This window comes from Corynebacterium sp. 20-84, from assembly GCF_053479455.1.
In genome coordinates, this window is record NZ_JBRBCB010000010.1 from 1 (window position 1) to 55,395 (window position 55,395).

Genomic DNA, 55,395 nt, shown 5'->3' on the forward strand with positions numbered 1-55,395 from the left:
CCGCACCCCGACGACGTCGAGCCCTCCCCCGCGACCCGCGCCCTGGAAGCGCAGCGCCAACGCGAATTCGACCGTCTCGGCCACACCATGGAACAGCTCTCGGCGCAGCTGCGTGAGATGGACGAGGACCGTGCCGTCGCATATTCGGCGCTGGCGGGGCAAGTGCAGGCGGTAACAAGGGCGTCGTCACGCTTGGGCGACCGCACTGATCAGCTCGTCGCAGCGCTGCGCTCCCCCAATACCCGCGGGCGGTGGGGTGAAATGCAACTCGAACGCGTCGTGGAGCTCGGCGGCATGACTCGGCACTGCGATTTCGATGTCCAGGCCACCGCCATGGTCGACGGGCGCATGGTCCGCCCCGACATGGTGATCCGTCTCAGCCGCGGCCGCAATATCGTCGTCGACGCGAAGGTTCCCTTCGGCGCCTACCTCGACGCCCTTGGCACGGAAGACCCCGAAGAAAAGCAGGGCTACCTGCGCCGGCACAGCCACCTGGTGCGGGGCCATGTGACCACGTTGGCGTCGAAAGGCTATCTCGAAGCGTTCTCGCCCACCCCGGAATTCGTCGTGCTGTTCATTCCCGCCGACCCCTTTCTCGACGCCGCTCTCGAGCAAGACCCGGAACTGCTTGACTTCGCCTTCTCCCGCGGTGTCGTCCTCGCAACCCCGACGACGCTATTCGCGCTGCTTCGCACCGTGAGCCTCGGCTGGCAGCACGAGACCGCCGCTGAAAAAGCTCACGAAATCCAGCGCCTCGGCTCGCAGCTGTACACGCGTCTGGGAACCATGGCGGAACACTACAACCGCCTCGGCGCCTCCCTCGACAAGGCCGTCGAAGCGTTCAACGCAACACTCGGCTCCATGGACTCGCGCGTCATGGTCACCGCGCGGCGCCTCAAAGACCTCAACGTCCCCGCGCACACATCCGCCGCGCCCGCCACCTTGAACCCGGTGTCCACCCGCACGCGCACAGCGCTACCGCGCACCGACGCTGACCCCGCCGAAGAAAAATGGGGGTAGACGGGCCGAGTGAACACGGAGCTGGCAAAGCCGGCAGGTAACATGTTTCAGCGTGTCTCACGCTTCACCCCGCTCGTCGTCCACGTCTTCATCGACGCTGTCCGGCTTCTCCACGGGTTCCGGCATCGCCATCATCGTCGCCGCGCTCGTCACCGGCGGGTTGATCGCGCTGTACAACGAAGCAGTCGGCCTGCCGTTCCTCGTGCTTTTCACGGTGGCGTCCATCGTGGTGACCACGTTCGTCAACCCCCGCGGCCTCTTCGTCACCGTCGCGTCGATCCCGCTGCTGTACACGTTCTTCCTGCTGCTCACCGGCACGTTGATCGCGCATTTCCAGCTCCCCGAAGGTCAAACCTCGCTGGGTAAGACCTCTGCGGTTCTGATCCTGTACCCGCTCACGCAGTATTTCCCAGTGCTGCTCTTCACTGTGCTCGGCTCGATCCTCATCGCGCTGCTGCGCTACCGCCTGCTAAAGAAGCAGAACGAAGAGATCCGCGCGCACGAAGAACGCCACCGCCGCAGCGTCAGCGCCACGAACCGGCGCACGAGCCACGAGGCTTCCCGTTTGCGTCAGCGCGGCTCAGACAAGAAAGTCACCGTCGAAGAGCTCCTCGCGCGCCGCGCCGAGCGCCAGAAAGCAGACGGCGAAAGCAGCCGCGGCTTGAGCCGCAAGCTTAGCGACGACCTCTACGACTCCTAGCTCTTAAGCCTTTGTCCGCGGCGCACGCAGGTCGCGGGGCAGCGCGAACGTGATGGTCTCCGTCGTCGTGGTGACCTGCTCAACGTTGTCGTAGCCGCGCTCGCCCAGGTACTCGACGACCTCACGGACCAGGATCTCCGGCACCGATGCGCCGGAGGTGACACCGACGGTCTCGACGCCTGCGAGCCACGTGTCATCGATCTGGTTGGCGTAGTCGATCAGGTAAGCGGCATCCGCGCCATTTTGCAGAGCGACTTCCACCAAGCGCTTGGAATTCGACGAGTTCTGGGAGCCGACCACGATCATCAGCTCGACGCGCTCGGCGATCGCCTTCACCGCGACCTGGCGGTTCTGGGTGGCGTAGCAGATGTCGTCGCTCGGCGGGTTCTCCAGATTCGGGTACTTCTCGCGCAAGCGGGTGACGATCTCCATGGTCTCGTCCACCGACAGCGTGGTCTGCGACAGCCACACCAGCTTCTGGTCTTCAGGGAAGTCCGGGGCGGCCTCGACGCCTTCGACGCCGTCGACGAGGTGCACGACATCCGGCGCCTCGCCCGCGGTGCCTTCGACCTCCTCGTGGCCTTCGTGACCGACGAGCAGAATGTGGTAGCCGTCGCGAGCAAAACGCTTGACCTCGTTGTGCACCTTGGTCACCAGCGGGCACGATGCGTCGAGCGCCATGAGGTTGCGCTGCTGGGCGGATTCGCGAACAGCCGGGGACACGCCGTGCGCGGAGAACACCACGTGGGCGCCTTCCGGGACCTCGTCAGTCTCTTCGACGAAGATCACGCCGCGCTGCGACAGCGTCTCCACAACATATTTGTTGTGCACGATTTCTTTGCGGACATAAATGGGGGCGCCGTATTTCTCCAGCGCTTTCTCCACGGTCTCGACTGCGCGGTCCACGCCGGCACAGTATCCGCGAGGGGCTGCAAGAAGGACGTTTTTTCCGGTTGTCGACATGGAACCAAGGGTAATGGAAAGGCAGTCTAAAAGGTAAGCTGGCTTGCTCGAGCAGCATCGAATCGCAGAAGAAAGGGGGCGCTAGCTGATGGCAGGACAACAGGCGGGAGGGTCGCCTAAGAGCACACCTGAGACTCCGTGGTCGGTGTCAAAGGTCAACCAGACCGTCAAGCAGTGGATTGAGCGGCTGGGCTGGCTGTGGATCGAAGGGCAGCTCACCCAGGTCAACATGAAGCCGACGTGGAAGCTGTCGTATCTGACATTGCGCGACACGCAGGAGCAGATGAGTCTGCAGCTCACCGCGTCGACGGAGCTGTTGCGCAGCATGCCGACGCAGCTCAAGGACGGCGACCACGTCGTCGTGCGCGGCAAGCCCGCGTTCTACGCCGGGCGTGGGTCGTTCTCGATGTGGGTCACCGAGATCCGCCACGTGGGCGAGGGCGAGCTGTTGGCCAAGATCGAACAGCTACGCAAAATGCTCGCCGCAGAGGGGCTTTTCGACGTCTCCCGCAAGCGCCCCCTCCCCTACCTGCCCAACAGGATCGGCCTGATCACCGGCCGCGGTTCCGCCGCCGAGCGCGACGTGATGTCCGTGGCCAAGGACCGGTGGCCGGCCGTGGACTTCCGCGTCATCAACACAGCAGTACAGGGAGCCAACGCCGTTCCGGAGGTCGTCGACGCGCTCAAGCTTCTCGACGCCGACCCTGCCGTCGACGTCATCATCATCGCCCGCGGCGGCGGTTCGGTAGAAGACCTGCTCCCGTTTTCCGAGGAAGTCCTCCAGCGCGCTGTCGCCGCCGCCCAGACTCCTGTCGTCTCCGCGATCGGCCACGAGCCCGATAATCCGGTGCTGGACAATGTCGCCGACCTGCGCGCCGCCACCCCGACCGATGCCGCCAAGCGCGTCGTCCCCGATGTCGCCGCTGAACTCGAGCTCATCGCCGAAGCTCGTTCCCGCATGGCCGCCGCCCTGCGCGGGTGGGTGCGCCGCGAACGCGAGGGTCTCCGCCAGATGCGCTCCCGCCCCGTCATGGCGAATCCGCTGACACCGATCACCCAGCGCCGCGACGAGCTCGACCGCGCCCGCGCATCCATCCGCCGCGACATCACGCGGCTCATTTCCACCGAATCCGCCGAGGTCCGTGCCCTGCGCGCCCAGGTCTCAGCACTCGGCCCTTCCGCGACGCTCGCGCGCGGCTACGCCGTCGTCCAGGTCCAGCCCCGCGACGGCACTGAAGCACAAGTAGTCACCAGCATCGATCAAGCACCACCGGGCTCCCAGCTCCGCATCCGCGTCGGCGACGGCTCCATTACCGCCGCCGGCATGGCCACCACACCCGCCGAATAACACAAGGAGAAAACAATGGCAGACAACACTTTCGGACAAGGCACCCCGGGCGACGAGGCATTCCCCGACCCCACCACTCTCACCTACGAACAGGCCCGCGACGAGCTCATTGAGACCGTCAAGATTCTCGAGCTCGGCCAAATGAGCCTCGACGAATCACTCAAGTATTGGGAACGCGGCGAAGCCCTCGCGAAACGCTGCGAAGTGCTTCTCGACGGCGCCCAGCGCCGCGTTGAAACCGCCCTCGGCTCCGCCGAAGACTCTCGTGAAGAAGAACCGGAAGAAAACTAAGAAGCTGCTCCGGTCTCAGTACCAGCGTCTGCGTCTGCATCTGTCTCTACAGGCAACGGCTCCGTCGCGATAGTCGCAGCGAGCAGCTCCCGGAACTCGTCGTCAACTGCTTCGCCTTTCACGAGCAGGCGCACATCGCCCAAATCCACGACCCACAGATCACGGATGTCTTCCTCGGGGGAAGAGTAGACGGTGGCGTGGTGGGAATCTTCGATAAGCTGTGTGCCTGATTCCTCGCGGGGCGCGGAATCGATGCGCTCAACCGCCATATCCACGTCCACGTCCGTCTGTGTGAGCTGCACGTACCCCTCCTGCGGAGTCACCCAGCCCACCACCGGCGCCGGCGCCTCACCGATCGTGGTGCGGCGCGCCGAGTTATTCACCCAGCCCTCCGGCATCTGCGGGAAACGCACCGGGAACTGCGCGGCACGGGCCTCCATGCCCATGAACGTCGCGCCGTCGACCTCCTTCACCGGGCCGTTTTCCGGGCGACCCGGACTGAAGCTGCACATGCCGGTGAACCCGACAGCGCCAATCATCAGCAAGACAATGACGATCACATTGATCGTCATGTCCCTTCCGTCCTGGAAAATCCGGGGTTTCTCCTTAGCCACGCCAGACAGTATGACACGGCGCGCCAACACTCCCGAAATAAGACCGTCGCCCCCAATCAGGTGAGAAACCGGGCATACCGGACGCGCAAAGGTGCCAGAATGGGCCGAAAGGTGTCATCATTTCACCGACGTATCACCCCCACTGCCCAGGAGGCACACACAATGTCCAACTCCGTTGAAGCTCCGGACCGCAACCTCGCGATGGAACTCGTTCGCGTGACAGAAGCGGCGGCGCTCGCCTCCGGCCGGTGGGTCGGCCGCGGCAAGAAGAACGAGGGCGACGGCGCCGCAGTCGATGCCATGCGCAAGATGATCAACTCCGTCACCATGGACGGCGTCATCGTCATCGGCGAAGGCGAAAAAGACGAAGCGCCGATGCTCTACAACGGCGAGAACGTCGGTAACGGCCAGGGTGCACCGCTCGACATCGCCGTCGACCCCGTGGACGGCACGCGGCTTATGGCCGAAGGCCGCCCCAACTCCATCTCCGTCATCGCAGCCGCTGAGCGCGGCACCATGTACGACCCGACCGACGCGTTCTACATGAACAAGATCGCCGTCGGCCCCGAGTGCGCCGGCAAGATCGACATCACCGCGCCCGTCGCGCACAACATCCAGGCTGTCGCCAAGGCGAAGGGCATCGACCCGCGCGATGTCACCGTCGTCGTCCTCGACCGCCCCCGCCACTCCCAGCTCGTCTCCGAGATCCGCGAAGCAGGCGCGAAAGTCCGCTTCATCATGGACGGCGACGTCGCCGGTGCCATCGCCGCGGCGCGCAACAACAACTCCATCGACATCGCGATGGGCGTCGGCGGCACGCCGGAAGGCGTCATCACCGCATGTGCACTGAAGTGCCTCGACGGTGAAATCCAGGGCATGCTCGCCCCGCAGTCCGACGAAGAGCGCGAGAAGGTCCTCGCCGCCGGCCACGACCTCGACCGCGTCTTGGGCCTCAACGACCTGGTCAGCTCCGACAACTGCTTCTTCGCCGCCACCGGCGTGACCAACGGCGACATGCTCCGCGGCGTGTCCTACCGCGCTGACGGCGCAACCACCCGTTCGCTCGCGATGCGCTCGAAATCCGGCACTGTCCGCCTCGTCGAGTCCCGGCACAAGCTGTCGAAGCTGCGCGAATACTCCGCGATCGACTACTCCGGCCCGTTCAACTAAACGCTCCCCCTCAAAGCGGGGGCACCATCCGGGCATTTGTATGCCCGAACACCTCCGGTTGGGGCATAATCACGGGTGGAAAGGCACGCGCGAAACAGCCCACATTCCAGCTCGTTTCGCGACGTGTACGCAACTCACACGAAGGAAGATAATGGCTGATCAGGAATACCGCATCGAGCACGACACCATGGGTGAAGTGAAGGTTCCCGCGCAGGCTCTGTGGCGTGCGCAGACGCAACGTGCGGTAGAGAACTTCCCCATCTCCGGCCGCGGTCTCGAGGCTCAGCAGATTCGTGCGCTCGGCCTGCTCAAGGCGGCGTGCGCGACCGTCAACAAGGCCTCCGGCGCGCTCGACGCAGCCAAGGCAGACGCCATCATCGCAGCTGCCAAGGAGATCGCCGACGGCAAGCACGACGCTGAATTCCCGATCGACGTGTTCCAGACCGGTTCGGGCACCTCGTCGAATATGAACACGAACGAGGTCATCGCGTCCATCGCCAAGAACAATGGCGTCGAGGTCCACCCGAACGACGACGTCAACATGGGCCAGTCCTCCAACGACACCTTCCCGACCGCGACCCACGTCGCCGCCACCGAGGCAGCCGTCAACGACCTCATCCCGGGCCTGAAGGTCCTGCAGGAGTCCCTGGAAAAGAAGGCCGACGAGTGGAAGTCCGTGGTCAAGTCCGGCCGCACCCACCTCATGGACGCTGTCCCGGTCACCCTCGGCCAGGAGTTCTCCGGCTACGCACGCCAGATCGAGCTGGGCATCGCCCGCGTCACCTCTACCCTGGAGCGCCTGGGCGAGCTGCCGATCGGCGGCACCGCAGTCGGCACCGGCCTGAACACCCCGGCTGACTTCGGCGCGAAGGTCACCGAAGAGCTCAAGAGCCTCACCGACATCAACGAGCTCACCGAGGCCGGCAACCACTTCGAGGCACAGGCCAACCGCGATGGCCTCGTCGAGTTCTCCGGCGCAATGCGCACCGTCGCTGTTTCCCTGTACAAGATCGCCAACGACATCCGCCTCATGGGTTCCGGCCCGCTGACCGGCTTCGCCGAGATCCACCTCCCGGACCTCCAGCCGGGCTCCTCCATCATGCCGGGCAAGGTCAACCCGGTCCTGTGCGAGACCGCAACGCAGGTCTCCGCCCAGGTCATCGGCAATGACGCAGCTGTCGCATTCTCCGGCACGCAGGGCCAGTTCGAGCTCAACGTGTTCATCCCGGTCATGGCGCGCAACGTCCTCGAATCCGCTCGTCTGCTCGCCAACACGGCACGCCAGTTCGCCACCAAGCTTGTCGACGGCATCGAGCCCAACGTCGAGCGCATGCAGACCCTCGCAGAGTCCTCCCCGTCCATCGTGACTCCCCTGAACTCTGCCATCGGCTACGAGAACGCCGCGAAGGTGGCTAAGACCGCCCTCAAGGAAGGCAAGACCATCCGTCAGACCGTCATCGATCTCGGTTTCATCGGCGACGACCTGACCGAGGAAGAGCTGGACCGCCGTCTCAACGTCCTCGACATGGCTAATACCGACCGCAACTAACGTCGAGCCTCTCCCTTTAAGACCCTGGCAGTGCAAGCCTGCCAGGGTCTTTTGGTGTGCACGGGGCGTCGATAAGCGCGCTCTTGCGCTTTTTTGCACTGGGTGTAGTCTTGCTGCTCGTGGATAGAGAACTTAAGCGTCGCGAAACCCGCGAACGCATCGTCGACAGCGCGACCGACCTCGTCGAAGAACACGGCTTCGACAACGTCACCGTCGAAGATATCTGCGCCAAAGCAGGCATCTCGCGACGCACCTTCTTCAACTACATGGACGGTAAGGACGAAGCCGTACTCGGACCCGCCCCGCTCACCGTCACCGACGACGCTCTACGCCGCATCGCCGAAACACAAGCTGACAACCTCGTCGACCTCATCATTTCCGCGACGAGCCGCCCGCGCAGCGACATTCCCGACCACGCCACCGTCGAACGCCGGCGCGCAATTTTCGCCGCGAACCCGACCCTGGCTGCTCTCGCACTCACGCGACGACGCACAACCTTCACCGCCATTGCCGGCGCGCTAGAAGAACACTTCGAGACATTTCCCGGCGACCAGCTCCTGCCCGACCAGCCAGTAAATGCAGAGATCCACGCGATCATCGAAATCGTCCAAAGTGCCGTCAGCATCACCGCCCACTGCGACCTCCGCGACAACGTCCGCGGCGCCGCATCCTTCATCACCGACTACGCCAGGAGGCTCGAATGGTAGACACCCAACACAAAGGCCCTAATGTCGGCCTCGTCTTCACCGCGCTGCTCATCACGATGCTGATGAGCTCGCTCGGGCAGATGATCTTCTCCTCCGCGCTGCCCACCATCGTCGGTGAACTCGGCGGTGTTGAGCACATGAGCTGGGTCATCTCCGCCTTCATGGTCACCATGACCATCGCGCTCCCGCTCTACGGCAAGCTTGGCGACGGCCTCGGCCGCAAATGGTTCTACATCTCCGGCATCGCCTTCTTCATCATCGGCTCCGCCCTTGGCGGATTCGCCAACACCATGACGCTGCTCATCATCGGCCGCGCCGTCCAAGGCTTCGGTGCCGGCGCCATGATGATCAATTCTCAGGCGATCATCGCCGAGGTCGTCCCCGCCCGCGAGCGCGGCAAATACATGGGTGTGATGGGCGCTGTATTCGGAATCTCCTCCGTCCTCGGCCCCGTCCTCGGCGGTTGGTTCACCGACGGGCCCGGCTGGCGCTGGGGCCTCTGGATGAATATCCCGCTCGGTCTTCTCGCCATGACCGTCGCCTCGATCGTCCTCGACCTGTCTAAGGGCAACCGCGACGGCTTCCGCTTCGACTGGCTCGGCGCGACATTCATGGCAGTGTCCACCTCCACGCTCATCCTCGCCACGACATGGGGCGGGCTGCAGTACCCGTGGGGCTCCCCGCGCATCGTCGGACTGCTGGTCACGTCGGCTGTCGCGGCGGCGCTCTTCGTGGTCGTCGAACTGCGTGCGACAGACCCGCTGGTGCCGATGCACCTGTTCCGCAACCGCAACATGGCGCTGACTACGGCTGCCAGCGTCGTGCTTGGTATTTCCATGACCGGCGTCATGGCGTACCTGCCGACCTACCTGCAGATGGTCCACTCCATGACTCCCACGGAGGCAGGCCTGATGATGATCCCGATGGTCGGCGGCATGATCCTCACCTCCATCGGCATCGGCGCACTGATCAGCCGCACGGGCAGCTACAAAGTCTTCCCGATCGTCGGCCTCGGCGTCGTCGCTCTCGGCTGCTACTTGCTGTCGCGCCTCACGGTCGACACCGGCCTGTGGACGCTCGGGCTGTACATCTTCATCTACGGTTTCGGCCTCGGCATGGTCATGCAGGTGCTCATCCTCATCGTCCAGAACTCCTTCCCCATCGCCGTCGTGGGCACCGCCACTGCCGCGAACAACTTCTTCCGCCAGATCGGCATGTCCGTCGGCGCGTCGGTCGTGGGCACCGTATTCATCCACAACATGCAGCAGAATATGGAAGAGCGCCTCCCGGGTGCGCTCGCCGCGCTCGGCCCGGAAGGCGCGAAATACGCTGAATCATTCAACGACGGCGCCGCTCAATCAATGACGCCAAGCGCCGTCAACCAATTGCCGCAGCCGCTTCACGACGTCATCTCGACCTCCTACAACGACGGTTTGACCCCCATTTTCCTACTGCTCATCCCTCTCGTGGTGGCAGCGGCGCTTCTCCTCGTACCAGTTCACGAGGACACGCTAAAGGAGACAATCGAGTAGCAAGGCGACGTCGATAAGCGTTGCTTTTAGTTCTCCTTGCCTGGCTTGGGCAACAGCAACTCGTAAATATCCGTGTCACGCCAGGTGCCGGCGAGCTCGCCGTACGTCATCTTCGCCATCTGGTGGTACGTGCCCACCTTGACGAAACCGCGCGAGACGTGCAGCCCCGCCGAGCCCTCGTTCTCCGGGAAAATCCACGAGTGGATCGACCACTTATTCAGCGCCTTGCACGTCTCAATGAGCTTGTCCAGCAGCGCGCCGGACACGCCGCGGCCGCGCGCATCCTCGTGAATGTAGATCGAGTCCTCGACGACGCCGTGGAACACCGAGCGTGTCGACGCCTGCGCGGCAGCGACCCAGCCAAGCACCTTATCGTCGTCATCCGGCTCGACGGCGACGAACACCGTCTCAATGATCTTGTTGGTGGCAAACTTCGCCCACGTCGGTCCTTCCGTCTCGTACGAAGCATGACCTGTACCCAGACCAGACTCGTAGATTTCGCGGACCTGTGGGTAATCCTCAGGGCGGATCGGGCGGATCGTGAAATCGCGATTCGACATGGCGACCATCGTACAACCGCCCTCCCCTACCTGTGAATCGGCAGCCTAGCGTGCATGTCAGCGCACCTAAGCATGGTCCTCGAGCAAGTCCGTGACCAGCTCCGCGATCGGCGAACGCTCCGAACGCGTCAGCGTCACGTGCGCGAAGAGATCCTGGCCCTTCAGCTTCTCGATCACCGCCTGCACACCGTCGTGGCGCCCAACCCTCAAATTGTCGCGCTGCGCGACATCGTGAGTGAGCACCACACGGGAGCCGCGACCCAGGCGCGACAGCACCGTCAACAGCACATTGCGCTCCAGCGACTGTGCCTCGTCGACAATGACGAACGCGTCGTGCAGGCTGCGCCCGCGGATGTGCGTCAGCGGCAGCACCTCGAGCAGATCACGGGAGGCGACCTCGTCGAGCACATTGTCCGATACGACGCCTTCCAACGTGTCGTACACCGCCTGCGACCACGGATTCATCTTCTCCATCTCGTCGCCCGGCAGGTAGCCCAGATTCTGGCCGCCCACCGCATACAGCGGACGGAACACGATGATTCGCTTGTGCTCCCCGCGCTCCAGCACCGACTCCAGACCAGCGCACAGAGCCAGCGCCGACTTTCCAGTGCCGGCGCGGCCGCCGATGGAGACGATGCCCACCGTATCGTCGAGAAGCAGATCGAGCGCGACCCTCTGCTCCGCGCTTCGGCCCGACAACCCGAACGCGTCCGCGTCGCCGCGCACGAGCTTGACCCCGCCGCTCGGCGCCACGCGAGCAAGCGCCGACTGCGACCCCGCGTTCAGCGTCAACCCGCAGTGAACCGGCAAGTCGCCCGTGTCGATCGCCGCGAACCCAGTGGCATACAGCTCGTCGATCTCTTCCCCGGAGACCTCCAGCTCAGCCATACCTGTGTAGCCCGTCAACACAACGTCCTGCGCACGGTACTCCTGCGCAGCCAAACCCACAGCGCCCGCCTTCACGCGCAGCGGAACATCCTTGGTCACCAGAACCGTGTCATTGCCTTCCTGCATGAAGTTGTAGGCGCAGGCGAGAATGCGGTTATCGTTCTCCGGGCCGCGCAGCGCGGCCGGCAGATTCGACTGGTCCTGGTGGTTCAGTTCCACGCGGACAGTGCCCCCGTCTATATTGACCGGCATCGGCTCATCCAGTCGGTCGTAATCGGAGCGCATGTCCTCCAAAAAGCGAAGAGCTTGGCGGGCGAACCAGCCAAGCTCTGGGTGATGACGTTTCTGCTCGAGTTCCGTGATGACCACGAGCGGAAGGACGACGCTATGTTCCGCGAACTTCCTCAACGCCCACGGATCGGACAGAAGAACCGATGTATCCAGCACATATGTTTTCAGTGCGGTGGGTGAGGTGAGTTGTTCCGGATTGTGGCCGGCGCTTTCCATTCGAGCGCCGGCAGTGTCGAGATTGCTAACAGAAGGGTCAAACATGAACTTGCTCCCCTAGTGCGGTTGGTGGTAGCCAGGACCGTTCTTCGCGGTGCCTGACACCTGCCACACTAGGGGAGCAAAGTGTAAATTACATCGATGTAAGGTTAACTTCCGTTAAACCTACGACGCGCCGATCGGCGCAGCTAGCTAGCTGATCTTAGCGCCGAACTCGCCGTTCTCCTCAAGCCACTCGATGGTGCCGTTCTGGAAGTCCTGGATCCAGCCGTTGTTGTCGTCGCGCTTGTCCTCAGCCTTGAGCGGCAGACCGATCTCGTTGTCCAGGCCGCCGTCCTTCTTCCAGGTCTCAGCGATCATGCCGACCAGCGGCACAGCGCCCGTCTCCTCGGAGTAGACGATGTTCTTGTCTGCGTCGTACTCGATCAGGGTAGCGCCGTCATCCTTGGTCTCGACGCTGATCGGGTCGCCCCAGTTGCCCAGGCCCAGCTCTTCCTGAGCGTTAGCAGCCTTGGACGGAACAACGACCTTCTCGCCGTCCTTGGTGGTCAGCTCGGTGGTGTCGCCGTCAGCAGCGCCTGCACCAGCGCCCTCGGACTCGGAAGCGTCTGCACCCTCAGACTCAGAAGCGTCTGCGCCCTCGGACTCGGAGCCGGAAGCACCAGCGTCCTCAGAAGCGGTCACGGTGTTGGTTTCAGTGGCCTCGACCTTCTCCACGTCACCTTCACCCTCAGAGCAGGCTACGAGACCGGTGGTCAGTGCCAGAGCAGCAACGGTTGCGCCAAACTTGCGGTTCATGAATAAAATTCCTCTCTAAATACAATTCCTAATCTTGGCCGTCCACCATTATGCAGATATCTGGTCACCGGGGGCGTTTACGCACCCCTTTTTTAGGGTGATTTCTTCTTAACCCCTTGCGCTGCGCACGGTTTTTGCCGTTTACTTTACGGTTTGATTTCGTTGAGCTTCGCACGCTTTTCAACGCTCCCCCGCCTCCCCTCGACGTGTTCCTCGTCCTCCCTTTCGCCACCCCGACGAAATCCTGGATCGCCTCCGAGTCTTGGTCGACTTTCCAGACCAACGCGATCGCCGATGCAGCTTCTCCACCCGCCGCTGGGCTCTCCGCTCCCCTGCCGTTTTCACGGAGTTCAAGCACGACGACCTGCTTCTTCGACAGGACTTTCAGCAGCGGCGCAGGCGCGTAGGCGATGCCGACGTTCGCCGCAACGACTTGGAGAGCGGTGCGGAGCTCGTCGATGGAAGAGCCTGCTGGCACCCCGCCAAACTCAAGCCCCTCTCCCGCACCCGGAATGAAGCGGTAGTTGACGTGCTCGTCGGCAAAGTCATCTGGGCGAACAGCTTCGCCGACCTCGGCGTACACGGAGTCTTTGGGGACGGCGACACCGGGTTTCTCGGCGTAGAGACGCACCTGGTGGAACCGCTCCCCTGGCTCGCCGACGCGGGGATCGGGAAGGCGGAGGAGGGCGAGGTGGGCGGTGTCGTCGATAAGCGATGCGAATGGGTCGTCGCTGGGGATCTCCTCGAGGCCGTGATCGGTGGTGTCGCGGTAGCGCGCGAACCATTTTCCGGGCTCGGTTCCGGTGACGAAGGCGAGACGCAGCATGCCCCGATGCTACCGTTTGGGCATGAGCGAACAGCCGTCAAGCACAGCGATGAAGCCCGCGACCGCAGCGAAGAAACTCGGCATTTATCTGCCGGCAACCCCGCAGGAATTCCAGGACGGTGGCATCACGCACGCTGAACTGCGCGAGCTGCAGGACAACCCGCCGGCGTGGCTCACGGAGCTGCGCGCAAACGGCCCACACCCCCGCCCGGAGGTTGCGCGCAAGCTGGGCATTTCGATCACGGCGCTGAAGAAGAACGGCATGGATAAGCCGCTGACCACCCAGGAGATCAAGGCGCTCCTCGGCGATCAGCCGGCGTGGCTCTCCGAGGCGCGCCGCGTGCACGCCGAAGAGCGCGAAGCTTAGAGCAGCTTCCAGTCTTCGAGCCCCGGGTAGAGGGGGTACTCGGAGGCAAGCTTATCGACGCGCCCCCTCAGCGCCTCCACATCCGCGTTCTTCCCCTGGGCGAGCGCGGTGCCGATGATGTCTGCGGTCTCGGTGAATGCTGCTTCGTCAAAACCGCGGGTCGCAAGGGCTGACGTGCCAATGCGCAGGCCGGAGGTGACCATCGGCGGACGCGGGTCGTTCGGAACGGCGTTGCGGTTGACAGTGATGCCGACGGAGTGGAGCAGGTCCTCCGCCTGCTGGCCGTCGAGTTCGGAGTTGCGCAGGTCCGCGAGGACGAGGTGCACGTCGGTGCCGCCGGTGAGCACGTCGACGCCGACTTCCTTGCAATCGGACGCAGTGAGGCGCTCAGCGAGGATGCGCGCGCCGTCGAGTGTGCGCTGCTGGCGGTCCTTGAATTCTTCCGTGCCCGCGATCTTCAGCGCAGTCGCCTTCGCCGCGACGACGTGCATGAGCGGACCGCCCTGCTGACCCGGGAAGACAGCGGAGTTGAGTGCCTTGGCGTAGTCCTGCTTCGCCAGGATCATGCCGGAGCGCGGGCCGCCGAGCGTCTTGTGGATCGTGGTGGACACGACATCCGAGTGTGGCACCGGCGACGGGTGCAGACCTGCAGCGACGAGACCCGCGAAGTGCGCCATGTCCGTCCACAGGTACGCGCCGACCTCATCGGCGATGGCGCGGAACGCAGCGAAGTCGACAGTGCGCGGGTACGCCGACCAACCAGCGATGATGACCTTCGGACGGTGCTCCAGCGCCTGCTCGCGGACCTTATCCATGTCGATGAGCATGGTCTCCGGGTCGACCTCGTAGGCCACAACGTTGTACAGACGACCGGAGAAGTTGATCTTCATGCCGTGCGTCAGGTGCCCGCCGTGAGCCAGGGACAGGCCCATGATGGTGTCGCCGGGCTTGATCAGTGCGTGGAGGACGGCGGCATTCGCCTGGGCGCCGGAGTGGGGCTGGACGTTGGCGAACTCGGCGTCGAAAAGCGCCTTTGCGCGGTCGCGGGCGATGTCCTCGATGACGTCGACATTCTCGCAGCCACCGTAGTAGCGGCGCCCCGGGTACCCCTCTGCGTACTTATTCGTCAGCACGGAGCCCTGCGCCTGCAGCACGGCGCGCGGCACGAAATTCTCCGACGCGATCATCTCGAGCGTGTTGCGCTGGCGGGACACCTCCCCAAGAATCTGCTCGTAGACGTCCGGGTCGAGCGACGCGAGGTCTTGGTAGCGGAGATCTTCAGTCATGTTCCGGGATTCCTTTCCGTACGGCAGTTCCCCGCCAGTATGCACTACCGTGCACGCGACACGCCCCATAAGCCAAAGTTTCCGTCGGTGAGTGCAACAATGGTGGCCATGCCGCGACCCGCAGACCCGAGCCCGTACCTGGATTTCCCGCGCGACGCGTGGAGTCAACTCCGCGACACGATGCCCCAGGTGATCGACGAAGATGACCTGGAGCAGCTCCTTGGCGTCGGCGAGAGCATGGGGCTTCAGGAGGTCGCCGAGATTTATTTGCCGTTGTCGCGTCTCATTCACCTGCAGATTCGTGCGCGCCAGAAGCTGACAGCCGTGACGGAGACTTTCCTCGGGGAGAACCCGGGGCATGTGCCGTTCATCATCGGTATCGCGGGCTCCGTCGCGGTGGGCAAGTCGACGACGGCGCGCGTGCTTCAGGCGCTGCTGCAAAGGTGGGATTCGCACCCGCGCGTCGACCTCGTGACCACCGACGGTTTCCTGCTTCCCGCCGCCGAGTTGCGCGAGCGTAACCTGATGACGCGGAAGGGCTTTCCGGAGTCCTACAACCGACGCGACCTGCTGCGTTTCGTCACGGAGGTCAAGGCGGGGCGCGACAATGTCAAGGCGCCGGTCTATTCCCACGACGCGTACGACATCATTCCGGGCGAGTACCAGGTGGTGGATCACCCGGACATTCTCATTCTCGAGGGGCTCAACGTCCTCCAGACGGGCCCGACGCTCATGGTGTCGGATCTGTTCGATTTCTCGGTGTACGTGGACGCGAAGACGACGGACATCGAGAAGTGGTACATCGACCGCTTCATCAAGCTGAAGAACACGGCGTTCCGCGAGCCGGGGGCGCACTTCGCGCGGTTTGCCGACCTCACGGACGAAGCAGCTGCGGCGGAGGCGCGTCGCATTTGGCAGACGATCAACCTGCCGAACCTCGTCGAGAATATTCAGCCGACGCGTGTGCGCGCCTCACTCGTCCTGTCGAAAGCAGCGGATCATTCAGTTCAGCGTGTGCGCATGCGCAAGCTTTAAAAGCACGCTTATCGACGCCCTACTTACCGAACCGGCGCGACCTCTGCGAGAAGTCGCGCAGCGCGCGCAGGAAGTCGATCTTGCGGAAAGCCGGCCAATACGTGTCGGTGAACCAGATCTCCGAATACGCCGACTGCCACAATAAGAAACCGGAAAGACGCTGTTCGCCAGAGGTGCGGATCACTAGATCGGGGTCCGGCTGGCCAGAGGTGTAGAGGTGTTCGGAAAGGGACTCGACGGAGACTTCGTCGGCAAGCTGCTCCGCGGGAACTCCCTCGGCGACTTTAGCGGTGATGAAGTTCTGCACGGCGTCGACAATTTCCTGGCGTCCGCCATAACCCACTGCGATATTGACGACGATGCCGGTCTTGTCCTCCGTCGCCGCCGCCGCGGAGCGCATCCGGTTGGCCACCTTTTCCGGCAGCAGGTTCAGGTGCCCGACGAGGCGAATGCGCGCCTCGTATTCGTCACCCGACAGCTCGTCGACGACTCCCGAAATGATGTCGTACAACAGCTGCACCTCTTCTGCTGTGCGGGAGAGATTCTCCGTGGACAGCAGATAGATCGTGACGACATCGACGCCCATCTCCGCCGACCACTGCACCAACTCCCCGATCTTCGCCGCGCCGACGCGGTGACCGTGGGAAATATCGGTGAAACCCGCCTCGCGCGCCCAACGACGGTTCCCGTCTGCCATGACGGCGATGTGTGCGGGGCGGCTAACGCTGTCGTCGAGAAGCTCGCGCTTCAGCCGCTTCTCGTAGAGCGGGTACAGGAGGCGGTCGAGCATAATCACGCGCACAAGCTTACTCTGCGAAGCCGGTTAGGCGGGTGGCGAAACTAGAAGAACGACTTCTTGCGGCGGTCCAGAAGCCCCTCAGCTTCCATCGCCTCGTCGACGGCCTTCTCGTCGAAGACGTCCAAGCCGCGCTCCTCCGCGAAGCGCTTGCGGCGGTTGAAGCGCGAGTGGCGGCGGTGAAACGCCCATCCGAGAAGCAGGATGACCACCATCATGCTCACCACGATGAGCGCACCGATCGGCTCCGCCTTGCCGAACTCCGGGCCGACCGGAGCGTCCTTATTCATCTGCTGCGCGAGCACTGTCACCGTGGCTGTCAGCGAGCCTGTCAGAGCGTCGGTCCCCATCATCATTCTCCTTCAATCCCGGCGAACAGGTCCGTTTCCGGCAGCGAGGTCTGCACGCGAGTTTGCGCGAGCTCGAACTCCTCGGTTGGCCAGACCTCTTTTTGCACGTCGACAGGGCTGGCGAGGAACGCACCAGCCGGGTCAATCTGGGTCGCATGCGCCGTGAGCGCTTCAGCGCGGTTGCTGAAATAGTCGCCGCACTCCACCTGGGTCGTCACGCGCTGCATGATGTCGGACGCGTTGGCCTCCCAGCGTTTGAGCATCGGCTCGTAGGGGCTGGGCTTGCCGTCGGCGACGAGGCGGTCGTGAAGCAGGCGCATGCGCTGGGCGACGAAGCCGTGGCTGTAGTAGAGCTTCAACGGAGTCCACGGTTCGCCGAGCTCCGGCGCGAAGTCCGGGTTGCCGACTTCCTCCCACGCGATCATGGAGATTTTGTGCACCATGATGTGGTCTGGGTGCGGATAACCACCGTTCTCGTCGTAAGTAATGATCACGTGCGGGCGGAACTCCCGGATCTTGCCCACCACGACCTTCGCTACTTCGACGGGGTCTTCGAGTGCGAAACAGCCCTCCGGCAGCGGCGGCAGCGGGTCGCCTTCCGGCAGGCCGGAGTCCTCGTAGCCGAGCCACTCGTGCTCGACGCCCAGCGCAGCAGCAGCCGTCGCCATTTCCTCGCGGCGGATCTCCGTCATCCGCTCAATGACTCCCGGCCGGTCCATCGCCGGATTGAGAATGTCGCCCCGTTGCCCGCCGGTGCAGGTCAGTACCTTGACGCGGTTGCCCTCGTGGGCGTATTTCGCCATTGTCGCCGCGCCTTTACTGGACTCGTCGTCCGGGTGCGCGTGAATGGCCAGCAAACGGTATCCCGTCACTTAGTGTTCCACCTCTACTTGGGGTTAAGGTTGATCGCGAGACAAGTTTAGTACCTCACCTCATCAGAAAGAGAACCCTCAGTGGCTGAGCCCGATTCCTCGTCCGCCACAACCCCGGACGACACCCGCGCCCGCTACGGCAGCGCCTCCGAGAAGTCCGCGCCGTCTGTCACTGCGGGACGCATCATCGCGGTCATTAGCGTGCTGTTCGTCGTGCTCATCGTGGTTTTCGCCGGCCGCTACATCATGCAGCGCCGCGCCGAACCGATCACAGCGAACCTCGTCGCGCATGAGCGTATCGACGAATCCACCTCCCGCGTCTGGTTCGACGTGTCCCGCAATGACCCTGCTGTTCCCGGCTACTGCATCATTACTTCCCTGAACTATGAGCACGCCGAGATCGGTCGCCGCGACATCGTCATCCCCGCCGGCGGAGAGAAAGAGATGCGTAAGCACGTCGACATTCCCGTCCGCGATGTCCCCGTCTCGGGAGGCGTGTACGGATGCTCCACCACGATCCCGTCATTCCTCGACGCTGATACGGAATTCGTGGAGGCGAGGTAGGAGGCGTCGATAAGCGATGCTCATGTTAATATCCGAACGAATAAGCAACCGACCGTGAGGAAACGAGGGTCCGAACTCCATGGCTGACAAGCAGCAGCAGTACATCACCCCGGAAATGAAGGCCAAGCTCGAGGCCGAGCTGCAGCAGCTCATCGACAACCGCCCGGTGATCGCCGCCGAAATCAACGAGCGCCGCGAAGAAGGCGACCTCAAGGAGAACGCCGGCTACGACGCCGCCCGCGAGCAGCAGGACCAGGAAGAAGCCCGCATCAAGCAGATCTCCGAGCTGCTGGCTAACTCCACCACCGAGCGCGCAGGTGTCGTCGACGGCATGGCTGTCGTCGGCTCCGTCGTCCACGTCTACTACAACGGCGACAAGGACGATAAGGAGACCTTCCTTATCGGCACCCGCGCCGCGTCGACCGACAACAAGGACCTCGAGACCTACTCCGAGCAGTCCCCCCTCGGCGCCGCCGTTCTCGGTGCCACCGAAGGCGAAACCCGCACCTACACCGCACCGAACGGCCGCGAGATTTCCGTCACCATCGAATCCGCGAACCCGTATGATTCGGTTAAGGCCAAGACCCCGCGCGCGAAATAAAACGCCCGCACAGAAGCATTTCATCGCGTTTCGACGCACTCGTTGAAGATAAGGACCCCGCAGTGACTTCCCGCTTTTCCCGCACAGTTGCCGCCCTCGCTCTCGCCGCCACCACCGCCTTCACCGTGACCGCGTGCACCCCGCCGCACCAGAAGGATTCGGATCAGAAGGTCGACACCGCCACCAGCCAGGACCCGGATTCCCTGCCGAGCGCTGGCCAGTCCTCCGCGACCGGCACGGCTACCACCACCGCAACCGCCACCGAGGTAGCTACCGAGACCGAGACGGAAACTGCGACCTCCTCTGTGGCAGTGGACGCCACCGACGCTGACAATGTCGTCTACAAGACCGACAGCGAGAGCCGCACCTAGCTTGCGGTGATCGAAGACATCAGCCACGAGATCAAGGGTGGTCGTCACCAAGGCATTCAGGGCTCGGTCGGTCGCGAGGCAGACCTGACCATTGATGGCAAGAAGGTGCTCGACTTCGACGGTGGCCACATCAACGCGGCGATGTCGGGTGGTATCCGTGAGGAGATTAACTACACCCCGCAGAACGTCGATGTGAACCAGTCACGCAAGGGCATGGAGAACTACTACGCCCTCGAGCAGAAGTGGAAAGAGCTGTCGCCGAACAATAAGGTCGACGTGGTCATCCGCAACATTTACGAAGAAGACGTGCAGAAGTCAACGGGCGTCAACAGCAACGTCCCTACCAAGTACATCGTCCAATACGATGTCAACGGCAAGGACCCAGTAGAGGTGGTAATGAACAATGTCGGACAATAACGAAGCCCAGGGAGGTCTGCTCGCTGAGCGTGAAGCCATGGTTGCCGTCGCCAAGGAACTCTGGGCACTGCTTCCAGATGATTGTGAGCGCATTACTTGCGAGGCCCTCATGTTTGCTGACTACTCCGAGTATCGCAAGACGGCGATCACGAAGTCGGGCGAGTCACGCAACATCGGATCGCACTATCCCCTGGTGAAAGCGATGGAGAACCTGCGCAAGGTCATGTACAAGCCAGGCAAGGGCACCTGGTACACGGCGCACTTCACCGTCATGCGTCCGGGCAAGGTCACCACCAACTACGACTACGACACTGAGCCAAACTGGTCGGTGAAGCCCGGTGATGCCACCTACGCTGCCGATCTCGAACGCTACCCACGGGAAACACAGCTCATTCCGGCTTGGATGCAGGACAAGCTCGGCGCGTAGGCCCCCAGGCCCACTTCGCGGTTGAACGCCCCAACGTTTCATCACACGCAATACACAACCTGCCTGAAAAGATGTAGGAGAGAATGTGCTCGATCTGATCAAAGATGACTTTACAAAAATTGCCGACCGTTGTGCTGAGGTGTCGAGTGAACTTGGCGGCACTAATCTCAACGGGGCCGATGGAAAAGTCGAATCGGCGATGAAAGGGTGCCGCAGTCGCACCGTCATGCAGGGCTTCGAAAGCGTATTTACTGACGTCGCTGCGACCGATGCAGCAGTCACCGACGCTGGCGAGCCGGACGTCGTCGAGCCGGGTGAGCCTACTGAGGCCGCACCCGCGCAGCTTTAATCCCACTTTGCCCACGTACTAGGGCGCGCCGAACTGGCCGTGGACATGCCTGATTCACGCGATGAGCGTGGTCAGATCTTGTCTGCGGCCTTTTCGCTATTTCCCGAACAACAGGTGCATGGCACCGTATTGGTGTGTGCTGTTCGGTACTGGTATTCCGCGCGGTGAAACCCATATCGGTGTCCCATCGCGCACCTGTATTCGACCCCTGTTGTGTCTGTCGGGGTCATCGTCGTTGGTGCGGTTGTGGTACCTGCACAACACCGACAGGTTGTTCATGTTCGTCGGCCCACCCCGGGCCCAGGGTTCGATGTGGTGGACCTCGCAGTTATCAGCGGCATGCCGACAATCCGGCACAGGACACGTCGTCAGTGTTGCCCGGGCGAGGTCGCGTTGTTTCTTATTGGCGAACCGTTTCGTGTTGTACAGGTTCACCGGACCTGCCTGCGGGTGGAAGAGTGCGACTTCCAAGTCGGACCCGTGGAACCGAGTCAGGTACTCCGCACCAGTCATCGTGGTGCCGTCCGACAACCCTAGGATGGTGTCATCGCCTTGGCCGCCGAGGATCGAGATGTAATCCGCCAGCGGGATCTGCACCAGCGGGCGTGGGACAGCATCAGCAACAGCCCCATCGTTGTGGAGTAGGTCGTGGAATGCCTCGTACATCTGAGGGCCCTCGGGACGGTTGGCGTCGAGTTTTTGGCGCAGCGCGTACTCAAGTGCTGCGATATCCCGCGCATCACCGGTGGCACTGAAGGTGCGCTTGCCTTTCCGCTCCTTGCCGAACCGCACCGCCGACTCAGGGGCAGGTGTATCTGGCTCGGGGACGATGTCTTTCGCGCGGCGCTTCAACGTCTCGTAGTTACCCCGCACCGACAACAACGCCAGGCGGATCTTCCACTTCTCTTTCTCCGTACCCAACGAGCGGACTTGCTGTTCGATGAACAGGATCTGGTCGAGTGATTTACCGGTTTCGCGGGCGATGCGTACTGCCTGGGTTTGCTTGCGGGTGGAGCGGGTGGTGCCGAAGTAGGTCTCGTGGGCTTTTTCCCACTCGATATAGGTGGTGGGTTTGACGCCGGCAGCCTGAGCAGCCTGGCGGTCGAAACCGGCCAGGATGTCCATCGGGCTGCCGAGTGTTGTTAAAAACGCGTCAAAATCGTTCACGACACAAACGTTAAACCGCGCGCAACCCGAGATCCACCAAACATTGTCTACTTCAGTAGACATCGCCTAAACGAGCAGGTCACAAGAGGTGAAAAACGGGCAAAAACAGGGCGGGAGGCGTCGATAAGCATGCAAAAAGCGGCCCACGCGTAAAGCGCGAGCCGCGGAAACCGCCTCGGGTGAGGACTAATCCCTGAAGTAGGACAGCAGGCGGAGGATCTCGGTGTAGAGCCAGACCAAGGTCACTGCCAGGCCGAGCGCCACGCCCCATGCCATCTTGGCGGGCGCACCGGAGCGAACGAGCTTGTCGGCGGTGTCGAAATCGGACAGGAAGCTCAGGGCACCGATCACAATGCAAACAATGGAGAAGCCGATCGCGATCGGGCCACCGTCACGCAGCGGGGAGATACCGGTGAAGATGAACATCAACAGGTTGCCGCAGGCCAGCACGACGACGGCGAAGATGCAGCCCGTGATGATGCGCGTGAACTTCGGGGTGACGCGGATAGCGCCAGTCTTGTAAACGAAGAGCATGCCACCGAAGATGCCGAAGGTGCCCAGGATCGCCTGGAAGATGATGTTCGCGGCTAAACCGTCGTCGGTGAAGCCGGCAATGACCATGGAGAAGCCGCCGACGAACAAGCCCTCGAACGCGGCGTAAATCAGGGTCACTGCCGCAGAGCCGTACTTCTCGCCGAATGCCAAGACAGTAATGAAAGCGCCGATCGCACCGATGAAGGTCAGGGCCATCGTGATGACCTGATCGACGAAACCCAGGCCGAAGTTGATCACTGCGAACGCGACGATCACGGCGAGGGTGATGCCGGTCTTGCTCACGATGTCGTCAACCGTGATGGGGCGCTCAGCAGGTGCGCCGTAGCCCTGCTGCTGGCCATAGCCCTGCTGCTGGCCATATCCCTGCGGCTGGCCGTAGCCGAAGTTCGGTGCCTGGCCGTACGGGGACTGCTGCGGGTAGCCAGCCTGGGGCTGGGCGTACCCAGTGTTATTTTGGGCCTGCGGGAGGCGCGTCAGGACGGGGTTGTTGGATTTCACGCTTCTCGAGTTCCTTTCATTTTTCGCCGTGTGCGCGTGGTCGGTCACGGTGTTGTTCACGATCTCCAAGCGCTGGTCGAATCGATCACCGATCATACTGTTCAACGCATCGTCTTGCTGTTTCGTTCCCGCGCGCGTCGAAATAGTATGAGGGCATGGGCATAAGGTGGGGTTTTCTCGGGCGCGCGGCGAAGCCGACGGGCGGGGATTATCTGCTCGCGCACTTAGAAGACATCGCAGGGCAACCGCCGGTTGAGGTCCACGGGGAGTTGACGTTCACGGACGAGATCGCGGTGCTCGTGTATCGGTTTGAGGAGCCGTTGCCGCATTATTTGTTCGTGACATACGGGTTGTCGGGCACGCGTTCGTCGGCACCCGTTGCGGGGACGCAGAGCGAGCTGACATTGCGCGCGCCGGCGGAGGGGGCGCCGGAACGGTGGGCCGTCGATAAGCTGCGGAGCATTGCGCGCTACCGACGCGCGTCGGGTAACCCGATAGAGCCGGGCCATTACATGGATCTGCGCGCGCCGGTCGCGGAAGGTGCGTCGCTGACGGGCTTCATTTTCGTCGCGGATCCGATCGTTCCACTGCTCAGCGCGCCGACCGGCCGGGTTCGCTTCATCAACGCGGTGCCCGTCACCGAAGACGAGCTCGATGCGGCTCTGCGGTGGGACCCGCTGAAATTCGCAGGTTTGCTCGGCGAGAGGTTACCGCTCGGCATCGGTCCGCACGACCGCGCTTCATCGCTTATCGACGCCACCTTTGCCCACCCCCTTACCTCCCTCACCAAGAGGGACGGCTCCTCCATCGCAGCGGTGTCCTCGAGCTATTTCGCCGTCGACGCATCCGGGCGCATCGACCTGACCACCCACGCCGCAGCACATCTGCTCCGCTCAATGACGTGGCGGCTGGGGTACGAACACCCCTTCGCCGTCGTCGGGGATGACGCGTGGGCACGGTTCGTTCCCGCTCACTCCCCCGCCGTCGCATACGGTGACGATCCCGACTCCGGCCCGCACTTGTCGGTGAGCGTCGACCGGACGCTGCGCCACGAATTCCTGGCGGTCCTCGACACTGCCCCCGGCGCGTACCGCCTCACGACGGCGCCACTGGCCGTCCATGTCATTGACCCCGCACGCTGAAAGAAATAGTGCCCCCACAGGGACTCGAACCCTGACTGAATCGATTTTAAGTCGACTGCCTCTGCCAATTGGGCTATAGGGGCGTAATGGTCAATGAGTGTACGGCACGGCCCCCCGCGTCCATATAATTGCTCCATCATGACGACTCGTTCTGCTTCCCTGTGGCCGCTCCTCCTTTCGTGCGTGATCGGCGCGCTGGGGCTGTTCTTTGCTCGGCAGGCGGGTGACGGCACGTCGGTTTTCTACGCGCTCACGGTGGTCACAGCCACGGTATACGCGGCGGCGTGGTGGATGTGGGGTGACCGCTCGGCGTTCACAGGTCCCGCGGGCGCGGATATTGCGCGCGGCGCCGGCATCGGTGCGGTGTTGGCCCTGGTGTTCATGGGCGGGGCGCTTGTCGTGCGCCGGATTCCGTTACTCGCCGGGCCTGTCGAGGAGCTGTTGAGCATGCCGCAGGCGGGCGGGTGGGTACCCACGCTCGCGGTGCTCGTGATCAACGGCATCGGCGAGGAGCTCGTCTACCGCGACGCCGTGCCGAAGCAACTTCGGGGGCGGTTCGCGGAGCTCGGTGTGGGAATCGTGTCCACGCTGATTTACTGCGCTGTCACAGTCGCGATGGGCGTGCCGCTGCTCGTTTTCGCGGCGGGCGTGCTCGGCGCGGTGTGCTTCTACGAGGCTTCGCGGAGCGGACGTCTCTACTCCCCCATCGCCGTGCACCTGACGTGGAGCACGACAATGTTGTTGGTGATGCCGCTCATCATCACTCGCTGACGGAAAAGACGCGCTTTTTCGCAGGCTTATCGACGCCCGCTCCCCGCACGTCGATCTCCTCCACGTCGAACATCTCGCTCACAAAGTCCGCGATCCACTGCAACAGCTCCTCGTCGCGCAGGTTGGGCGCATTGAGCGCTTTTTTGGCTCCGCCTTCGCGCGGGAACGGGACCTGGACGGCCTTGGCGGCGGCGCGGTAATTGGAGCCCGGGTAGAGGCGCTTGAGGCGCACCTGCTTGGAATCGGGCATGTCCACCGGGTGGAATTTCAGGCGGGTGCCCTGCATCGTGATGTCGGCGACGCCGGCGCGGCGGGCCTGGTGGCGCAGGCGCGCGACGGCGAAGAGGCGCTGGACTTCCTCGGGCATCTCGCCGAAGCGGTCGACGAGCTCGTCGGAGACGTGGGCGAGTTCGGCATCGTCGCGGGCGGCGGCGAGCTTGCGGTAGCTCTCCAGGCGGAGGCGCTCGGAGTTGATGTAGGACTCGGGGATGTGCGCGTCGACAGGCAGGTCGATGCGGATCTCCTTCGGGCCCTGGTCGGTGGCGTCGACGACCTCGCCGGACATGAGCGCCTTGAAGGTCTCCACTGCCTCGCCGACGAGGCGGACGTACATGTCGAAGCCGACACCGGCGATGTGGCCGGACTGTTCGGCACCGAGGACGTTGCCGGCACCGCGCATCTCCAGGTCCTTCTGCGCGACGGCGATGCCCGCGCCGAGGTCGTTGTTCTGGGCGATGGTGGCCAGGCGGTCGTAGGAGGTCTCGGTGAGCACCTTGTCTTTGGGGTACAGGAAGTAGGCGTAGCCGCGTTCGCGGGAACGGCCCACACGGCCGCGTAGCTGGTGCAGCTGGCTCAAGCCCATATTCTGGGCGTTCTCGACGATGAGGGTGTTCGCGTTGGCGATGTCCAGGCCGGTCTCCACGATGGTGGTGCAGACGAGGACGTCGAAATCGCGGTTCCAGAAGCCCTGCACCGTCTGCTCGAGGAGCTGCTCCCCCATCTGGCCGTGGGCGACGACGATGCGCGCTTCAGGGACAAGGGTGCGCAGGTGGCGGGCAGTCTTCTCAATGTCGGAGACCTTGTTGTGGATGTAGAAGACTTGGCCGTCGCGAAGCAGTTCGCGGCGAATCGAGGCGGCGACCTGCTTGTCTTCCTGCGGGCCCACGTAGGTGAGCACCGGGTGGCGGTCTTCCGGCGGAGTCGTGATCGATGTCATCTCGCGGATGCCGGTCAGCGACATCTCGAGGGTGCGCGGGATCGGGGTAGCGGTCATGGTGAGAACGTCGACGTGCGATTTGAGCGCCTTGATGTGCTCCTTGTGCTCGACACCGAAACGCTGCTCCTCGTCCACGACGATGAGGCCCAGGTTCTTCCACTGCACGCCTGTCTGGAGAAGACGGTGCGTGCCCACGACGATGTCCACCGATCCGTCGGCGAGCCCCTTCATGATCTTCTTCGCGTCGGCTGCTGTGGTGAAGCGCGACAGTTCGCGGATATCCACCCCGAAGCCGTCCATGCGCTGCGAGAACGTGGTGTAGTGCTGCTGCGCGAGCAGCGTCGTCGGCACGAGCACCGCGACCTGCTTGCCGTCCTGGACCGCCTTGAACGCGGCGCGGACAGCCACCTCGGTCTTGCCGAAGCCGACGTCACCAACGATCACACGGTCCATCGGGGTGGGCTTTTCCATGTCGGACTTCACTGCCTCGATGGCGGCCATCTGGTCTTCCGTCTCGACGAAGGGGAAATTGTCCTCCATCTCGATCTGCCACGGCGAGTCCGCGGCGAAAGCGTGGCCGGGGGCAGACGCGCGCTTGGCGTAGAGCTGCACGAGCTCGCCCGCGATCTCGCGGACTGCCGCGCGCGCCTTCTTCTTGGTGTTCTTCCAGTCGGAACCGCCCATTTTGGACAGGCTCGGCTGCTCGCCGCCGGAGTATTTGCTCAGCAGGTCGAGCGATTCCATGGGTACCCACAGCTGGTCAGCGGGCTGGCCGCGCTTCGCCGGCTGGTACTCGAGGACGATGTACTCGCGGCGCGAGGAGTCGTCGCCGGTGCCGATGGTGCGCTCGGCCATCTTCACGAAGCGGCCGATGCCGTGCGTGTCATGAACGACGTAGTCGCCGGGCTTGAGCGCCAGCGGGTCGACGCGGTTGCGGCGGCGCGGGGCACGGCGCTTGGCTCCTGCAATGTCACCCACGCGGTTGCCGGTCACGTCGGTCTCGGTGAATACGACTAAGCCCGGGCCGGGGAAGGTCAGACCGGCATGCGACAAGGCCTGGTAGAGAGTGACTTGGCCGTCGACGGGCTCGAGACCCGGGGTCGCCACGCGCGCGGAAATGCCGTTTTCGCGTAGGCGCTCCGCCATCCGGTCCACGGTTCCCTTTGCCGGTGCGGCGAAGGCGGCGTGGCCGCCGTTCTGCAGGTGCATCTTCACCTGGCCGTAGAGCGCTTCGATCTGCTTCGGGTCGCCTTTCGGTGCGGGTGCCGGCTCGAATTCGAGCGGCAGCGTCGCTGAATCGTCTTCACCGTCGGCGAACATGCCGGGCGGCGCGAACGTCCACCAAGCATTGCCCGCCTCGCGGGCGGAGATCTCGAGGGACTCAAACGAACGGTATGAACTCGCCGACACATCCAGGCCCTCGGCGGCGACAGGGCCATCCGCGCCCATCGCGGCAGCTTCCCAGCCGGCCTCGAGGAATTCATGGTCGGTGGCCTGCAGGTCGGAGATACGGGTGCGGACCTTTTCCGGCGAGGTCACCAGCACTACAGATCCGGACGGCATGAGCTCCGGTAGCACGGCGTACGACGATTCCGTCAGCGCCGGAATAAGCGCTTCCATGCCATCGGCGTACGACCCGTCGGAAATGCGGGTCAGCAGCTCCACCAGGGTCCGGTTGCCGGGGTGGGCCTCGATGAGGGAGGCAGCAGCGGACTTAACGCTTTCGTCGATAAGCAATTGGCGCGCGGGATGAAGCTCGACGCGCGCGATATCGTCGATGGTGCGCTGGTCCGCGACGGCGAATGTGCGCAGGTCCGTGACTTCATCGCCCCAAAATTCGATGCGGATGGGGTGCTCGGCCGTGGTCGGGAAGACGTCGATGATGCCGCCGCGCGTGGCGAATTCGCCGCGGCCCGAGACCATGTCCACGTGGTCGTACGCGAAGCTCGTGAGCGATGCGGTGAGATCTTCGAAGTCGTACTCCTCGCCGTGCTCGACGACGATCGGCGAGACCGCAGGCAGCACCGGCTGGCACGTCGCGCGCGCGGACGCGACCACCACCGATGTTTCCGCAAGCTCGTGCAGCACCTTGTTGCGGCGGCCCACGATGTCCGCGGCGGGCGACAGGCGCTCGTGCGGCAACGTCTCGTACGACGGCATCAACGCGACCTTCTCCGCGCCGAGCAACGCACCAAGCTCCGCCGCGAGATCCTCCGCCTCGTGTCCTGTCGCCGTGACGAGCAGCACGGGCGTTTCGCGCGCGATTGTCGCGGCCGCCCACGGACGCACCTGGTCAATGCCCGTGACATGCAGCGACGGCTCCCCCACCCGCTTGCGCAGACCCTTCAGCTTCGGGTCGGTCATCGCCTGGGTGAGCAGCCCGGCGAGCATCGGAACATTCTGCGGCTGGTCAGCCATCGAACCCCCTGGGTAGAACATAGTCCGGGCGATAAAAAAGCTTCCCCACCAGGACTCGAACCTAGAATGACGGTACCAAAAACCGTAGTGTTGCCAATTACACCATGGGGAAAGACGGTCAAAAGCTTACCGCATGGCTCGCGCGAACCGAATTCCCCTCCGTCTTCGTGTGCGCAAGGTGTGAGCCAGCTACCCTAAACCTGTGACGAAGACGAACAAGATCCTCCTTGCAGTCCTCGCTGTGCTGCTTCTCATTGCGGCGGTCATCGGCGGCGCCATCGTCGCGCGCAGCGGCCTATTCGGCTCGAACGACGACATCGCCCAGCCGTACAACGAGACGCGCTATTCCGGCACGATCGAGAAAGCAGAAGGGCTTATCGACGCCGCCGACCCCGTCCCCGTCGTCTTAGTCGTCCGCTTCCACGACGGCGGCGAGACCGGCGAACTGACCTCCCCCACCTTGAAGCGCCACTCCACCCTGACGCGGACCGACGACTACACCTACCGTGAGGACATCGTTCACGGCGAGGACGTCGACGCTGGCGACAGCGGCGTCGAGTGGACCTTCGAACCTGGCGAGAACGACACCATGGACGTCTCCTACACCACCCCCGACGGCGCCACCGCCTCCGCCGAACTCCCCCAGACCGACCCGGAGGAGACCTCCGGCGAAGTCGGCATCAACCCCGAGGTCGCCGGCGCCGAGCCCGACGGGATTGAATTCCCCGAGCACTCCGCGCGCAGTACCGGGCCCATCGAATTGGTTCACGCCGACGACCCGTCGAAGAACATCTCCGACGAGGTCATCTTCCGCATCTCTCAAGACGCCACGATCCACACCGTGACCTACCCCGGACGCGGCTGCTACGGCACTATCGATAGCACTGACCCCCACAACCGTGTCGAAAACATTACCGTCGGCGATTGTGAAAGCGGCGGCACATGGAAAATCACTGGAGGCGATCCCAGCGCCGGCACCGCCGAATACACCTCCCCCGACGGAAAACTCACCGGCTCTTTGAACTTCCGCCACAGCGAGTGGGAGACCATCGACGGCGAGATCGGCATCGCCCGCTCCGGGCCGGTCCTGGACTACTACCGCTCCTTCACCGGCCGCGACGGCGACACCGCGACCGAGGCGAAGGGCTCCTGCGATCCGTCCGAGTTTGCCGACCTCGTCGAAGGATGGGAAGCCGAATCCACAACGGTCGTTTACTGCGACGGGTCCTGGGCCGTAGCGGGTGTCTCGGGCTCGGATATCATCGGCGATTTCCACCTCGTTGACGGAAAATGGGAAGTGCTGGAAAGAGATGGACGGACGAGTGAGACCCGCCATCAGTGCCACGATCCAGATAAGCTCCGCGACATGGACGCCCCCGAAGAATTCATCGACAAATTGATCGTTTGCGAGTGATTATGACAACACGTAACAAGGCCCTCCTGACCATCCTCATCGTCCTACTGCTCATCCTGGGCACCCTGGTGGCGCTCGTCGTGTTCGCGGCGCGCGGCCAGGATGCCGACGATTCGCCCAAGGCGAAAGAAGAGACAGCCGCGACCCAAGAGCAGCAAGAAGAAGAAAAGAGCGACAACGAGCAGGTCGACAAGGAAGACAAGTCCGACGAGAAGGACGACGATAAAGACGAGAAGGACAAAGACAAGGGCGACAAGGACGAAAAGGACGAGGGCGATTCGTCCGACGATCCGGCCGAAGTCCCGGATGAGTTCATCGGCAACTACGAAGGCATGATCAAATGGCCGCCCGGCGCGGACGGGGAGAATACGAAGATCGGCGTGACATTCACGGAGAACAGCACCACGCTCACCACGGGTCGGGACAGCAGGGCGCTGCGGGTCGACGTGGACAAGAAGCAAACGAATAAGAAACGGATTTACTCCGAGGCACCGATCCTCGAGCACGGGGTCAAGAATGTCACGTGGACATTCATCCCCGCGGACGACGGCATGGATGTCAGCTACACCGTGCAGGGTGCCAGCCGTACTGATGCCCACCTGACTTCGACCGACTAGAAAGACCTCATTTCCCCCGTGTCACGCACCAACAAGATTCTGTTTGCCGTTCTGGCTGTTCTGCTTTTGATTCTCGCAGTGATTGGTGGTGTGATCGCGAAGCGCAGCGGCCTATTCGGCTCGAGCGACGACATCGCTCAGCCGTTCAACGAGTCGCGTTTCAGCGGCACCATCGACAAAGCAGACGGGCTTATCGACGACGCCGTCCCCGTCGTCTTAGTCGTCCGCTTCCACGACGGCGGCGAGACCGGCGAACTAACCTCCCCCACCTTGAAGCGTCACTCAAAGCTCACCCGGACCGGCGACAACACCTACAGCGAAGAGATTGTCCACGGCGACGGCGACAATGGCACCGAATGGACCTTCGAGCCGAAGGGCGACGAAGACGCCATGGAGGTTTCTTACACCACCCCCGACGGCGCCACCTCTTCCGCGGAGCTGCCTCAGACTCCGATGGAGAATAATGCTGGCGAGGTCGGCTTGAACCCGAACGCCCCCGACGCCGGGCCCGACGACATCGAATTCCCGGACGACGGTGTCCGCGAGCTCGCCACCATCGAATGGACCGATAAGGACGACTCGGAGAACAAGCGCACCGAGAAGGCCATCTTCCGCGGCTCCCGCGAGGCCAACGTGTTCACCGTGACCTACCCGGAGCGCGGCTGCTACGGCGTGCTCGAGCACGTCGACAACGTGACCAAGACAGAGAAGATCACCGTCGGTGACTGCGAAAGCGGCGGCACGTGGCACTTCACCGGAGGCGACGAGAAGAAGGGCGAGGCGGAATTCACCTCCGCCGACGAGACGCTCACCGGCAAGCTCACCTACACCGCCACTGAATGGGACGACATCGAAGGCGAGATCGGCCTGGCCCGTTCCGGACCAGCGCTGGACTTCTACCGCGAGTTCACCGACGGCGCCTATGACGCAGGCGCCGGCGCCGACGCGAGCGACGACAAGGAAGACACCCAGGCCAAGGGATCGTGCGAGCCGGAAGCCTTCGACGAGGTCGTTGACGGTTGGCCTACGCCTTTCGAGACAATCGTCTCCTTCTGCGACGGCGAGTGGGCGAAAGCTGCAGCGGGTGGCACCGACGACACCCGCGGCTTCCACTTCATCGACGGCACGTGGACTTCTATCAAGTACGACGGCACCCAAGAGATCAGCGGCTATCCCTGCTACGACCACGACAGGCTGCGCAAAGAAGGCGCCCCTGATGAACTCCTCGACCACATGACGGAGTGCACATAGCCTTCGAATAATCGGGGCAAAAGAAAAGCCCAGCTCCCCGGGGAGCTGGGCTTGAAACGAGTGCTAGTCGAGCAGGTCCAGGTTGGTATTACGGCGCAGACGGAGACGAATGTTGTCGCCTTCCGGAAGGTCGATCCAGATATCGTCTTCGTCGTCGCTGAAGCGCTCCTGGCGGTTCAGGCGGCCGGTGTATTCCTTGTCGTCGTGGGTGAAGCGGATGTTCTTGCCGGTGTAGTCTTCTTCGAAGGTAGCCATGCGGCCAGAATAAACTAGTTTTGGTGGCGGTGCGCTGCAAAGACGCTAGTGCTCGTGCTTCCCGAGCGCGGGCTGCTGCCCCGGTTCGACGATGACATATTGGCCCATCATTCCCTGGTCCTCGTGGTAAAGCATGTGGCAGTGGTACATGTACGCCAGGCTCGGGTCCGGGTAGTGCCCGAATTCGACGAGCAGGGTCACAGTCGACATCGGCGGCACATAAATCGTGTCGTGCCAGCCAGCGGTGAACGCCACGTCGCCACCCACGACGGACTCGACCATGAACCGCGCGTTGTGGATGTGGAAATTGTGCGGCCAATCGGCGTTCTCGTTGGTCACCCGCCAGATTTCGGGGCCATCGTGGTCGATGACGATGTCGACGCGCTCCATGTCCATTTTCTGTCCGTTGATCTCGAATCCGCTCAGCGCGAACTCACGCTCGACAGCACCAGAGGCATCAGGCTTATCGACGCCCGCCAGCTTCCCCGGCACCTCCCCCACCTGCGGGGCATTGTCTTCTGGCCCGGTGATCTTCAGCAGGTCGAAGGTATCGCGGAGACCGAATCCGTTGGCGGTCTCCTCTTTGGGCAGGCCGCCGCCGTCGGGGACGCCGTCGCTGCGCAGCATGAGCTCCTCGCCAGGCTCGAGGTCGACGAGGATCTCGGCACGCTCGCCGGGGCTGAGCAGAATGCCGTCGACTTCGACCGGTTTGTCCAGCAAGCCTTGGTCGGTGGCGATGACGTGGAAGGGCTTGCCCACGACGAGGTGGTGGAAACGCATCGTCGTGCCGTTGACAAGGCGCAGGCGCACCCGGCGCGTGGTCGCCGTGAACTGCGGCTTGGTGATGCCATTGATCACCGGCGTGTCCCCCAGTAACCCGTAGTCGGGGTCGAAGGTCTCGTCGAGGCTGCCGCTTTGACGGAATTTCGCGTCGGTGATGATGACGGGAATGTCGTCGACACCGTATTCACGGGGCAAGTCGAGCGCGTCAGATTCATCGTCAGCGACGACAATGCCGCCAGCGAGACCGCGGTAGGCGTGCAAGCCAGAGACATTATGCGGGTGCGGGTGGTACCAGCACGTCGCAGCTGGTTGATCCACGTCCCACGACGGCTCCCAGCTCTCGCCGGGGTCGAACATGAGCGCAGGCCCACCGTCGGCAGCCGCGGGCAGGTGGAGTCCGTGCCAGTGGACGACAGTGGGCTCGGTGACGTCGTTACGCACTGTCATTTCAATGTGCTCGCCGCGGCGCATGTACAGCGTCGGGCCGAGCCACGCCCCGTTGAAGCCCCACGTGTCGGTCGTTGTACCGGGGAGGATCTCCGCCTGACCAGTCTGCGCGGTGAGCTCGAATTTACGGGTGCCACCATCCAGCTCACCTTCGTAGAGCTCCGGAATAGGAAGATCGCGGTAGTCCTCCTTCGCGCCCTCGGGTGTGGGTTGGCGGAAGCGAACGCCGCCGGGTCCAGCGCACGCGGCAGCTGTCGCCGCGGTGGCGAGAAGCATGCCTTTGAAGAAGGTCCGTCGTCCAAATTCCCTTTGCACTGTGGTTCTCCGTTTCTAACTCTCGGTGCGCAAATTCGGCTGCTGACCCGGTTCGACAATGACGAACTGGCCCATCATTCCGTGGTCCTCGTGGTTGAGCATGTGGCAGTGGTACATGTACGCCAGGCTCGGGTCCGGGTAGTAGCCCATCTCCACCAGCAATGTGACTGTCGCTCCGGGCGGCACGTCGATCGTGTCGTGCCAGCCAGCCGTGAAGTCGATGGTGCCGCCCTCGACTTCTTGCACGAGGAACCTCGCGTTGTGGATATGGAAGTTGTGCAGCTTGTCGGGGTTTTCGTTGGTGACCCGCCAGATCTCCGGGCCGCGGTGGTCCACGACCTCGTCGACGCGGGACATGTCCATCTTCTTGCCGTTGATCTCCATGTCCTTCAGGCGGAATTCACGCTCGACAGTGGGAATTTCGGGTTCTTCGAATTCGACGAGGGTCTCTGGAAGGTCCGGGTATTCCGGCGCGCCCTCCGGCGGCGCGGCGATCTGGAGGACATCGAAGGTGTCGGTAACTCCGAATGTGTCTGCGGTGTCCTCATCCGGTAGGCCCGCGTAGTTCGGCAGTTCTCCGCTGCGCAGGACCAGGTCCGTGCCTGGTTGCAGATCCACGACGATCTCCACGCGCTCGCCAGATGTCAGCGTGATCGACTCAGCTGTGACCGGGGACTCGAGCAAACCCTGATCGGTCGCCACGATCGTGAAAGGAACGCCCAGGGACAGGTGTAAAAAGCGCATCGTCGAACCGTTCAGAATGCGCAAGCGCAGCCGGCGGGTGGTCGGTTCAAAGCGGGGGTTGGTGATCCCGTTGACGATCAGGGTGTCACCGAGCCAACCGTTGTCAGCATCGAATTGACCGTCACCGTCGAAATTGGCGTCCCTGATGATCAGGGGGATGTCGTCCACCCCATACTCGCGGGGCAGGCCGGGGATGGAAGCGGCGGTGTCGTCGTCAAGCACGATGCCCCCGACGAGCCCGCGGTACGCCTGGATGGCGGACTCGCCGTGCGGGTGCGGGTGGTACCAGCATGTCGACGCTGGCTGCTCGACGTTCCACGACGGCGACCACGACTTACCCGGGTCGAACATGAGCGCCGGTCCCCCGTCCGCCGTGACCGGCAGGTGCAGGCCGTGCCAGTGCACGACGGTGGGCTCGGGCAGCTCGTTGTGCACCGTCATGTCGATTTTCTCGCCGCGGCGCATGTACAGAGTCGGGCCGAGGAACGGGCCGTTGACACCCCACGTCTTCGTCGTGGTGCCCGGCAGGATCTCGTACTCGCCCTCTTGGGCTGTCAGCTCGAAGCTGCGCACATTGCCGTTGAGCGTTCCTTCGTGCAGCGACGGAATCGGCAACGGTCGTGTCGAATCTTTCGTACCACTCATTGGCTTCACTGCCTTCCCAGTTCGCTGGTGTACTGATTCGACCCTACTATCCGAGTTATGTCTTCCCCCATGCCGCATGAAGAGCACAATGCGCGCCGGTTCATCTGGTCGAACGGCCTACAAAATATCGGCGACCAGGTCGTTGCGCCGAAGACCGTGCTGCCGTGGTTGTTCACCGCTGCGGGCGTTCCCGCTGCTTTCACCTCGTTTCTGGTGCCGATCCGCGAGTCCGGCTCGATGCTCCCCCAATTCGCGCTCAGCCCGTGGGTGACATCGGCTGCCTCCCGCAAGAAAGTGTGGTTGATCGGTTCGTGGGGGCAGTTCATCGCGGCGGCGCTCATCGCGGTGGTGGCCATGTTCTTGAATGGTGCCGCGCTCGGTATCGCCGTGCTGGTTCTCCTCGGGATCCAGGCGATATTCCGCGCGGTCTGTTCGATCGCCGGCAAGGACGTGGAGGGACGCACGATCTCGAAGGGGCATCGCGGCGATATCACCGGGCGTGCAACCGCACTCGGCGGCGGATTCACCCTGGCGGTCGGTTTAGCTCTGACATTCCTGCCGAACGACCTCCCGCGCTGGATCCTCGTGCTGCTGCTCGGTGTCGGTGCGTCCACGTGGGCATTCGCCTCGCTGGTCTTCACTGGAATCAAGGAACCGGAATCCGATCCGGACGACAACGCAGCCAGCCATGGCTTCAACGAAATGTGGCCGCTGGTCACCGGAGATAAGGATCTGCAGAAATTCCTCGTGGTGCGCTCACTGATGCTCGTCACGGCATTGTCAACGCCATTCATCGTCGTGCTCGCCCAAGAACAGGGCTCGGACCTGACGGGCCTGGGCGCGTTCATCATCGCCTCCGGCGGCGCGGCATTGCTCGGCGGGCGTGTCTCCGGAAAATGGTCGGATAAATCCTCCAAGAACGCGATGGGATGGGCGGCCGGCGCGGCCTCGACCGTGCTGGTTCTGCTGGTGCTCAGCGCACGTTACGCGCCGGCCGACATCAACGCGTGGGTCATGCCTGCCGGCTTCTTTTTGGTCAACCTCGCCCACACGACGGTGCGCGTGAGCCGCAAGACCTACTTGGTGGACATGGCCACAGGCGACAACCGCACACTGATCACCGGTGTTTCCAACACAGTCATGGGCATCGTCTTGCTGGTCGTGGGCGCGGTGTCCTCGGTCGTGGCCAGCTTCGGCACGCAAGCTGCGTTGATCTTCCTCGCGGTCATCGGCTATATCGGTGTCGTCGGCGCGTGGAATCTGCGTGATGTCTCTGCTGGAGCGGACTAGGCGTTAAGCTGGTCCACGAAAAATCCCGGAATCTTTAAGGAGAACCCAAGCGTGGCAACCCATTCCGAGTGCGCCGTCGTCGTCCTGGCCGCCGGCGCCGGAACCCGCATGAAGTCGACGACGCAAAAGACCCTCCACGAAATCGGCGGGCGCAGTCTTCTGTCTCACTCGCTGCATGCGGCGGCGGGACTCACGCCTGCCCACCTCGTCGCAGTCGTCGGGCACCAGCGCGACCAGGTCTCCCCGGCCGTCGACGCGATCGCCGAGGACATTCAGATCTCCATCCTCCAGGCAGTCCAGGAAGAGCAAAACGGCACCGGCCACGCGGTGCAGATCGGCCTGGGCGCCATCCCGGATTTCGATGGCACAGTCGTGGTCACCAATGGCGACGTTCCGCTGCTGCAGACGGAGACGTTGGAGGCGCTCGTCGATAAGCATGAAAGCGCGAAAGCTGCTGTGACCGTGCTGTCCCTCGAATTCGATGACCCGACGGGCTACGGACGCATCATCCGCGACGGCGACGGCAACGTGCGCGAAATCGTCGAGGAGAAAGACGCCGACGACGAACAGCGCGCCGTCACCGAGGTCAACTCCGGCGTGTTCGCATTCGACGGCGCTGTGCTCCGCGAGGCGCTGACCCGCATCAACTCCGATAATGCGCAGGGCGAGCTGTACATCACCGACGTACTCGGCATCGCGGTGAGCGACGGCCGCACCGTCACCGCCTTCACCGCCCCCGACGCACGCGAGCTCGCCGGCGTCAACGACCGCGTCCAGCTCGCCGCCGCCGGCAAAGAGCTCAACCGACGCCTCGTCGAGCGCGCCATGCGCGGCGGCGCCACCGTCGTCGACCCGGACACCACCTGGATCGGCGTCGACGTGGAGATCGGCAAAGACGTGATCATCCACCCGAATACTCAGTTGTGGGGCTCCACCGTCATCGGCGACGGCGCCGTCATCGGCCCCGACACCACCCTGACTGATTTCGAGGTCGGCGAACGCGCCTCCGTCGTGCGCACCCACGGCGAGCTCGGCGTCGTCGGCGCGGAAGCCACCGTCGGCCCATTCACCTACATCCGCCCGGGCACGAAGCTCGGCGCCCGCGGCAAGCTCGGCGGCTTCGTGGAGGCGAAGAACGCCCAGATCGGCGACGGCTCCAAGGTCCCCCACCTGACCTACATCGGCGACGCCACCGTCGGCCGCGAATCCAATATCGGCGCATCCAGCGTCTTCGTGAACTACGACGGCGTGAACAAGCACCACACCACCATCGGCGACCACTGCCGTACCGGCTCAGACACCATGTTCGTCGCTCCCGTCACCGTCGGCGATGGGGCGTACACCGGCGCGGGTACAGTGGTCACTAAAGATGTGCCCGCAGGCGCCCTTGCTGTCAAGGAGGGACACCAGCGCAACATCGAAGGCTGGGTGGAAAAGAACCGCCCCGGCACGGACGCGGCCGATGCTGCCCAGCGCGCACGCGAGAGTGAACTGAAAGGTGACACCACCAATGACCGGTAAGAAAGTCGAAAGCCACAAGGACCTCAAGGTCTTCACCGGCCGCGCCCACCCGGACCTGGCCGAGAAGGTCGCCGAGGAGCTGGGCATCGACCTCGTGCCCACCACCGCACGCGACTTCGCCAACGGCGAGATCTTCATCCGCTTCGACGAGTCCGTCCGCGGCGCCGACTGCTTCGTCATGCAGTCCCACACACAGCCGCTGAACAAGTGGCTGATGGAGCAGCTCATCATGATCGACGCGCTCAAGCGCGGCTCCGCCAAGCGCATCACCGCGATCCTGCCGTTCTACCCGTACGCGCGCCAGGACAAGAAGCACCGCGGCCGCGAGCCGATTTCCGCGCGCCTCGTCGCGGACCTGCTCACTGCCGCTGGCGCGGACCGCATCGTCTCCGTCGACCTGCACACGGACCAGATCCAGGGCTTCTTCGACGGCCCTGTCGACCACATGCACGCGATGCCGATCCTGACGGACTACATCAAGTCCAAGTACTCGCTGGACAACCTCGTCGTGGTCTCCCCCGACGCCGGCCGTGTGAAGACCGCTGAGAAGTGGGCCAACACGCTCGGCGACGCACCGATGGCCTTCGTGCACAAGACCCGCGACATCGACGCGGCCAACAAGGTCGTCTCCAACCGCGTCGTCGGCGACGTGGAGGGCAAGGACTGCGTGCTGCTCGACGACATGATCGACACCGGCGGCACCATCGCCGGCGCGGTCGGCGTGCTCAAGGACGCCGGCGCCCGCTCCGTGGTCATCGCCACCACCCACGGCGTCTTCTCCGACCCGGCCCGCGAGCGTCTGTCCAGCTGCGGCGCGGAGGAGGTCATCACCACCGACACCCTGCCGCAGTCCACCGAAGGCTGGAGCAACCTCACGGTTTTGTCCATCGCCCCGCTGCTCGCGCGCACGATCCACGAGATTTTCGAGAACGGCTCTGTCACCACCCTCTTCGAGGGCCAGGCCTAACAGCGTTTCGACATACCTATTCCCGGACACCTATTCACAACGTCATGCCGTGGATAGGCATCCAGGAATAGGTATTTGTTTTTCCGCCTCTTCCGCGAGCAGCCCCGCTACACTTTCCAAGCATGGTTTCTCGCGAGAAAGCAACTGAACCGCTTATCGACGCCCCCTCCCTCACCGCCGAGCGCCGCCGCATCGTCGCAGCCACGACGGTAGGCACCGCCATCGAGTGGTACGACTTCTTCCTCTACGCCGCCACCGCTGGCTTGGTCTTCAAGGCCGCGATGTTCGCCCCGCTCGGTCCAGCCGGCGGCACGCTCGTCGCGTTTCTCACCGTCGGTTTGTCATTTCTGTTCCGCCCACTGGGCGCGTTCTTGGCAGGGCATTTCGCCGATAAACTCGGCCGCCGCGCCGTGCTCATGGCGACGCTCCTGGCGATGGGCGGCGCCACCACCCTGATCGGCCTCCTGCCCACCTATGAAGCGATCGGTGTCCTCTCCCCGATCCTCCTCGTCCTCCTTCGCCTGGTGCAGGGCATCTCCGCCGGTGGTGAGTGGGGGTCGGCAGTCCTGCTGGCGGTCGAACACGCCCCAGCCAAAAAGCGCGGACTCTTCGGTGCAGGCCCGCAGATCGGTGCCCCGGCTGGCCTGTTGCTGTCGTCCGGCGCGCTGTACCTGATGAATATCATCGCCCCGGGCGATGCGTTCCTCGAGTGGGGTTGGCGCGTGCCCTTCCTCTTCTCCGCCCTGCTGGTGCTGCTCGGCTGGTGGGTGCGCAAGGGCGTGGACGAATCCCCGGTGTACGAGGAGATGACGGAGATTTCCGCCGGGCAGACGTCCAATCCCGTCGGCACCCTGTTCCGGAACTACTTCCCTGTCGTTGTCGCCGGCGCGCTGCTCTTCGCCGCGAACAGCGTTCTCGGCTACATGACCACCGGCGGGTACATCCAGAACTACACCACCAACCCGGACGGAATGGCTCTGGAACGCGGGCCGATCCTCTTCGCTGTCACCGTCGCGGGAGCAGTGTGGATGGCATCCACGTTCTTCACCGGCTGGCTGTCCGACCTTCTGGGACGCAAGACCACGCTTGTCGGCGGATTCATCGTCCAGATCGCAGCCGCTGTCGCCCTCTTCCCGCTGGTGAACTCGGCTGAGATGGGCAAAATCTACGCGGCGCTGATCTTCCTCGCCCTGGCGCTCGGCCTGACTTACGGGCAGATCGCGGCGCTGTTCGCGGAGCTCTTCCCCGCGTCGGTTCGTGCATCGGGTACATCGATCACGTACGCGATCGGCGCGATCCTCGGCGGCGCTTTCGCTCCGTTCATCGCGTCGTGGATTTTTGAGGCCACGGGCTCGTCGTGGGGCATCACCGCGTATCTGGTCGGCGCGAGCGTCATGGGTCTTGCCGTGGCCGTGGGCATCCGTGAGCGCGCCGACATCCCGCTGGACCCCGGCCACGAACACCTGCAGCGCACAGGCCATTTCGTCTGGCAGCGCTAGGTTTGGTCCGGCCCCGCACCGTCTGCTACTCTTTGGACCTGTCTCGGCGAGGGACCCCACTTGTAGCAATCGATGCGCAAGCAGGGCCGTTATCGACGCGATGAACCATCACAGACTTTTCTCCCAAAAGCCTGCGGTCACTCGACGAGCACACGTGGCCGCAGGCTTTTTCTGTGGCTCATCGAATCTAAGCATCACTAGAAGGAGAAAGCATCATGGCGAATAAGTTCCCGACTATTCAGGCTGAGAAGCGCGACGAGTTCGGCAAGGGCTCCGCTCGCCGTCTGCGCGCCGCTGGCCGCGTCCCGGGCGTGCTGTACAGCAACGGCGAGGACAACATCCACTTCCACGTGGACATCCTCGAGATCACCGCTCTCGTGCGCAACGACGGCACCAACGCGATTCTCGAGCTCGAGATCGACGGCGACAAGAACCTCGCGATGGTCAAGCACGTCGACCAGAACGTCCTCACCCTGAACATCGACCACATCGACCTCTTCGGCGTCAAGCGCGGCGAGAAGGTCACCGTCGAGGTCCCGGTCGTCTACGAGGGCGAGGCTGCCCCGGACGCTGTGGTCCTGCAGGAGATCGACGTTGTCGAGATCGAGGTCGACGCCCTGAACATTCCGGACGAGATCACCGTGTCCATCGAGGGCAAGGAGATCGGCGACCAGATCCTCGCTGGCGATCTGCCGCTGCCGGAGGGTGCCGAGCTCGTCACCGATCCGGAGTACCTGGCTATCAACGTCACCTTCCAGCAGGTTGACGAAGAGGTCGAGGCCGCTGCTGAGGAGGCCGAGGAGGGCGGCGCTGAGGCTGGCGCAGAGTCCGCGGACGACGCCCCAGCTGAGGGCGACTCCGAAGAGTAAGTCGCTTATCGACGTCCCCCTCTTAACGGCCGGCGACCCCACTGCGGGGTTGCCGGCTGTTTCTTCATTTATGCTGGTGTGCATGGCTGCTGATTCTGATTCCCCGGTTCTCATCGTCGGCTTGGGCAATCCCGGCACGATTTACGCGCAGACCCGCCACAATGCGGGAGTGATGGTCATCGAGGAACTCCTGGACCGCGCAACGCCAATGCCGGCGCAGTTGAGCGTGCATAAGAAGACGAACACGGAGGTCGCCGAGCTCACCGCCGGCCGTCTCACCGACCGGCGCACGATTCTCGCCCGCACCCGCGGCTTCATGAATGTCTCCGGCGGCCCCGTCAAGGCGCTGGCCAGCTACTACGGTGTTGAACCTGACAGTATTTATGTCATTTACGACGAGCTCGATCTCGACTTCGGACAGATCAAGCTGCGTCTCGGCGGCGGCGACCACGGCCACAACGGGTTGAAGTCCGTGACCAAGTCACTTGGCACCCCGAGTTACAACCGCCTCGCCGTCGGCATCGGCCGCCCACCCGGCCGCCAGGCCCCCGCGGACTACGTGCTCAAGCCATTTTCCAAGCAGGAAGCCGTCGAGCTGCCCATCACGCTTGCCGACGCCGCCGACGAGCTCCTCGCCGCCATCTCGTAGCGCGCCGTTAGCGCCCCAGCAGCTTCGCCTCGATCTCCGCGGCGGGCCCCTCGTGCAACGCACCGGCGAAATCCTCGCCGACGAGGCAGTAACCGTGGTCGGGGTTGCTGCGAAGCGGCTTCTGCATGGCGTTGAGCTGCGGGTATAGGGGCGGCAGATCGTCGTGCTCGCGGGTGAACCGTGTCTCCACGCCGCGGGCGTAGCGCCCGGAAAAGGCACGGGTGGACACGGAGGTCCCGCCGGCGTGCAGAACGTCGCGGTTGGTCGCGGAGGTGCCGGCTTCGTCGGCAAGCAAGAACGCGCTGCCGCAGGCGACTGATGTCGCGCCCCATTCGATAAGGTGCTCGACATCCTCGGGCGTGCGGGCTCCGCCAGCGGCGATGATCGGGATGTTGACGTGGCGGAAAATGCCGCTGAGCAGCTGCTCTATGTCGCGCTCATCGGGTTCTTCGGTGATTGTCCACGTGGAGCGGTGGCCACCGGCTTTCGGGCCCTGGACAATGACACCGTCAGCACCGAGTTCGGCTGCCTTGAGCGCATCGACCTCATTGGTCACGGTCACCCACGCCTGAATGCCAGCGTCGTGAATGCGCTTGAACTCTGCCTCAGTGAAGCAGCCGAAGGTGCAGGAAATGATCGCTGCGCGCCCGTCGGCAAGCGCGAGGTCCAGCTTCTCGTGGAAGCCAAAGGTGTAATCCGGCTCGGGAATCTCCGCGCCGAGCTCAGAGGCGATCGCCTCGAGATCCTCGGTGCGCGGTTCATCGCGCTGCGGGTAGAAGAGATTGATGCCGAAGGGTTCGTCGATAAGCGAAAGCTCTTCGCGCGCTCGGTCGATCGAGCACGTTCCCCATGCGAGGAAACCAAAGCTGACGGAATTGACCAGATCGGGTGTGCTTGGACCGCCGGCCATGGGGGCGGCGATCACGCGGGGCAGACGGGCGGGAAGTTCAGGTGGCATGGTGGCCACTCTAGCGAAGCCGTCACTTACACTGGGCTGCGTGTTCGACAAATTACGCGCTCTTTTCGCACCCCGCCAGCACACACTCGACCTCGACGCCGAATGGCTCATCGTCGGCTTGGGCAACCCCGGCGCGAAATACGCCGCCACCCGCCACAACGTGGGCTACATGGCGCAAGATGCGCTTATCGACGCGCCCCTGCGCCCCCTTCCCTCCTTCAAAGCCCAAGGCGTGATGGTGCCGGACACGTCTGCTCTTGCGCTGCGTTCGACGACCTTCATGAACCTCAGTGGCGAGGGAATCGCCCCGGTGGCGGAGAATCTCGGGATTCCGCCTGAGCGCATCATCGTGCTCCACGACGAGCTCGACCTGCCCGCCGGGAAAGTCCGCATCAAGCAGGGCGGGAACGAGAACGGCCACAACGGCCTCAAATCACTCACGGAGCAGTTGGGCACCCGCGACTATATCCGCGTGCGCATCGGCATCGGACGCCCGCCGAAGGGCACGCCTGTTCCCGAGTGGGTGCTCAGCCCCGTCGACGATGAGGGGCTCGATGCGCAGATCGCCACCGCCGCCGACGCCGCACGCCTCGTGGTCGAAGAAGGTCTGCAGCGCGCGCAGAACGAGATCCACGCGCGTTAGTCGTCGCTACGGTAATCGACGTACTCCTTGACCGCATAGGCGTGCATCCACGGCACGAGACCATCGATACCTGTACCGAAGACCCACAACTCTTCGCTAAATACCGGCGGCGTTTCGTCGATGGCTTTCATGATGGATCTGAATAGAACAGGCCGCGCATCCCGCATGACAGCAGCGTATTGGGAGCAGATCCCCATGAAATGCTGGAAGAACTGGGGTGATGTGAGGTCGCCTTTCAACGCCCTAGCGCGTCGTGTGACTGCGGCGATCCCGTCGCGTATCGGCACCCGCTTTTCGTCGTCCAGCGAGCATGTTTCGTACGCGAAGAACAGGTCTTCGAGTAGGTCGTCCACAATAGTCAGGCGTGCGTCTTCGTCGCCGTTCTCAGCCGCGGCCAGCACCGCGACGCGCCGCGACATTCTGTCGATCCGCCGCGCCGTGCGCATCGCTCTTGTCACCTTGCCGGTCCGATTGCTTTCTGGCAGTGGCGCGAACTCCTCCTTCATTTTGTTCCACTCCTCGACCATTCCAGCCGCCAAGGGCGAGCGGAGGTGGTGGATCATCCGCTCGGTCGCGGGAATCGAATCGACGGCGCGGCGATAAAAGACGTCGTCCCGCGGGATAATGGGTTCAACGTATCGCTCCAAACCCATGCGTGAGACCCGGCTGGCACTTGAGTTCCGGAGCCTGATCGTCACGATGATGCAGATGATGATCCACACACCGAACACGAAAACGGCATCCCAGCCAATAGCGGCCTGCATCATCACGCCATCCCCTTGCGAAAGCGGCGGTAGACCTGCGCTTCCGAGCACGAAAGCAGCAGGTCGTCAGGGTCGACCAACGACTTGGCCCCGTATTTCCCGCTTCTATTCCAGACCGCGCCCGCTGGCTCAAACCCGCCCACACCGGCGGCAGGACGAAATTCCCGGTTCGTGATCGACACCGGCACCTTGTCGTCGATAAACGGTGTCGAAAACCGGCCGACGGATTGGACTACGCGAACATATTCCTCAACGAAGGTGGGCGCGGCCTCCCGCCCGCGTAATGCTGCGATATCGCGGAACACAGGTTGGGCGTTGCGCGTGCGGGCCTCAGTCATCAGCTCGTTGATTGCCTGACGACGACACCGCTCGTCCCCGCCCTCAATCCCCGTCAGGTAGCGGACATTTTCGGAGGCGGCGTAGATCTTCTCAATCGCCTCGGTCGACCACGGAGTCTGTGCGTATTCCTGCTTTGCCACCTCCCAATCAGCCCACGCATTGGGCGGCAGGAGCGGCGATTGGAGTCCGCGGATCAGCCTGTCGGTCTCGGCGATCAACGCCCCCGCGCGCTGCCCGTGCGTGTCCGCGAAAGCCTTGCCCACTGCCGTCTCTTTGTTGCTTGCCCTCATCGCCGACACACCGGAAAGCAACAGCGCCACCAGAAATAAGACTGCGACCAGTACAAGAGGTGAGATCAACGGCACGTCGGTGTCCGACTCCGCCAATATCTGCACGTCCATTCTCGTGCGCTCCATTCAGCCGGTGGACAATCCCTTTCCACCCTAAACTGTTTTCCACTGCTCGCATGCCGGAAAGGAAATGCTATGTTGCCCGACCACGAACTCATCGCTGACGTCGGCAAGGGCTCGAAGCGGTACAAAACGGCAGCCACGTTCTTGGAATGGTCCATCGTTCCGTGGTGCGGATTATCCTTTCTATTGTTCCTCCTGCTCAGTGGCGTCCGGCTTGAAAACAGAGCATTCTACGTCGACGGCGACCCCGTCCTCTTTGCACGAGCGATAGTGTGTTTCGTGCTGACGTGGTTAGTGATATTCGCCTGCATTGCTTTCACTCTGGGATGGCCAAGGCCCTGGGTCGTCATTCCGGGCATAGTCGTTGCAAGCGCGCCCCTCGCGTGCTTCAGCACCAACTCTCTTATGTGGGGGTTGATCCTGACCGCGACCCTCGCCGTGATATTCACAATCAGCTACCTGCTCTTGATTCCCTTGTACAAACGACCCGGGTTGTACTCGTTCATCCGTCAGGTGGTCCGACTCCGGGCCGAGCACCGGCAAGGCATCCATCAGGTCCTAGCCATCCAGGGCTACGGCCCGTGGATGCTTCGGCTGCAGCCAGTGCCGTCGCCGAAAGACGCGCCACGCTTCTCCGCTGTCAGGTTCCCCTCGCCCCCACGCATTGCCCCGGGTGATTTCGTCGCGGTCAACCGCGATGGCCACGTTGAAATCGCTGAAACAATTTCTCGGTAGGAGACCTAATGAGACCCGACCACGAACTCATCGCTGACGTCGGCAAAGGCTGGAAGCGGTACCAAACCGCTTCGAAAATCCTCGGCAACGGCTTCCTCGTCTGGACGTTGGTTTACGTCGTAGTCTTCCTCTCGACAAACGAGGTCCGCCTCGACACTCAGCGGATATATTTCGACGGCGACACCGGATTGATGGTCCGTTTCGCACTCAGCATTGTCACCTGGTTCGCGGCTTTCCTCCCCACCTATGCGTTTAGCCAGGGATGGCCGGTGCAATGGTTGACCATGCCGCTCATCGTGGCAGCGAACGGGATCCTCGTCGGTATAACTGTGCCCTCGATGAAATGGACTCTCGTGGTCACAGTCCTGCTTGCGCTGACCGTCGTAATCGCATGGATCTGGATCGCGCCGCTATTTCGCCGCAAAGGTTTGTTCACCTTCATCCGTCGTCTGGCGCGGCTGAACTACGCACACCGGCAGGGTGCCCACCAGGTCGTCGCCATCGAGGGCCATGGGCCGTGGGCGTTGCGGCTTAAACCTGTGCCGATACGGCACGCCACGCCCCGCTTCTCCACCATCAAGGTGAACACGCCTCCTGCACTCGCGCCGGGAGATTTCGTCGCCATCAATCACAACCGCCAGGTCGAATTTTCCTGCAGGATTTCCCGTTAGCCGGTGACAGCCTCGAGGCGGTCGCACATCGCGGCGAGCTCCTTGGCGCGGTTCGGCATCGGGTTGAAGCCGTCCTTCATTTCCATCGCCTGGATGAAGCCGAGCTGCTCGCGGATGTCGTGCATGTGGAAATTCGCGGCGATCTGGCGCCAGTGCTCGATCGCACGGATCGCGCCAACACCTCCGTAGCCGACGAAGGCGATGGGCTTGCCCACCCACTCTGGGCCGAGGGTGTCCACCGCGTTCTTCAGCGCGGCCGGGACAGAGTGGTTGTACTCGGGCGTGATGAAGATGAACGCGTCACAGGCATCGATCGCCTGCGACCAGCGGGTCACCTCATCGTTGTCGTACTGCTTATTCATGAGCATGGGCATGCCGGCGCCGTCGTAAAGCGGAAGATCGTAATCCGCGAGGTCGATGAACTCGTACTCGGCGCCCTCCCGCTCGCCGATATTCTCTTTCATCCAGCCAGCCACTTTCTCTGCGGTGCGGCTTTTGCGGATGGATCCGACGATCACGCCGATCTTCATTGCGTCTCCTCTCGGTTGTGTACAAGTCACCACATCTCGGCCCCACCTTAATGAGGGCCATCAAGCTCTCCGCGAGCAACTAATGTCTTCAACGCGAAGAACTGTCGAAAGAATTCCAGGGAACTGCGCTGGTTAGCCCTGACCTTGCTGTAGCGACTACCCTCTACAGGTCATGAGCACCGTTTCCGAGGCCGCACGCCGCCGCACATTCGCCGTCATCGCCCACCCGGACGCCGGTAAGTCGACGTTGACGGAGGCACTGGCGCTGCACGCACACATCATTTCGGAAGCGGGCGCGGTGCACGGCAAGGGCAACCGCAAGTCGACGGTGTCGGACTGGATGGAGATGGAGAAGGACCGCGGCATCTCCATTGCGTCGTCGGCGCTGCAATTCGAATACGCGCCGGAGGGCCACGACGGCGATCCGTACGTGATCAACCTCGTGGACACCCCGGGCCACGCGGATTTTTCCGAGGACACCTACCGCGTGCTCTCAGCCGTCGACGCAGCGGTCATGCTCATCGACGCCGCGAAGGGCCTCGAGCCGCAGACCCTCAAGCTTTTCCGTGTCTGTAAGGCGCGCGGGCTGCCGATCGTCACCGTGATCAATAAGTGGGACCGCGTGGGGCGCGAACCGCTCGAGCTTGTCGACGAGATCGTCACCGAGATCGATCTCCAGCCCACTCCCCTCTACTGGCCGGTGGGCGAAGCGGGCGACTTCCGCGGTCTCGCGCACGTCAACGGTGACGGCGAGGCCGATAAGTACATCCACTTCATCCGCACCGCCGGAGGCTCCACCATCGCCCCGGAGGAGGAATACTCCCCGGACCAGGCACTTGAGCGCGAAGAGGATGCGTGGGAGACCGCCGTCGAGGAGGCTGAGCTTCTCGCCGCCGACGGCGCTGTGCACAACCAGGAGCTCTTCGAGCAGTGCGTGACGTCCCCGCTGATCTTCGCCTCCGCGATGCTGAACTTCGGCGTGCACCAGATCCTGGACACGCTGTGCGCGATCGCCCCTGCACCGGAAGGTCGAGCATCCGACCCGAAGGCGATCGCTCAGGCCGAAACCGGTGGTGGCCAGGCGGTCGCCCCCGAGCGCGAAGTCGGCGACGATTTCTCGGGCGTGGTGTTCAAGGTCCAGGCGGGCATGGACAAAAACCACCGCGACACCCTCGCATTCATGCGCGTGGTCTCCGGCGAATTCGACCGCGGTATGCAGGTCACCCACGCCCAGTCGGGCCGCAGCTTTTCGACGAAATACGCCCTCACCGTCTTCGGCCGCAACCGCGACACGGTGGAAACGGCGTTCCCTGGCGACATCATCGGCCTGGTCAACGCCGGCGCACTCGCCCCGGGCGACACGATCTACGCCGGCAAGAAGGTCCAGTTCCCGCCGATGCCGCAGTTCGCTCCCGAGCACTTCCGCACGCTGCGCGCGAAGTCTTTGGGCAAGTACAAGCAATTCCGCAAGGCACTTGAGCAGCTGGATGCGGAAGGCGTCGTGCAGATCCTGCGTAACGACGCCCGCGGCGACGCCGCCCCCGTCATGGCCGCCGTCGGCCCCATGCAGTTCGAGGTCATGCAGGCCCGCATGGAAAACGAGTACAACGTCGAAACCGTCACCGAGCCGATTCCCTACTCCGTTGCCCGTCGCACGGACGAAGCGTCAATACCGGAGTTGAGCCGCCAGCGCGGCGTGGAAATCTTCACACGCACCGACGGCGAGCTCATCGCCCTGTTCGGCGACAAGTGGAAGCTGGCCTTCATCGAGAAGGAGCACCCGGAGCTGACCATGGAGCCGCTCGTCGCGGACTAATGTGACACGCGAAAACCGCCAGTGAACGATGCACTGACGGTTTTGCCCCGCGGTATGAGTGTTTTTAGAACGCCGGGAGGGACTCGTTCGGGATCTTGCCGTGGTGGCCGACCTTGTCGCCGTCCCAGAAGAAGGTCACCTCGGTGGTGAACTTATCGGCGTCCGCATTCGGTGCACCGGCAGCCATCTGGGCTTCGGTGTCGCGGTAGACGACGGTGAACGTGCCGTCTTCGTGCGGAGTGATGTGCTCGATGGTCTGCGGGTGATTGGAGTCGATGCCGATGTACTGGCCCTTGTGGAACAGCAGCAGCACATTGGTCTCGGCGCCGTTGCCCTGACCGCCCTGCTTGGTGAGGGCGTAGCTCAGGTCAGCGCACGGGCTGAAGGTCGAACCGCCCGCGTAGCTCCACCCGCCGCGTTCGGTCTGGTGTTCCTCGTTGAGCTGCTTGTTGGCCTCCGCAATTTCAGGAGCGCTCGGGTTCGGTGCGCAATGGTCGGCGGGAGCTTCCTGCGCCATTGCGGTACCCGGGGTCAACAGCGCCGCGCCGACTAGCGCGGCACCTGCGAATGCCTTTGCGGTCGTGTTTGCTCGTCGCTGGGTCTTCATGATTTCCACACGCTTTCTGTCGTTGTCGACTGTCGTTGGATTCTCGTGAATTCTTGGTCGGGATTACCGCGGTGGAACTCACGCTACGCCCGTCAACTCCGAGCACAAGCCCCTTAACGTCGCCGGTAACAGACTTTGTGTTTTGCCTGAAGACACACGCTGGGGTTTCCGCCTCAACAGCCTGTTCTTCAAAATTCCATATGCATCGCGTCACAGCCATGTCACGCCAGGAAGTCGACCCACTCGTCCCATTCACGCTCTACCTGGGCTTTGCCCATCAGGTAATTGGCGCTGAGCTTGACCACGTTGCGCTCCGAGGCATCCACGCTCATGGATTCGGGGAAGAACACCTTCGCGCGGCCCTGCTTTTCCAACTCGAGAATCTTGTCCTTCGATGCGTTGTAGCGAGGCGGGCGGGCGATCAGTGCTTGAGCGACCGCCGGGTGCTTCGGAAACAGGCGGCGCGTCGCGATCGGCCGGGTGTTGTCGGGGCGGACATAGCTCCGTTCCTTCGTGGCCAGGACGAGGAATTTGGAGAAGCCGGCGGCAAGGGCGGCGTCGATAAGCAATCCTCCCGACACCCCAAGCGCACCGTCGACGTACGGGATGCCGTCGATCGTGCCCATGGGCATGACTTTCGGCAGCGTGGACGATGCGCGGGTGACTTGCCCGACGAGCTCGGCCGAGACGAGATCTTTGCGGTTCCATGTGACCGTGTGGCCGGTATCCGCGCGCACGGCCTCAATGTGGATCTCGGTTTCGTGGTTAGCGGTGAAGGTCTCCCAATCGAACGGCATGATGTCGTTCGACCCTTCGTAGATGAACTCGGCGTTGAAATAACCGTTGCCGCGCGCCAGCGAGACCCAGCCGCCGAATTTCTCGTGCGCGACGAAATTCGTGAACGATTCCCGCGCACGGTGAGCATCGCGCGACGCGTAGTTAAACGCGTGCGCCGCGCCCGCCGAGACTCCCCCGACCCATCCGAAACGCACGTCCTCCTGAATCAACCGGACGATTGCCGGCGCGGTGTACGAGTTGCGCATGCCGCCACCTTCAACGACGAGAGCTGTGTCGGTGGCATCAATCATGCGGACGATTCTAGGACGAACCGGAGTTTAGTTCTCCAGGAACTCCTTGACCGCACCCCATTCGCGGTCGAATTGCTCCTTGCCGGCCGCGAAATTCTTCTGCAGCTTCGGCACCTTGAACTCCGCGTTTTCCACCATCATCTGCTCCGGGTAGAAGACGTAGGCCTGCCCGTCGGCGGCGAGCTCGTCGATACGCGCCTTGGCCTTGTTGTACGCGTCTGGGCGGTCGATGGTGCGGCGGGCGACCTCGGGGTACTTCGGGAACATGCGGCGCACCATCGCCGGGCGATTCACCGGCTCGCGCACATAGTCGCGGGGCTTGGTGGCCAGCACGAGTAGCTTGCTAAACCCTGCGCGTTCAGCGGCGCCCACCAGCAGTCCGCCATCGTCGCCGAGCGCGCCGTCGACGTACGGCACACCGTCGATCTTCGCCATCGGCATGAGCATCGGCATGGTGGACGATGCGCGCATGACCAGGTTGATCGTGTCTTCGTCCTGCAGGTCGGCGTTGTTCCACGCGACGGATTCGCCGGTGTCGGCGCGGACGGCCTCGATGTGGATCGGGGTCTCGTTGGCCACGAACGCGTCGAGGTTGAACGGCAGTTCCCCGCCGCGATCCTGGAACATGAACTCCGCATTCATCAGCCCGCGGCCGAGTGCGAGCGAACGCAGACCGCCGATCTTCGGGTGGCCCATGAACGTCGTGAACGCTTCCTCGGTGCGCTGCGCGTCCCCGGACAGGAGGTTGATGGCGTGGATCGCGCCAGCCGAGACACCGCCGACCCAGCCGAACTGCACCTCTTCCTCGATCAGCTTCATGATCGCGGGCGCCGTGTACGAATTGCGTGTTCCGCCGCCCTCAATCACCAGAGCGGTATTGCGTGCGTCAATCATGGTTCACCAGTGTAAGTCGCTTCACACTATTCGTGGTGTTTTGACGCTGCTTCTTCTTTGACATCTTCAGCCATTCGGTACAGCCAGAGACGCACCTTGCGCTGGAACAACACGCCATCCTCGGCGCGCGGGGCTGCTTGGATCATGTCCGCGGAATCGTATCCTGCCTGCAGTTCTTTCGCCCGCAAAATCTCTGCGTCGATTTTCACGCCGAGCAGCAGGACGATATTCATGCCCCACACCGCGATCAAAACTGCAAGCACAGTTCCGAACGCGCCGTACGCGCTCCGCAGGCCGAAAATCGACAAATACACACCGAATAGCGCCCATTCGGCACCGATGACGAGCATGGAGAACACCGCACCGACGGTGAGCAGCCGGTAGCGGCCGGGGCGCACATTGGGTGCGAAATAGAACAGGCATGACACGAGCACAATCGCCGCGACCACGACAGCCGGATAACGCGCCCACTCCCACACCGGCAGCAGGATCTGGTTCAGGTAGTCGACGGCACCGGTCAATCCGAGGGGCTCAGCAATCGGGCCGAGCACGGCGTTGATGATGGATTCGCGCAGCACGAGCGCCGCCACAACGATGACAAGCCCGACGACGAGCAACAGCGTGATTGCCCACATGGTCAGCCATGTCACAGGCAAACTCCGTCCTTCCATGCGCCCGTAAATCACATTCGTCGACCGCGAGAATGCGCGCACGTACGCCGATGCCGCCAGCAGCGACACGAGCAGGGAGAGCACCAGCGCGACGGTGCTCTGCGCAGGGGTGCCCACGACGGTCACGAACAGGTCGAAGGCTTGGGGGCGGAGGGCTTCGGGCACGGTATCGTCGATCAGCCCGCCCACCATGTCGTGCAGCGCGCGCTCATCAGTGGGAAAGAGCAGGGTGACCATGGAATAAAACGCCAGCAGCATCGGCGCGAACGCGGTCACGCTGAAATACGTCATCGTCGCGCCGCGGTCCATCAGCGCCAGCGGCCCGAAGTCCATCACGGTGCGCGCGAGGACCAGCTTCCACGCTTTCCAAGACAGCCAGTTGCCGCGCCGCAACGGTTCAGGGCGGCCACGGTCGGGCTCGACCATCTCGATGCGCCCGGGCCCGTACGGCTGCACGAATTCCGCAGCGTGCGAGATGGATTCCTGACTCATGCATCACACATTATCGGGCGTGCAGCTCTCCGCGTTGTAGGGTTGGGCCATGTCATGGGCACAAAATAATGAGCTCGGTTTCGAAACGAGCATCTGGGAGCCGATCCTCATCCTCGTGATCATCTTCATGCTGATCGCCATCCCCGCCATCGTCGCCGCATTAGTCTTCCTCAAAAAGCGCAGCCGCATCACCGTCTACCACGCGGACACGCTGTCGGTTCGCACGGCGAATATCAGCCCAGAATCGGACGACATCATCGTCATCATCACAGTCGAGGAAGACGCGTTCAAACGCATTTCGCTTATCGACGCCCCGTTGCGCCTCACCTCCCTATCCTCCCGCCCCGTCACCTTCCAGCCGGGTGTCTCCGGCCCGCCGGTCCTCGATCCGAATGAAGGCTGGATCATTCCGATCTCGAAGGAGACTCAAGCCGAATTGCGTGCCCTTCCCGCCGGTAAGGAGCACCAACTGACCACCACGAACGTGGCTTTCATCGTCGAGAATTAGCTACGCGAACTAGCCGCGGCGAAGATACCCCGACCGGATCTGCACGGTCCTTACCGCCGCGGAGCACAGCGCCAATCCCGCCAGCACCCAGTACGGCAAAGAGGGCCCCACGAAGCCTGCCAGCCACTCGATCAACGGCGGGTACCCGAAGCCGATGTAGGTGGCCACGTAGTACACACCGATGACGGCGCCGCGCTTGGCTGGCGGGCTGAAGGTCTCGACATCGAGCAGGCCCTCACGCAAACACAGCCCGTACGCCAAACCGAGGAAGACTGAGGCGACTACGAACATCGCCACCGACGGCGCCGCCCCGCCGATTGCGGCGAGGCTCAAGCCGACCGCCGAGCACACCGCCCCGACCACACCGGATACTGGGCCGAATTCGAAGCGCCGGCCGAGCGCCTGGATGACCAGGCCCGAGCCGAAGGCCGTCACCGCCGCCACGCCGGGCAGGAATGCACTGGACTCGAAATGCTGTCCGACGCGGCCGGAGAGCACGACGATCGCACTCGTCATTGACGCGAAGACCCACAGCCCCATCGGGAATGCCGTCGCCAGTGCTTTTTTCGCAGACCGGTCATGTTCATCAGCACGGACTCCCTGGTCTTCTTCTTTCTTCTCCACCAGCACCTCGCGCGTATTCGGCGCATCGCCGACCACGACCGAGAACGCCACCGCGGCGACAGACAGGAGAATCGACGCGATGTACGGGATATAGATCGCGTTGTGGGCGTCGACGAGGTGCGCGATGATGCCGGAGGCGATCGGACCGAGCATGAAACCCGAGGTCAAAAAGATGCCCGCCAGCGTCGTACCCGCCGCACCACGCAGCCTGCCCGCCCATGCGGTTCCGGCGCTGACCACCAGCCCCACACCGAGGCCGATCACGAATCGCGCGAGCAGCAATATCCAGGGGATTTCCTGCCAGAACATCAAGGCGATATTGCCGAGTGCCGCGACGATCGCGCCCACCATCACTGCCGGGCGGGAACCGAACCGGTCGGCCACCAGACCGCCCAGAATCAGGCACGGAAAAAGCCCGAGCGCATAAATGCCGTAGGCACTGTTGACCAGCAGCGTGGACATGTGCTGGTGCTCGCGCAGCACCACGAGCACCGACGCGAAGTGGTTCGCGGCCCACCCCGCCGTGATCAGGAAGGCGACGACGCTGGCGAAAACCAGCTGCGGTTGAGACTTCTTTGTTTCCATCTTCTGTCTCCTTCCAGATGCACGATGCCCGCTGTAATGAACAATGTGACCCACGTAACTGTACACCCGCCCGTTTCCTACAATGGATCCCCATGACCATGCCTTGGGATCGTCCAGCTCACCCGCCGCAGACGGCACCCCAGCCGCTCTCGCTTCTCGACGGCATTGCCCACAGCCACGAGATCTCCTGGACCCCCACCCCCGAATCCACCCTTGCCCCGGACATCGTCACAGCTGTCGAAGAAGCATCCGCGCGTTTCGACCGCTTCGCTCCGTGGGTCGCCGAACACTTCCCCGAGACCGTCGACGGAACCATCGAATCGCCGATTCAGCACGTTCCTGAAACCCGCGATTTTCTCTCCCGCCTACTGCAGCGGGACCTTCCCGGCGAATTGTGGGTCAAGCGCGACGATGCCCTGCCAATCAGCGGCTCCATCAAGTCGCGCGGTGGAGTCCACGAGGTTTTCCGTCTCTTTGAGGAAAAACAGCATGAATCGCTCTCCGTCGCCTCCACCGGCAACCTTGCCCTGTCCATCGGCACGGTCGGCCCCCTGCTCGGTTTCGATACCGAGGTCCACATGTCTGTGGACGCCAAACAGTGGAAGAAGGACCTACTGCGCTCCCGCGGGGCAACGGTGATCGAGCACCCCGGGCTGTTCACGGAGACCGTGGCCGCAGCACGACACTCCGCCGGCGATGCCTTCTTCATTGATGACGAGAATTCCCTCGGACTCTTCGCCGGCTATGCGGTGGCCGGCCAGCGCCTCAAAGAGCAATTCGAGGCGGAAGGCAAGAACTTCACCCCAGACAACCCGCTCTATGTGTACCTCCCCTGCGGTGTCGGCGGCGGCCCCGGCGGTGTCGCCTTCGGCATGAAGATGGCATTCGGCGAGGCAGTCTCCTGCCACTTTGTCGAGCCCACCGCCAGTCCCTGCATGCTGCTCGGCGCGTTCACCGGCAACCCGGATGTCACCTGTGCTGACTACGGCCTATCCGGACGCACCATCGCCGACGGCCTGGCCGTCCAGAGCCCCTCGCCGCTCGCTTTTGAGCACGCGGCGCATCTGGTCAGCGGTTTCCACACGCTCAACGACACCACGTTCCTCGCCGCAGTGA

General features: G+C 63.2%; 58 protein-coding genes and 1 tRNA gene (1 of these 59 only partly in view). 33 read left to right on the forward strand and 26 right to left on the reverse strand.

Features of this window, described 5'->3' with window-relative positions; all coding sequences use genetic code 11:
- A partial coding sequence (locus ACUY2Y_RS08425; RefSeq protein WP_448325691.1) for a DNA recombination protein RmuC occupies window positions 1-1,020 on the forward strand: 1,020 nt, incomplete at its 5' end.
- Window positions 1,021-1,072: 52 nt separating this feature from the next.
- Window positions 1,073-1,720, forward strand: coding sequence for a DUF6542 domain-containing protein (locus tag ACUY2Y_RS08430; RefSeq protein ID WP_210573055.1), 648 nt, complete (start codon window positions 1,073-1,075; stop codon window positions 1,718-1,720).
- Window positions 1,721-1,723: 3 nt separating this feature from the next.
- Here ACUY2Y_RS08430 and ACUY2Y_RS08435 read toward each other — a convergent pair whose 3' ends face one another.
- Window positions 1,724-2,683, reverse strand: coding sequence for a 4-hydroxy-3-methylbut-2-enyl diphosphate reductase (locus ACUY2Y_RS08435; protein WP_210573057.1), 960 nt, complete (start codon window positions 2,681-2,683; stop codon window positions 1,724-1,726).
- A gap of 88 nt (window positions 2,684-2,771) precedes the next feature.
- On the opposite strand from ACUY2Y_RS08435, the gene xseA reads away from it, so the two are divergent.
- Both xseA and ACUY2Y_RS08445 read left to right on the forward strand, forming a co-directional pair.
- Window positions 2,772-4,031: an exodeoxyribonuclease VII large subunit gene (gene xseA / locus ACUY2Y_RS08440; protein WP_448325693.1), complete on the forward strand. Its 1,260-nt coding sequence runs from the start codon at window positions 2,772-2,774 to the stop codon at window positions 4,029-4,031.
- A gap of 15 nt (window positions 4,032-4,046) precedes the next feature.
- The gene (locus ACUY2Y_RS08445; protein ID WP_448325695.1) at window positions 4,047-4,322 is read left to right on the forward strand and encodes an exodeoxyribonuclease VII small subunit; all 276 of its coding nucleotides are present in this window, start codon (window positions 4,047-4,049) and stop codon (window positions 4,320-4,322) included.
- Here ACUY2Y_RS08445 and ACUY2Y_RS08450 read toward each other — a convergent pair.
- Complete coding sequence (locus tag ACUY2Y_RS08450) at window positions 4,319-4,936, reverse strand: DUF4245 domain-containing protein (RefSeq protein ID WP_448325697.1); 618 nt, start codon at window positions 4,934-4,936, stop codon at window positions 4,319-4,321. The genes ACUY2Y_RS08445 and ACUY2Y_RS08450 overlap by 4 nt on opposite strands.
- 162 nt (window positions 4,937-5,098) lie before the next feature.
- On the opposite strand from ACUY2Y_RS08450, the gene glpX reads away from it, so the two are divergent.
- The 4 genes from glpX (at window position 5,099) to ACUY2Y_RS08470 (ending at window position 9,894) form a co-directional block, all read left to right on the forward strand.
- Window positions 5,099-6,106: a class II fructose-bisphosphatase gene (glpX, locus tag ACUY2Y_RS08455; protein ID WP_210573061.1), complete on the forward strand. Its 1,008-nt coding sequence runs from the start codon at window positions 5,099-5,101 to the stop codon at window positions 6,104-6,106.
- A gap of 151 nt (window positions 6,107-6,257) precedes the next feature.
- A complete protein-coding gene (locus tag ACUY2Y_RS08460; RefSeq protein ID WP_448325698.1) occupies window positions 6,258-7,655 on the forward strand; it encodes a class II fumarate hydratase in 1,398 nt (465 codons plus the stop codon).
- 119 nt (window positions 7,656-7,774) lie between these two features.
- Entirely contained in the window at window positions 7,775-8,362 is a 588-nt protein-coding gene (locus tag ACUY2Y_RS08465) for a TetR family transcriptional regulator (RefSeq protein ID WP_448325700.1), read from the forward strand.
- A complete protein-coding gene (locus tag ACUY2Y_RS08470; RefSeq protein ID WP_448325702.1) occupies window positions 8,356-9,894 on the forward strand; it encodes an MDR family MFS transporter in 1,539 nt (512 codons plus the stop codon). The genes ACUY2Y_RS08465 and ACUY2Y_RS08470 overlap by 7 nt, the downstream gene beginning before the upstream one ends.
- Before the next feature lie 26 nt (window positions 9,895-9,920).
- On the opposite strand, the gene ACUY2Y_RS08475 is transcribed toward ACUY2Y_RS08470, so the two are convergent.
- The 4 genes from ACUY2Y_RS08475 to ACUY2Y_RS08490 all read right to left on the reverse strand — a co-directional run bounded on the left by ACUY2Y_RS08475 (window position 9,921) and on the right by ACUY2Y_RS08490 (window position 13,473).
- Window positions 9,921-10,454, reverse strand: a complete 534-nt coding sequence (locus tag ACUY2Y_RS08475; protein ID WP_210573066.1) for a GNAT family N-acetyltransferase — start codon at window positions 10,452-10,454, stop codon at window positions 9,921-9,923.
- 66 nt (window positions 10,455-10,520) lie between these two features.
- Window positions 10,521-11,849, reverse strand: a complete 1,329-nt coding sequence (locus ACUY2Y_RS08480; RefSeq protein ID WP_210573293.1) for a PhoH family protein — start codon at window positions 11,847-11,849, stop codon at window positions 10,521-10,523.
- A 192-nt stretch (window positions 11,850-12,041) separates the two neighbouring features.
- Entirely contained in the window at window positions 12,042-12,647 is a 606-nt protein-coding gene (locus tag ACUY2Y_RS08485) for an LGFP repeat-containing protein (protein WP_448325704.1), read from the reverse strand.
- A gap of 64 nt (window positions 12,648-12,711) precedes the next feature.
- Window positions 12,712-13,473 carry a LysR substrate-binding domain-containing protein gene (locus ACUY2Y_RS08490; RefSeq protein ID WP_448325706.1) on the reverse strand — a complete coding sequence of 254 codons (762 nt, stop codon included), beginning with the start codon at window positions 13,471-13,473 and terminating at the stop codon, window positions 12,712-12,714.
- 22 nt (window positions 13,474-13,495) lie between these two features.
- Between ACUY2Y_RS08490 and ACUY2Y_RS08495 the strand changes: the two genes are divergently transcribed.
- Window positions 13,496-13,840, forward strand: a complete 345-nt coding sequence (locus tag ACUY2Y_RS08495; protein ID WP_448325707.1) for a DUF5997 family protein — start codon at window positions 13,496-13,498, stop codon at window positions 13,838-13,840.
- On the opposite strand, the gene glyA is transcribed toward ACUY2Y_RS08495, so the two are convergent.
- A complete protein-coding gene (glyA, locus tag ACUY2Y_RS08500; protein WP_448325708.1) occupies window positions 13,837-15,126 on the reverse strand; it encodes a serine hydroxymethyltransferase in 1,290 nt (429 codons plus the stop codon). The two genes, ACUY2Y_RS08495 and glyA, sit on opposite strands and share 4 nt — an antisense overlap.
- Window positions 15,127-15,234: 108 nt before the next feature.
- Between glyA and coaA the strand changes: the two genes are divergently transcribed.
- Window positions 15,235-16,161 carry a type I pantothenate kinase gene (gene coaA / locus ACUY2Y_RS08505; protein WP_259901298.1) on the forward strand — a complete coding sequence of 309 codons (927 nt, stop codon included), beginning with the start codon at window positions 15,235-15,237 and terminating at the stop codon, window positions 16,159-16,161.
- 19 nt (window positions 16,162-16,180) lie between these two features.
- On the opposite strand, the gene ACUY2Y_RS08510 is transcribed toward coaA, so the two are convergent.
- From ACUY2Y_RS08510 to mca, 3 genes are read right to left on the reverse strand one after another with little or no spacing between them, the layout of a single operon-like run.
- On the reverse strand, window positions 16,181-16,957 hold the full coding sequence (locus ACUY2Y_RS08510; protein ID WP_296145688.1) for an isoprenyl transferase: 777 nt from the start codon (window positions 16,955-16,957) through the stop codon (window positions 16,181-16,183).
- 44 nt (window positions 16,958-17,001) lie between these two features.
- The gene (locus ACUY2Y_RS08515) at window positions 17,002-17,307 is read right to left on the reverse strand and encodes a hypothetical protein (RefSeq protein ID WP_396121750.1); all 306 of its coding nucleotides are present in this window, start codon (window positions 17,305-17,307) and stop codon (window positions 17,002-17,004) included.
- Between the two features lie 2 nt (window positions 17,308-17,309).
- Window positions 17,310-18,179, reverse strand: coding sequence for a mycothiol conjugate amidase Mca (gene mca, locus ACUY2Y_RS08520; protein WP_448325710.1), 870 nt, complete (start codon window positions 18,177-18,179; stop codon window positions 17,310-17,312).
- 81 nt (window positions 18,180-18,260) lie between these two features.
- Here mca and ACUY2Y_RS08525 point away from each other — a divergent pair, with 81 nt between their 5' ends.
- The 6 genes from ACUY2Y_RS08525 to ACUY2Y_RS08550 all read left to right on the forward strand — a co-directional run bounded on the left by ACUY2Y_RS08525 (window position 18,261) and on the right by ACUY2Y_RS08550 (window position 20,908).
- A complete protein-coding gene (locus ACUY2Y_RS08525) occupies window positions 18,261-18,743 on the forward strand; it encodes a DUF4307 domain-containing protein (protein ID WP_448325712.1) in 483 nt (160 codons plus the stop codon).
- A gap of 79 nt (window positions 18,744-18,822) precedes the next feature.
- Window positions 18,823-19,344: a transcription elongation factor GreA gene (greA, locus tag ACUY2Y_RS08530; protein ID WP_210573083.1), complete on the forward strand. Its 522-nt coding sequence runs from the start codon at window positions 18,823-18,825 to the stop codon at window positions 19,342-19,344.
- Window positions 19,345-19,406: 62 nt separating this feature from the next.
- Window positions 19,407-19,715 (forward strand): hypothetical protein, encoded by a 309-nt coding sequence (locus ACUY2Y_RS08535; protein WP_448325714.1) that lies wholly within the window; start codon window positions 19,407-19,409, stop codon window positions 19,713-19,715.
- A 6-nt stretch (window positions 19,716-19,721) separates the two neighbouring features.
- On the forward strand, window positions 19,722-20,132 hold the full coding sequence (locus ACUY2Y_RS08540) for a DNA/RNA non-specific endonuclease (protein WP_448325716.1): 411 nt from the start codon (window positions 19,722-19,724) through the stop codon (window positions 20,130-20,132).
- Entirely contained in the window at window positions 20,119-20,559 is a 441-nt protein-coding gene (locus tag ACUY2Y_RS08545; RefSeq protein WP_259902793.1) for a hypothetical protein, read from the forward strand. The genes ACUY2Y_RS08540 and ACUY2Y_RS08545 overlap by 14 nt, the downstream gene beginning before the upstream one ends.
- 85 nt (window positions 20,560-20,644) lie before the next feature.
- Window positions 20,645-20,908, forward strand: a complete 264-nt coding sequence (locus ACUY2Y_RS08550) for a hypothetical protein (protein ID WP_448325718.1) — start codon at window positions 20,645-20,647, stop codon at window positions 20,906-20,908.
- Window positions 20,909-21,004: 96 nt separating this feature from the next.
- Here the strand turns inward: ACUY2Y_RS08550 and ACUY2Y_RS08555 are convergent, their stop codons facing one another.
- Window positions 21,005-22,075: an HNH endonuclease signature motif containing protein gene (locus ACUY2Y_RS08555; protein WP_448325720.1), complete on the reverse strand. Its 1,071-nt coding sequence runs from the start codon at window positions 22,073-22,075 to the stop codon at window positions 21,005-21,007.
- A 186-nt stretch (window positions 22,076-22,261) separates the two neighbouring features.
- The gene (locus tag ACUY2Y_RS08560) at window positions 22,262-23,128 is read right to left on the reverse strand and encodes a Bax inhibitor-1/YccA family protein (protein WP_448325721.1); all 867 of its coding nucleotides are present in this window, start codon (window positions 23,126-23,128) and stop codon (window positions 22,262-22,264) included.
- A 155-nt stretch (window positions 23,129-23,283) separates the two neighbouring features.
- On the opposite strand from ACUY2Y_RS08560, the gene ACUY2Y_RS08565 reads away from it, so the two are divergent.
- Window positions 23,284-24,270, forward strand: a complete 987-nt coding sequence (locus tag ACUY2Y_RS08565) for a suppressor of fused domain protein (RefSeq protein WP_448325723.1) — start codon at window positions 23,284-23,286, stop codon at window positions 24,268-24,270.
- Window positions 24,271-24,279: 9 nt separating this feature from the next.
- Here the strand turns inward: ACUY2Y_RS08565 and ACUY2Y_RS08570 are convergent.
- Window positions 24,280-24,353: transfer RNA gene (locus tag ACUY2Y_RS08570), tRNA-Leu, on the reverse strand.
- A 55-nt stretch (window positions 24,354-24,408) separates the two neighbouring features.
- Between ACUY2Y_RS08570 and ACUY2Y_RS08575 the strand changes: the two genes are divergently transcribed.
- Window positions 24,409-25,041 carry a CPBP family intramembrane glutamic endopeptidase gene (locus ACUY2Y_RS08575; RefSeq protein WP_448325725.1) on the forward strand — a complete coding sequence of 211 codons (633 nt, stop codon included), beginning with the start codon at window positions 24,409-24,411 and terminating at the stop codon, window positions 25,039-25,041.
- Here ACUY2Y_RS08575 and mfd read toward each other — a convergent pair.
- Entirely contained in the window at window positions 25,031-28,648 is a 3,618-nt protein-coding gene (gene mfd, locus ACUY2Y_RS08580; protein ID WP_448325870.1) for a transcription-repair coupling factor, read from the reverse strand. The two genes, ACUY2Y_RS08575 and mfd, sit on opposite strands and share 11 nt — an antisense overlap.
- Before the next feature lie 229 nt (window positions 28,649-28,877).
- On the opposite strand from mfd, the gene ACUY2Y_RS08585 reads away from it, so the two are divergent.
- From ACUY2Y_RS08585 to ACUY2Y_RS08595, 3 genes are read left to right on the forward strand one after another with little or no spacing between them, the layout of a single operon-like run.
- Entirely contained in the window at window positions 28,878-30,089 is a 1,212-nt protein-coding gene (locus ACUY2Y_RS08585) for a hypothetical protein (protein WP_448325727.1), read from the forward strand.
- 2 nt (window positions 30,090-30,091) lie between these two features.
- Window positions 30,092-30,706, forward strand: coding sequence for a hypothetical protein (locus tag ACUY2Y_RS08590; RefSeq protein WP_448325729.1), 615 nt, complete (start codon window positions 30,092-30,094; stop codon window positions 30,704-30,706).
- Window positions 30,707-30,724: 18 nt separating this feature from the next.
- Window positions 30,725-31,957, forward strand: a complete 1,233-nt coding sequence (locus ACUY2Y_RS08595) for a hypothetical protein (RefSeq protein WP_448325731.1) — start codon at window positions 30,725-30,727, stop codon at window positions 31,955-31,957.
- A gap of 63 nt (window positions 31,958-32,020) precedes the next feature.
- Here ACUY2Y_RS08595 and ACUY2Y_RS08600 read toward each other — a convergent pair whose 3' ends face one another.
- Genes ACUY2Y_RS08600 through ACUY2Y_RS08610 form a run of 3 tightly spaced genes read right to left on the reverse strand, consistent with a single transcriptional unit; the run spans window position 32,021 to window position 35,146 of the window.
- Entirely contained in the window at window positions 32,021-32,212 is a 192-nt protein-coding gene (locus tag ACUY2Y_RS08600; protein WP_210573100.1) for a hypothetical protein, read from the reverse strand.
- Between the two features lie 45 nt (window positions 32,213-32,257).
- Window positions 32,258-33,718, reverse strand: a complete 1,461-nt coding sequence (locus tag ACUY2Y_RS08605) for a multicopper oxidase family protein (RefSeq protein ID WP_448325872.1) — start codon at window positions 33,716-33,718, stop codon at window positions 32,258-32,260.
- Between the two features lie 54 nt (window positions 33,719-33,772).
- The gene (locus ACUY2Y_RS08610; protein ID WP_448325733.1) at window positions 33,773-35,146 is read right to left on the reverse strand and encodes a multicopper oxidase family protein; all 1,374 of its coding nucleotides are present in this window, start codon (window positions 35,144-35,146) and stop codon (window positions 33,773-33,775) included.
- Between the two features lie 57 nt (window positions 35,147-35,203).
- Between ACUY2Y_RS08610 and ACUY2Y_RS08615 the strand changes: the two genes are divergently transcribed.
- The 6 genes from ACUY2Y_RS08615 to pth (ACUY2Y_RS08640) all read left to right on the forward strand — a co-directional run bounded on the left by ACUY2Y_RS08615 (window position 35,204) and on the right by pth (ACUY2Y_RS08640) (window position 41,941).
- Entirely contained in the window at window positions 35,204-36,436 is a 1,233-nt protein-coding gene (locus ACUY2Y_RS08615) for an MFS transporter (RefSeq protein WP_448325735.1), read from the forward strand.
- 51 nt (window positions 36,437-36,487) lie between these two features.
- Window positions 36,488-37,957 carry a bifunctional UDP-N-acetylglucosamine diphosphorylase/glucosamine-1-phosphate N-acetyltransferase GlmU gene (glmU, locus tag ACUY2Y_RS08620; protein WP_448325736.1) on the forward strand — a complete coding sequence of 490 codons (1,470 nt, stop codon included), beginning with the start codon at window positions 36,488-36,490 and terminating at the stop codon, window positions 37,955-37,957.
- A complete protein-coding gene (locus tag ACUY2Y_RS08625; RefSeq protein WP_259902727.1) occupies window positions 37,947-38,924 on the forward strand; it encodes a ribose-phosphate diphosphokinase in 978 nt (325 codons plus the stop codon). The genes glmU and ACUY2Y_RS08625 overlap by 11 nt, the downstream gene beginning before the upstream one ends.
- A gap of 122 nt (window positions 38,925-39,046) precedes the next feature.
- Entirely contained in the window at window positions 39,047-40,423 is a 1,377-nt protein-coding gene (locus ACUY2Y_RS08630) for an MFS transporter (protein WP_448325739.1), read from the forward strand.
- Between the two features lie 215 nt (window positions 40,424-40,638).
- Entirely contained in the window at window positions 40,639-41,292 is a 654-nt protein-coding gene (locus ACUY2Y_RS08635; RefSeq protein WP_448325741.1) for a 50S ribosomal protein L25/general stress protein Ctc, read from the forward strand.
- An 82-nt stretch (window positions 41,293-41,374) separates the two neighbouring features.
- On the forward strand, window positions 41,375-41,941 hold the full coding sequence (pth, locus tag ACUY2Y_RS08640) for an aminoacyl-tRNA hydrolase (RefSeq protein WP_448325743.1): 567 nt from the start codon (window positions 41,375-41,377) through the stop codon (window positions 41,939-41,941).
- A gap of 7 nt (window positions 41,942-41,948) precedes the next feature.
- On the opposite strand, the gene ACUY2Y_RS08645 is transcribed toward pth (ACUY2Y_RS08640), so the two are convergent.
- On the reverse strand, window positions 41,949-42,899 hold the full coding sequence (locus ACUY2Y_RS08645) for a nitronate monooxygenase (RefSeq protein ID WP_448325745.1): 951 nt from the start codon (window positions 42,897-42,899) through the stop codon (window positions 41,949-41,951).
- Between ACUY2Y_RS08645 and pth (ACUY2Y_RS08650) the strand changes: the two genes are divergently transcribed.
- Window positions 42,898-43,542, forward strand: a complete 645-nt coding sequence (gene pth / locus ACUY2Y_RS08650; RefSeq protein WP_448325747.1) for an aminoacyl-tRNA hydrolase — start codon at window positions 42,898-42,900, stop codon at window positions 43,540-43,542. The genes ACUY2Y_RS08645 and pth (ACUY2Y_RS08650) overlap by 2 nt on opposite strands.
- Here pth (ACUY2Y_RS08650) and ACUY2Y_RS08655 read toward each other — a convergent pair.
- Window positions 43,539-44,312 carry a hypothetical protein gene (locus tag ACUY2Y_RS08655; RefSeq protein WP_448325749.1) on the reverse strand — a complete coding sequence of 258 codons (774 nt, stop codon included), beginning with the start codon at window positions 44,310-44,312 and terminating at the stop codon, window positions 43,539-43,541. The two genes, pth (ACUY2Y_RS08650) and ACUY2Y_RS08655, sit on opposite strands and share 4 nt — an antisense overlap.
- Complete coding sequence (locus ACUY2Y_RS08660) at window positions 44,309-45,046, reverse strand: hypothetical protein (RefSeq protein WP_448325751.1); 738 nt, start codon at window positions 45,044-45,046, stop codon at window positions 44,309-44,311. Before ACUY2Y_RS08660 ends, ACUY2Y_RS08655 begins: the two co-directional genes overlap by 4 nt.
- Window positions 45,047-45,130: 84 nt before the next feature.
- On the opposite strand from ACUY2Y_RS08660, the gene ACUY2Y_RS08665 reads away from it, so the two are divergent.
- Both ACUY2Y_RS08665 and ACUY2Y_RS08670 read left to right on the forward strand, forming a co-directional pair.
- The gene (locus tag ACUY2Y_RS08665; protein WP_448325752.1) at window positions 45,131-45,793 is read left to right on the forward strand and encodes a hypothetical protein; all 663 of its coding nucleotides are present in this window, start codon (window positions 45,131-45,133) and stop codon (window positions 45,791-45,793) included.
- A gap of 8 nt (window positions 45,794-45,801) precedes the next feature.
- Entirely contained in the window at window positions 45,802-46,464 is a 663-nt protein-coding gene (locus tag ACUY2Y_RS08670; RefSeq protein WP_448325754.1) for a hypothetical protein, read from the forward strand.
- Here ACUY2Y_RS08670 and ACUY2Y_RS08675 read toward each other — a convergent pair.
- Complete coding sequence (locus ACUY2Y_RS08675) at window positions 46,461-46,994, reverse strand: NADPH-dependent FMN reductase (RefSeq protein ID WP_210573134.1); 534 nt, start codon at window positions 46,992-46,994, stop codon at window positions 46,461-46,463. The genes ACUY2Y_RS08670 and ACUY2Y_RS08675 overlap by 4 nt on opposite strands.
- 172 nt (window positions 46,995-47,166) lie before the next feature.
- Between ACUY2Y_RS08675 and ACUY2Y_RS08680 the strand changes: the two genes are divergently transcribed.
- The gene (locus ACUY2Y_RS08680) at window positions 47,167-48,810 is read left to right on the forward strand and encodes a peptide chain release factor 3 (protein ID WP_448325756.1); all 1,644 of its coding nucleotides are present in this window, start codon (window positions 47,167-47,169) and stop codon (window positions 48,808-48,810) included.
- A 64-nt stretch (window positions 48,811-48,874) separates the two neighbouring features.
- Here ACUY2Y_RS08680 and ACUY2Y_RS08685 read toward each other — a convergent pair whose 3' ends face one another.
- From ACUY2Y_RS08685 to ACUY2Y_RS08700, 4 genes are all read right to left on the reverse strand, one after another.
- Window positions 48,875-49,417: an LppP/LprE family lipoprotein gene (locus tag ACUY2Y_RS08685; protein ID WP_210573138.1), complete on the reverse strand. Its 543-nt coding sequence runs from the start codon at window positions 49,415-49,417 to the stop codon at window positions 48,875-48,877.
- A gap of 221 nt (window positions 49,418-49,638) precedes the next feature.
- Window positions 49,639-50,505, reverse strand: coding sequence for a patatin-like phospholipase family protein (locus tag ACUY2Y_RS08690; RefSeq protein WP_448325758.1), 867 nt, complete (start codon window positions 50,503-50,505; stop codon window positions 49,639-49,641).
- A gap of 27 nt (window positions 50,506-50,532) precedes the next feature.
- Window positions 50,533-51,399, reverse strand: coding sequence for a patatin-like phospholipase family protein (locus ACUY2Y_RS08695; protein ID WP_448325760.1), 867 nt, complete (start codon window positions 51,397-51,399; stop codon window positions 50,533-50,535).
- A gap of 26 nt (window positions 51,400-51,425) precedes the next feature.
- Complete coding sequence (locus ACUY2Y_RS08700) at window positions 51,426-52,562, reverse strand: YihY/virulence factor BrkB family protein (protein WP_448325762.1); 1,137 nt, start codon at window positions 52,560-52,562, stop codon at window positions 51,426-51,428.
- A gap of 49 nt (window positions 52,563-52,611) precedes the next feature.
- Between ACUY2Y_RS08700 and ACUY2Y_RS08705 the strand changes: the two genes are divergently transcribed.
- A complete protein-coding gene (locus ACUY2Y_RS08705) occupies window positions 52,612-53,070 on the forward strand; it encodes a hypothetical protein (protein WP_448325764.1) in 459 nt (152 codons plus the stop codon).
- Window positions 53,071-53,079: 9 nt separating this feature from the next.
- On the opposite strand, the gene ACUY2Y_RS08710 is transcribed toward ACUY2Y_RS08705, so the two are convergent.
- Window positions 53,080-54,279 (reverse strand): MFS transporter, encoded by a 1,200-nt coding sequence (locus ACUY2Y_RS08710; protein WP_448325766.1) that lies wholly within the window; start codon window positions 54,277-54,279, stop codon window positions 53,080-53,082.
- 92 nt (window positions 54,280-54,371) lie between these two features.
- Here ACUY2Y_RS08710 and ACUY2Y_RS08715 point away from each other — a divergent pair, with 92 nt between their 5' ends.
- Window positions 54,372-55,395: the 5' portion of a D-serine ammonia-lyase gene (locus ACUY2Y_RS08715; protein ID WP_448325768.1), read on the forward strand. The gene runs 197 nt beyond the window's last position; 1,024 of the gene's 1,221 nt are visible here — the first part of the coding sequence; the start codon lies at window positions 54,372-54,374; its stop codon lies off the right edge, out of view.

Coding starts and splice junctions, on each gene's coding strand:
- ACUY2Y_RS08610 (WP_448325733.1), bottom strand. CDS start 35,146: ATGAGTGGTACGAAAGATTCGACACGACCGTTGCCGATTCCGTCGCTG.
- ACUY2Y_RS08485 (WP_448325704.1), bottom strand. CDS start 12,647: ATGAACCGCAAGTTTGGCGCAACCGTTGCTGCTCTGGCACTGACCACC.
- ACUY2Y_RS08490 (WP_448325706.1), bottom strand. CDS start 13,473: ATGCTGCGTCTCGCCTTCGTCACCGGAACCGAGCCCGGAAAATGGTTC.
- ACUY2Y_RS08435 (WP_210573057.1), bottom strand. CDS start 2,683: ATGTCGACAACCGGAAAAAACGTCCTTCTTGCAGCCCCTCGCGGATAC.
- pth (WP_448325743.1), top strand. CDS start 41,375: ATGGCTGCTGATTCTGATTCCCCGGTTCTCATCGTCGGCTTGGGCAAT.
- ACUY2Y_RS08515 (WP_396121750.1), bottom strand. CDS start 17,307: ATGGGGACCGACGCTCTGACAGGCTCGCTGACAGCCACGGTGACAGTG.
- ACUY2Y_RS08635 (WP_448325741.1), top strand. CDS start 40,639: ATGGCGAATAAGTTCCCGACTATTCAGGCTGAGAAGCGCGACGAGTTC.
- ACUY2Y_RS08705 (WP_448325764.1), top strand. CDS start 52,612: ATGTCATGGGCACAAAATAATGAGCTCGGTTTCGAAACGAGCATCTGG.
- ACUY2Y_RS08545 (WP_259902793.1), top strand. CDS start 20,119: ATGTCGGACAATAACGAAGCCCAGGGAGGTCTGCTCGCTGAGCGTGAA.
- ACUY2Y_RS08615 (WP_448325735.1), top strand. CDS start 35,204: ATGTCTTCCCCCATGCCGCATGAAGAGCACAATGCGCGCCGGTTCATC.
- xseA (WP_448325693.1), top strand. CDS start 2,772: ATGGCAGGACAACAGGCGGGAGGGTCGCCTAAGAGCACACCTGAGACT.
- ACUY2Y_RS08665 (WP_448325752.1), top strand. CDS start 45,131: ATGTTGCCCGACCACGAACTCATCGCTGACGTCGGCAAGGGCTCGAAG.
- ACUY2Y_RS08710 (WP_448325766.1), bottom strand. CDS start 54,279: ATGGAAACAAAGAAGTCTCAACCGCAGCTGGTTTTCGCCAGCGTCGTC.
- ACUY2Y_RS08600 (WP_210573100.1), bottom strand. CDS start 32,212: ATGGCTACCTTCGAAGAAGACTACACCGGCAAGAACATCCGCTTCACC.
- pth (WP_448325747.1), top strand. CDS start 42,898: ATGGTGGCCACTCTAGCGAAGCCGTCACTTACACTGGGCTGCGTGTTC.
- ACUY2Y_RS08480 (WP_210573293.1), bottom strand. CDS start 11,849: ATGGAAAGCGCCGGCCACAATCCGGAACAACTCACCTCACCCACCGCA.
- coaA (WP_259901298.1), top strand. CDS start 15,235: ATGCCGCGACCCGCAGACCCGAGCCCGTACCTGGATTTCCCGCGCGAC.
- ACUY2Y_RS08575 (WP_448325725.1), top strand. CDS start 24,409: ATGACGACTCGTTCTGCTTCCCTGTGGCCGCTCCTCCTTTCGTGCGTG.
- ACUY2Y_RS08495 (WP_448325707.1), top strand. CDS start 13,496: ATGAGCGAACAGCCGTCAAGCACAGCGATGAAGCCCGCGACCGCAGCG.
- ACUY2Y_RS08690 (WP_448325758.1), bottom strand. CDS start 50,505: ATGATTGATGCCACCGACACAGCTCTCGTCGTTGAAGGTGGCGGCATG.
- ACUY2Y_RS08695 (WP_448325760.1), bottom strand. CDS start 51,399: ATGATTGACGCACGCAATACCGCTCTGGTGATTGAGGGCGGCGGAACA.
- ACUY2Y_RS08565 (WP_448325723.1), top strand. CDS start 23,284: ATGGGCATAAGGTGGGGTTTTCTCGGGCGCGCGGCGAAGCCGACGGGC.
- ACUY2Y_RS08605 (WP_448325872.1), bottom strand. CDS start 33,718: ATGCTTCTCGCCACCGCGGCGACAGCTGCCGCGTGCGCTGGACCCGGC.
- ACUY2Y_RS08590 (WP_448325729.1), top strand. CDS start 30,092: ATGACAACACGTAACAAGGCCCTCCTGACCATCCTCATCGTCCTACTG.
- ACUY2Y_RS08675 (WP_210573134.1), bottom strand. CDS start 46,994: ATGAAGATCGGCGTGATCGTCGGATCCATCCGCAAAAGCCGCACCGCA.
- ACUY2Y_RS08680 (WP_448325756.1), top strand. CDS start 47,167: ATGAGCACCGTTTCCGAGGCCGCACGCCGCCGCACATTCGCCGTCATC.
- ACUY2Y_RS08625 (WP_259902727.1), top strand. CDS start 37,947: ATGACCGGTAAGAAAGTCGAAAGCCACAAGGACCTCAAGGTCTTCACC.
- ACUY2Y_RS08660 (WP_448325751.1), bottom strand. CDS start 45,046: ATGGACGTGCAGATATTGGCGGAGTCGGACACCGACGTGCCGTTGATC.
- glyA (WP_448325708.1), bottom strand. CDS start 15,126: ATGACTGAAGATCTCCGCTACCAAGACCTCGCGTCGCTCGACCCGGAC.
- greA (WP_210573083.1), top strand. CDS start 18,823: ATGGCTGACAAGCAGCAGCAGTACATCACCCCGGAAATGAAGGCCAAG.
- mfd (WP_448325870.1), bottom strand. CDS start 28,648: ATGCTCGCCGGGCTGCTCACCCAGGCGATGACCGACCCGAAGCTGAAG.
- ACUY2Y_RS08630 (WP_448325739.1), top strand. CDS start 39,047: ATGGTTTCTCGCGAGAAAGCAACTGAACCGCTTATCGACGCCCCCTCC.
- ACUY2Y_RS08470 (WP_448325702.1), top strand. CDS start 8,356: ATGGTAGACACCCAACACAAAGGCCCTAATGTCGGCCTCGTCTTCACC.
- ACUY2Y_RS08475 (WP_210573066.1), bottom strand. CDS start 10,454: ATGTCGAATCGCGATTTCACGATCCGCCCGATCCGCCCTGAGGATTAC.
- ACUY2Y_RS08700 (WP_448325762.1), bottom strand. CDS start 52,562: ATGAGTCAGGAATCCATCTCGCACGCTGCGGAATTCGTGCAGCCGTAC.
- ACUY2Y_RS08460 (WP_448325698.1), top strand. CDS start 6,258: ATGGCTGATCAGGAATACCGCATCGAGCACGACACCATGGGTGAAGTG.
- ACUY2Y_RS08685 (WP_210573138.1), bottom strand. CDS start 49,417: ATGAAGACCCAGCGACGAGCAAACACGACCGCAAAGGCATTCGCAGGT.
- ACUY2Y_RS08445 (WP_448325695.1), top strand. CDS start 4,047: ATGGCAGACAACACTTTCGGACAAGGCACCCCGGGCGACGAGGCATTC.
- ACUY2Y_RS08670 (WP_448325754.1), top strand. CDS start 45,802: ATGAGACCCGACCACGAACTCATCGCTGACGTCGGCAAAGGCTGGAAG.
- ACUY2Y_RS08645 (WP_448325745.1), bottom strand. CDS start 42,899: ATGCCACCTGAACTTCCCGCCCGTCTGCCCCGCGTGATCGCCGCCCCC.
- glpX (WP_210573061.1), top strand. CDS start 5,099: ATGTCCAACTCCGTTGAAGCTCCGGACCGCAACCTCGCGATGGAACTC.